Genomic DNA, 57,671 nt, shown 5'->3' with positions numbered 1-57,671 from the left:
ATAGCGCATAATTGTTACCATCTCCCCAATTATTAAAAACCATTGCACTTGTCGCGGGGATTGAATCGGCAAAATCTGGATTTTTGATAGGGATTATTCCAACTAAATCCGTCCCATCATCGTTGCTGAATGTCTTTCCAGCCAGAACGTCACCAGCAACGGCATTACCTGACGAACTAGCCCGCAAGAAAAAACAAGGAACGGAAGAATCATACCACACTTGGAATACTCGCCATTGCTTCACTTTTCCAGCCCCAAGCTGTGTGGATGTAGCAATGTTTTTCAGTGGTAAGGCTGGGTTATTATCAATTTTAATTGTTACTGGTCCCGTTGATGATAGGTTTACCCTTAAACTATATAATTGCATGTTTTTCAGGGTAATGTTCTTACCAGTATTAAACACGTAGTTATTAACGTTTGTATTATCAAGTAATGTCGCATTTTCCGCAAAGTGCGTAGCAAGAGTATCTCCTTCGGCGTTGATCAATACATTCTCGGCAGTGGTAATCGGCAAAACGGAATCCCAGCCATTGTTCGTTGCATTGCGCTTTTTTATAACTGTGTTGTATGTGGCCATTTTAAGCCCTCCTTAAATAATTGCATACCATAAGTCTCCACTGGAGGGAGACTCTGGTTCGGTGACATTTACTGTTATGCTAGGCAACCCGTCAAGTTTTGATTTATCCACGCCGCTCATCAGACCGGCATTACCGCCTGCTACGGCACCCGGAATTACGTCGGCACCACCCGTGATATGTGTTGCTCCGTGGGCAGAGGGTGTACCTGACGCGTGTGAGTGTGAAGATATCACTCCTGTAAGTTTGGCCTCAATCTCAGCTTTGGTGATGTCACTATTTTTCTGAGCATTAGCTGGAGCGTGGGCGGATTGGCTATGATCGTAAGCTGTTTTTCCACGGTCACCGCGATAGGCTGTACTTGACGTTTCACCCAAGGCCAGTGAGGCACTTATTTCAACATAACCAGTACCGCCCCAGCGATAGGTTTTATTCGTATCTATTGCGATGTAGATTTTCCCAGTTTCGCCGCTCGAGGGAAATGCGGCCTGATTTGCGTACTCTAAAACATCGTCTACATAGGATGGCAACTGCGATGCAGGCACTTTGCCGCTTGCATCTAGTTCAGGATACCCGTTAGCCGTTCCTTTTTTACTCGCATTTTCCGGCGTAAAACCCAGAGCAGTTTGCTTACCATTCCACGATGCTTTTTCAGTATCTGACACAAACCTTTTAGCCGCGGATTCGGTTACGTTCTCGGCTTTTGTCTTCGGGCAGAGATTATCCCAAATTTCTCCGTTTCTTTGCTTGATTTGGACGTTTATATCTGCCATGGTATTGTCCACCTCTTCCTTTATTAACCTTTTATAGGCTCAAACCAATAACCATCAGTTTCCTGTGGAGTAGTGCTGGTTTGAGCATTTGCAATATTTACTCCACCGTCATCAAAATTTGCTTCAGATCCTATTGCAAACCATAGTGTTTTATGGTTCACTGCTGATGGCTCATCTTCTTGCAAATAGATACTTTCCGCCTTATGCGCAGCAAGTGCGCTTGCCACGGCCCCCGCTGCAGAGCCGGCGGCACTATCCGCGTAGGACTTGGCAGCAGCCTTCGCCGCATCGGCTTTGGCTTGAGCTCCGGGGATAGTTTCCGCATGATCATCCACAGCCTGAAGCATTTCTCTGATGGCTTGCCTTGAAACATTCTCATTTCCTAAGGGTAAGGGTATTCCTAATCGTGCTGATTGTTCTGGCATCAGCTAAGCACCTCCAATTCATTCCAGGTAAGACCTTGAGCATCGAACTGAGCCCAAGTCCAGTTTTTAGCATCAAGCTCATACCACACCAGATAAGTAAATTCATAGATGGCTTTCAGATGAGCCGGTTTTATTTCCTCAACAGCATCTTTAAGATCATCCAGATTGGGCGGTATTCCTTTGGTCCCTATAAATTTCACAGTAAATTGATAATTGGCGTTATCTTCGGCAATTTCTACTTCCCCATTGCTGAAGCTCTCCGCGGCATTTTTGATCATCGAGCTTGTTGTTGAACCTTGGCCGCGCATCTTGCTTAATAGTCTTGTTCTGCGGTAATCATAAGATCTTGAGACATCTGTTTTAAGCCCATAGGCCTGCTCCCAGTATCTTAGTCCCCAGGTAGCTGTGTTAACATCCAGTTGCTTAAACACATCGGCTTTAGCCGCCGCTGCAGCCGCAATCTGATTTCCCAAAGCCTCCTGCAGTTCTACGACTTCCTGACTGTTCTTGTAATTGGCCGGCAATAACTCAATCAGCTCCGCCATTAACTGATCACCACCATTCCTGCTACAGGGACCTCATTAGCGGCAATGGTAATATTTGATGTGCCGCCATTAACGGTTAGATCTGCATAGTCAATGACCCCTTCGATATCCAGGAGCATAAAAGCAAGGCGATTGTAAATCAGTTCATACTTTTCAAAAGCAATGCTCTGCAAATAAGCGTTCAGGCTGTTCGCAAAAGCTTCCTTCACCGCGGACTTGGTGGTTGTACTTTCAATAGTAATGGTTGCCTCCACATTAATCGTAAGTGCCGAGGCACTTTCTACGGTCACCGTTGCTCCAATGGGTCTATTCTGATCGATATGGTCAGCGCAACGCGTCACAACCTCTTGATCCACAGGAGCTTTAGCAGGGTTTACAATCAGGACCTTAACCGTGCCCGGTCCATTCCAAAGCGGAGCTACCTTTACCCCGCCCACTCCATCAACAGCCAAAGCCCATTGTTCGTAATGATAAACATTGCCGCTGGTCGCCGGCTTGCGAAGATAGGCATAGAGCCTCTCCACCAGGCTTTTATCGCTTTCCGGGTCTGTGCCCCCGACAGCAGCTTCATTGGTTACGCCGGTAAGTCCCGAGATGCTGACAATCTGCTGAGTAATGCTGCCGCTGAGAACATTGTAGGCTTCGCCTGCTTCGGCCGCTATGGCTGTGGTGCTGGCTGCTCCGGCGGTGAGCGTAACCGCCGACTCAATCACAAATTCCAAGCCGTCACCTGTTAGAAAAACCGCCCCTTTAGGAACCACCTTACCGTCAACTCCTGTGAAGTGAAGCACTGCGGAAGCCTTTGTACCGGATTTTCTGGTGATCCCATAATTGGCAGCCTTTTTGTCAATATATACTCCGGAGGTTTCATCCACATAGACCATGGGGATAAGGGCATTCAAACTGTCGTAAAGCTTCCAGATCGCCAAAGCGGTGGGGCTGACAAGATTATTCGTATAGCTTCCTTCCCGGACATCCACCTGCTCAAGTTCATTTAGGATGTTTTCTTTGATACTTTCAGGAGTAATCGTTTCAAACATTAAGATTCACCTCCCCATAAACTGTGATTATTCTGCAGCCAACCTTTACTGTTTCATTGGCAAAGTTAACTGTTATATCGGCTACATCTGTAATATATGGATTGATTAACAGGCATTCCCTTACAAATCGGCTTACCTCAGAACGTTTGAGGTCATCTGTAAAAGGCTGGCCAATCAACTGCTCCACTTCGTTGCCATAATTCCAGGTGTAGATCTCATACCGGTACCTGGGGGTATGGAGAGCGTTCCATGCCCAAACCAAAACGGCCCTTGCCCCGGTGACAAAAGAGGGTGAGCCGTTTTTATAGATCGGACTATCCAGTTCAAAGTCCCAGTCCACTTCCCGGCAGAGGGGTAACGCTATTTCAACCCTTGCCGCCTCCGGCTGAATCATGGGAAAAAGGCTCATAGGCTCACCACCTTGCAGAGTACGATAAATTTCTGATTATCCTCAAGGGAGAGCAGCAGGACAGTGTCATCTTCAGCCAAACTGGTTTTTACCCTGGCGGCAGCGGATAGATGGCCACCGGCAATGGCCAGATTGGCCGAGTCGCCATGAAGGGTTCCGGTGAGATCACCTGATAGTTCAGACATAGATAGAGTTTCAGTCCGCTCCCCAATTCCTGCGTTGATCAGCAGGTCATCCCCTGACAAAAGTATTCCTGAAGCGCTCACTTTGAGAGGATTGGTGTTGACGACTTTTCCTAAGCGATAAGCTGTAGGTATTTGTCCTTTGGCTTCGCCGCGCATAGTCTCCAGAAGTGTTGTAAAAGGATTGTCTTCCATTGCATGTCACTCCTTTCTCTGTACTAAGGCCCCAAGCTGAATGAGAGTCTTCAACCGGCCGTCTTTTCTCCGCTCTTGTTCGGCAATGAGCCCACCTCCTTTTCGTCCATCATGTTTTTAAAGTTGATGACCAATTGATTGAGATAAAGGCCGTTCTTCCAGGTATGGGTGTCCTGATCAATGTAGAACAGTCCGTAAAGCCCTGTATAAGGTTCCCGGACGACTACGGTGCCCCCTGAGACATTGGCCGCATTTCCAAGATTATTGATGGTGATCTTCTGCTGCAGGCCATTGTTATCCAGCATCTCCTGGGCTTTCCCTCCGGCATCTTCATCATCTGACTGCCGGATAGAGTCCTGCATCAATCCGTACAGCTCAATCAAGGCGTCGTTTTTGATATGGCGGATAAAGTTGTCGTCTTTATCGTAGAGCGTAACCTGATTAATCAGATTACTGATACTTTCCGATGTGCTGGCATCCATGAGATTGGAGCCGCCCTCAATCACCAAAGTCTCATCGGTAACCTTCTTTTCCAGGACATAAAGCTTGGCGCCCTTAAAGGCAAGATAATATTTCTTCTTGGTCTGATACGAGGCCAGGGTGTAGGCGGTCTGGATGATGTCATAGAGAGTCGAGCCAAGAAAATTACGGCTGATTTTAACCCTTGTGTCAACGATTTCCCCAATTTCGATATCAAAATCCGCGCAGATCCTTTTGGCAATCGCCTCCGGAGTCTGATTCGTGAATTTATACGATGTTTTGTTGCGTTTGAGGTAGATTCCCCGGTCAAAACAGGCTATGTCTATGGTGCTGCTCCCTGTATTTTTAGTGCGCTCAAAGATATAACCTTCGAACAATACTGTATCGTCCTGCATGAGCAGGATAGCATTTCCCAGGTCGCATTGGACCACGGGGATGTGTTTGTCAAGGGGAGAGGACAGCAGACTGAAATCCAGGGATCGGGCACATTGCTGATAATTTCCGGACCAGGTTATCTGGGGGACCAACTGACTTATGTCGAATTTCCCCTCTTTATTTTTTAAAAACAGTTTAACCACGGAAATGGGTCACCCCCCTTGTACCAGTTGGCTTTTATCCGGCATGTCGAGCTTTTGCCCTGGAAATATCAAATGAGGATTGGTAATCTTATTGGCGTCAGCTACTTTAGGATATAGGTTCGCATCCCCATAAAACTTTCGGCAGATGGCGCTTAGGGTATCCCCGCTCTCGACGATATAAGGCGAGGACTTGACTACGGTTACAGCTGCCGGCCTGGATTGGTTTTCCATACCGCTTTGCTCAACCTTTACGGCGCTTAATGGTCGGTATTCGCGCAGAGCAAGGGTTGCGTAAACATCATGGGTTCCGTCCCGCTCCGAGTAAGTAATGGATTCCACTAAAACCGGGAGATTAACGGGGGTATCAGGAATAATAAAGCGAATCACCTTGCCTTTATCGCAGAATTTTTGAAAGGTCTTCACATAGGTATAGGGATTCTCATCGGCAAGGGAAAAGGGGTAGGGCCGGGCAGGGAAGAGGCAGTCTATCTTGATTGAGGCAAGGGTCCCATAGCCCGCTATATTAACATCACCGAGAGTATGAATATGGATGGTCTCTATCCTTATGCCATGGCCAATTGCAAAAGACGGGGGCGTAACCGGGAGCAGGAGTTCCCGGTTTCCGTCTTTGAAGATGAATTTTCGCAAACAGTTCGCCTCCTTTTAGGGTAGAAAAAAGCACTCCATTGCAGAGTGCTTGTAGGGTATATAGTTTAGTTTGGTAGAGCAAAAGGGTGCAGTGTGGTTGGGGTTCCTCTGAAGGGAGGTGAGGCCATGGAGGTGAAATTCCCAAGCGTTTGGGAATTTGGGGCAAGAAAAGACATTCCAAAATCAAATGGCCAGTGCAGAGGCTCTCGCCATGTTCCGGGCCAGCTCACGGGCTATTTTGCCGATATCCGCTTCCTCCCTGATGATGAAGCTGTTGCCGGTGATGCTTATATTGCTTGCCCCGGAACCTTTTAAGGCCCGTGCTTCACTGGCGGTCAGAACCCGCTCGCCCTCGTGGAGAAGCGCTGGAAAATTATCATAGGGTACATAGCTTATGCCATAGGCAGCCACTTTACCTGACCCCGGTACAGACCCTGCTACCTGGCCATTCCAGCCATAATCATAGGCATCGCCATAGCCATAAGGAGAAGCGGCCGAAACGGCCCTACGCCCTTTTTCAAATTCCTCTTGCAGAGCTTTGCCCGTATTCCAATACTCTTTTTTTAATGATTGGTCTTCACGGATTTTTTTTATAAGTTCCTGATCAGTAGCGAGCTGTAGCTGATACCCTTCACTGGCTTTATATTCATTCTCTCCTTTTGCCTGGGCCTCGGCAAGGAGTTTTCCCATCTCAACCCGGTTGCCCTCTGCCGCTGCTTGCTTATATTCATCGGAATCCATCATCTCATCCATAGAGTTGCGAATAGCGGCTTCATGGTCGTTCTCCAGGGACGCTTTCCACTCACCGATCATCCGGTTGGCTTCCTTTAGCTTCTCGCCGCTTTCCCCCTCAAAGTAGTCGATCTGAGCTTGAATACCTTTTTGGCGTTCATGGGTATAGCCCTCCCCCATAGCCGCATCCATATTGCCCTGAGCATCTTCCAAGTTACTCATAAGCCCTTGGTAGCTTTGATTTTGCTTCTCCATATTTCCGGCGTGCTCTGTGCCCATATAATCAGCGATTGCTTTAGCGGCCTCGACACCGGGAATTAACCCATTCGAGACCATGTCTTGTATTTGGGCCTCTGTTTTGCCGGAAGCTTTGGCTAAATATTCAAAAACTGGGATGCCTCTTTCAAGCAAGGGGCTCAGGGACTCCAGCGTAGTTTGACCGGTGGACCTCAGGCTCCCCAAGCTTGCGGCTACGTAGTTCATATCTTCACTGCTCATCCCCAAAGCCATTCCGGCATCCCCGATTTTGACAAGTTCCTCAAACACTTCGTTCTGCTTGTAGCCATTAGCAAGCATAGTCTTGCTTATAGCAGCGAGCTGATCATAGTCAAAGGGTGTAGCCACGGCAAAGTCTGCCATCTCCGCCAGGAAATCTTTAGCCGTCTCATCACTGCCCAACACTCTGCCAAAGGCCAACTGCGTCTGCTCTCTGCTACCTGCAATACCTATGCCGCGAGTGAGGGTATCGGACTCTTGTTGCTTTACGGCCTCATATTGGTCGCGTACACTGCTTTTGAAGATATCGTCTTCTTTGGAATAGTTGGACGCTTTTCCACTTGCAAACCCCATTACTCCGCCCGCAATAGCTCCAACGGCTGCTCCGGGTAGCCCTCCTATCATGCTCCCCATGGCGGCTCCGCTAATTGCACTGCCTATCGTGCTTTGGACCATTGTATTTGTATTTGAACCAAATGCGCTGCCAATCGCCGCATCCGCAATCTGTGCAATGTCCCCCGAAAATCTTGCTATTCCTGCCTCCGCCAAAGTGCCGATCAAGCCTGCCTTGCCGCCAGCTGAAATTCCTGCCTTGCCACCACCTGAGACACCTGAAATGCCTGCCTTATTTCCCATTTTCCCGATTGTCTTGTCAAGACTATGAAGAGTCTTTTCTGTCTGATGAGCATCATTCTCAAGTAAGTTCAGGCTTGTTCTGGCATGATCAACATTTATCTGGTTTATCACCGTGGACATATTAGCAGCGGCTTCGCCTGTTTTGGCAAATCGCGTTTCTGCTTTTCTTAAGGCTTCGTTTGCTTTAGCTGTATCAACTTTGAGACTGATTTTCTTTTTATTTAAACTATCAAGCTTAGACGAAAGATCAGCAAGATCTTTATTAAATTTATGGCTCGCCTCGCGCATCGTAGTGATTTTCTTTGTAAAATTATCCTGGACTGAAATGGCTATACTGATATTTCTCCCCATATGTTCACCTCCAATCGGCTATGTTTTCATTCGCGAGCTGCGGGATTCCATGTGCATTTCAAAGAAGGCTCTTATCATCACCTTTTCCCCTGGAGGCAGGTTATAATAAGAGCCTGGGGTCATGTTCTTCTCGACAAACAAATAGTACATGAGCTGGATCTCAGGATCCGACTCTATTTTTTTTTAACCTCTTCCACCGTAGTAACCCGATAGCCGCTCAGCTTCTCGATTTCCCGGGAGATATCCTCGATTTCCCCCGGTAGGAGCATGGTTTTGATCATTTCCGAGGGCGTCACCGCATTATATTTTTGCTTAAGCTCCTCCGACTTCAGATCGGGAGAGATGACGCCGGCTAAGAGAATATGGACCTCCATATCGCCGCCGGCATGACTATTCTTAATCTCGGCCACCCGGTTGAAGCTAAGGGCTCGCAGCCGGAAGATAATGTCCCCGCCGCAGGCTTTGCTCAATCGCTTTAACTTAATTTCTTTCTCCGGCATATTGGGCCGGTCCCCTTTAAGCAGCAGCTCTAAAGTATCCATTATCTCGCCTCCACAGCGTCAAGAAGTTCATAATCCGTAAAGGTAAAGGGAGCTTCGATTTTCCCATTGGTGGCTACTTCCCAATCGGCCAGTGTCAGATCGTCGAAGCTCACGTTTTTCAGCACAACCCGCTCAGCACCATAGGCATCCGGGTCATTCAGCTTGGAGATCACTACGAAACGCAGATCTCGACCGTTGCGGATAGATGCGCCAATAGCATTAGCCATCCGACTGGAAACTTTGTGCATCCGCAAGGAGCCTGTGCAGCTGATACTGGAGACTTTTTTATCCGTAGCCATCCGGCCGCAAATTTGCACATCTTCTTTATTAAAACTTACTTTAGCCTGCATGCCGTAGCATTCGCCCACATAGGCGTTATCCAGCCAGACTTCCATTATGTTATCCTGCGGGCTATTTATCCCACAGCTCTATATGTTTCCATATAGTTCAGACTATATCTTCACCCATTGAGGGTGGCGGGTACTCGTGTTGGGCTTATTGGTTGCCTTCCTCACCCATTAGTCGTTGCACCTTCCAAGCTACTTTCAGGCTTCGCTTGGCTCGGCTCAGAGTTGCCATAGCATAAATGCCTTAGGTTTTCTCTGAATTCTCCCGCTTTATTACCCAATTATTACTAATCAGGAGGGCAAAGTTTCACCCCAGGTACCAGACATCACTCTTTTTGCACTATCCATTTATTCATTTCCTCCTTAAATCACAATATCCAGGTTGATATCCTCGATAGCATCCAGAATTTTGATGCTGGCTTTGAGATAGACCTTATCCCCGGTGTTAGCCTCCTTGATGTCCTGTTCGGACTGAGCAGAGGTATCCACTCCCGCAGCCTGCAGATAAGCCTCCTGAGCCTCTATGTCGATACCCACCGAGCTGCTCCCTGCCTGCAGAATCCCGTCCAGCTCCAATTGAGCGAAATAGCCGCTGATTGCTGTAATCAGCAGGCATTTATTATCGTAACTATTGGCATATTTGCCGATATAGTTATCCTGAGCGGTCATCTTGATATCGTTGCGGATCATATCCACGGCTTCCACAATCTTGATCTTCTTAAAAATCTCTCCTTTGCTAGGGTTAGTCGTTTGCAGGCTGTTCACTCCCCGCCCGACTTTCACTTTCTCTCCATCGTGGAAGACAATAAACTCCCCATGGTCGATTGCTGTATCCATGTCCCCTTTGGCCAGTCTGGTCACGTCGGTAATTTCAGGCAATGGGGCATAAGTGCAGCTGATGGTCAGGGGAGTACCGGCGATTAACCCGGCGATTCGTGAGCAATATCCTGGGGCATCGTAGGTATCTTCACCCACTTTAATGCCAGCAGTTGTGAAGTTGATAACACTTTCGCTATCCTCTGCCTTATGGGGCAGAACAGTTTTAGGTGTCAATCCGTTGGCGCGCTGAGCGGCTACCCATGAGGTAATCTCTGTCGCCTGGGCAGCAGTGCAGTCCGGGGGACCTACGACATAATCAAAGGTCTGCGTAGCCAAATGGCTTAAAGCGGCGGCAAGATTCTCAGCCGTGTCAGGCAGCACATAGACAAGCACCTTGCGCGGCGGGTGCACATAGCCCAAAAATGTGCGGCTGATATAATCCTTATTCAGTGTTCCCAGGGTTGCGGGGATCTGGGTTACATTGGTTAGTACATGCATCCCTTGAGCTGTCTGGGCAGCGTCCTTCAAAATAATGGCAACAATCCCCTTTTGCGAGCGTTTAATAGCTGCAGCAGCCGTTGTCTTAAATTTAATATTGATGTTTGGGAGTCCCAATGTTTATTCCTCCTTTATGGTCGTATAGACCTCTTTCATTAATGGCGTTATATTCCGTCCGTCTGAACGATCCTCAAAGTATTCAAACTGCAGATCCACATAGGCTTGATCAGCGTTGCGGCCTCCTGGGCTGGCCGCGACAGAGATTTTTCTATCTTGGACGGACAGATACCCGGCTCGGAAAAGATCAAGCACACCTTGCTGGATCAATAAGAGATTGGTCGTATTGCCAGGATCATCATCCGTGATATCAAAGCAAGTAATCGTAAAATAGACCGTCTCTTGAACTGTCTTACAATTCACGGGGGAACGGTCTGCCGTCACAAGTTCAATCATGAAGCTGGGACGCTCTAAGGGCTCAGGGTGGAGATCCATGGTGATCGTATGGTCAGGGTAGTTCTCCGCCAAAAGCTGCTGGATTCCAGCCATAATGTGAATACTGTTTAAAATGTTGCTCCCCCCTCAATGCGCTTTCCTATATTCTCCGCAAATTTCTGGGCTAAACGGAGCGCTTTTACTTCGATAATGATCGAGGGGGTGCGCTCACCTGCCTCTTCAGGCAGTTTCCTCAGATCTTCAAGAAGCTTATGGTGAGCCTGGGGCAATTCCCTCTCTACCGCATATAAGTCGCTGGTGAAAGCGGCGACTTCACTCTTATTTACGCTCACACCTTGCCTCGCCTCCTTTCTTTTGATCTTTATACTAATTAGCCGTCTTTCTCTACCTTGGGCCCCTTGGCCGGCGTCATGCCGACTTCGCCGGAGCTATTCGTCTGTACTCAACGGTCCATATGAAGTTGCCAAAGAACAAAGGATGTTGAAAAAGAGCCTAGACATTGACATGCGTCTGAAAATATTCTAATATTAAAGCATGCCACAAACGCAAAGTTTGGTTGAGTAACCAAATTTTTCAATAACCCAAGCTGTTGGGATCATACTATCTGAAAATTATACGCAAGTCAATAGTGTATCTGAATATTTTACGTAAATATTTTCCTGGAGGTGCTCTTTTTTGTTAGAAAAGATTCAGAGTCTGTGCAAGACTCACAAGATAACTTTAACTCAGCTGGAAAGAGAGCTTGGCTTTGGGCGGGGGGCCCTATACAAATGGACCAAAAGTTTTCCGACTGCAGACAACCTTCAAAAAGTCGCAGATTTCTTTAAGGTATCTACGGATTATTTGTTGGGAATCTCTCCCTTCACCAATGCCAAAGAAGCGGGATGTTCGATTCGTGTTGCCGGAATGAAAGCAGCCCTTGATAGTCCTCAAAATAAGAAGCTTATCTGGGATGCAGCCAGGATTAATATTGATTCAGGTTTTTGGTTCAAAGACAGTACAAGAAAATACATAGAAAGTCTGCTCAAAAAAGAAGCGTTTACCGATGTTGAATATTACGACCTAAGCCTTTTTGTGGTTTGGGAGCTGATCTTACCCCCCGATTTCAGGGAGAATACTCCGGTTGTTTTTGTCCTCTGGGGGCAAAGTATTACTTTCTATCTTGATTACTGGTCTATCCCCAAACTCACCATTGAGGATAAAGAAAGTAAGATCTTCTACAAAGAAGGTCTCGACGATGTTAATGGAGAAGTTTCTGACGAGTACACCCTGTCCGAATTCACTGACAGGCCCACGAGATACTTAGCCACTGAAAGGGTAGAAGAACAAGACGCTTTGACCGGTAGCTACGAACCTGAAACCATAGCCGCTCATCACGACGGGGAGGAGTGGACCGACGAGGAGTTAGCGGAAATCGAAAGGTTTAAGGAGTTTGTGCGATCTAAAAAGCGGGATAAATAGAGGTGATAGATATGACTTTGTACGAAACCCTTTGCGCTGAGCTGGCTCAACAGGAAGTTGGAGTTTATGAAGTCTCTCTGCTGCCCAGAATCAAAGGCTTATATAGCGATAAAATAATCTGGCTTAACCGAAACATAGAGACAGAACGGGAAAAAGCCTGTACCCTTGCCGAAGAGCAGGCCCACTATCTTACTTCAGTGGGAGATATTCTGGACCAGCATAAAATAAGGAATCGGAAGCAAGAGAGATTAGCCAGACGCATGGCCTATGAAAAACTAATCCCCCTCCGGAGCTTTGTAGGGGCTTACAGAGAGGGGATCAGGAGCAGATATGAATTTGCTGAATATATGGATGTGACGGAAGGCTTCTTAGAAGACGCTTTATCTTATTACAAGGAAAAGCACGGTCTGCGGGTTGAGTGGGCGAGTTATCTGATTTGTTTTGAGCCGCTGGAGGTTGTTGAGTTATTTGATGAAGCGTAACCATTACTTTTTTTAATCGTTTCCTGAGATTTATTAATTGCTTATTTACAACTCGCTTATTGCGATAAGCGTAAAAAGTTGTTATGATAAGGAGAAAGAAAAAATAAATATTTAGAAAACGGTGTTATTATTTATATCAGGTATAAATTTTTACTATTTCCAATTCTTTGAAACAACTCTTTGGGTTCAGAAGGGAAGTAAAATGGGCGAACATCGCATGACCGTACTTAAGGCTATGGCTTTCGGGACAAGTATTGCGACCACTCTGGCCGGACTGGTCGGGGGAGGATTTGTGCTGGGGCGTTTTCTTGATCAACGATTCGGTACTCAGCCTTGGCTTTCACTTCTTTTGATGATCCTGGGTTTGGTATTGGGAGGGTGTTATTTGGTTGTTACACTGAGAAAGTTTGGCGTTATGGATGACAAAAAATAATTTAATCCTCCTGCTGGTAGGAACTTCTTTCATTCTTATGGGAGTGGCAGTGACGGGGAATTCCAATCTTTTAGGTGCACTTCCGGGCTATGTACTAGGTTTTTTGCTTACTTTTTGGCTACATAGGGATACTCTGCGCAGCGTGGATGACGAATTGGTTATCGCGATTAGACGTATGCGTCGGAGTTTTTTTGCGCGTTTGGGAATGATAACTTTGGTGGTCGTTGCAGTAGGTCGATTCCAAGCGACCTGGCTGTTTCCTTTGGCTTTGGGGATAGCCCTGGGCCTTGTGGTCTCTCTTTTGGCAAGTATTAAGCAAATTTCTAACAGTGGAAAGGGGTGAATTGATAGACAATGCATGAAACGATATTGTGGGAAATCGGGGGCATGACACTCCATGGCAAAACCCTAATCATGACCTGGATAGTCATGGCGATCATCATAGTTTTTGTACTTTCAGGGGCTCGGCATCTGACCAGCGGTAAGCCGGGAAAAATGCAAAACGTCCTGGAGTGGATGGTTGATTTTGTTCGCAAGCTCATCTCAGATAATATGGACTATGAAAAAGGAAAGCCCCTTCTAGGCTACTTAGTCACTCTGATTTTATTCGTCTTCGCATCCAATATGTTTGGCTTGATTCCGAACTTTACTTTTGGTCTTTTGCATAATGTGGAGTTCGCCAAGTTGAACGATATCTTCGAAGGGCCAGCTTTAATGTCGCCTACCGCCGACATCAACACCACGATGGCTTTAGCCTTGATGACCATGGGTCTAGTCTTCTATATGGGAATAAAACACAAAGGATCTCATTATTTTCATCATTTTTTAGAGCCCCATCCGATATTTTCGCTGATTCACGTCATTGACTTATTGTCCAAGCCAATGACCTTAGCCTTCCGTCTTTTTGGAAATATCTATGCCGGGGAGGTTCTCATCTCCGTAATCCTGATGCTTCCTGGTATTTGGGTATTAGGCGGCATATTGCCTGATGCCATTTGGTTAGCCTTCAGTGTATTTATTGGATCGATCCAAGCCTTCGTCTTTACGGTCTTGACCACAGCCTATGTCGCTCAGGCAGTGGCTGAGGATTGAGAATCGGTATCTGTTCGCGTTTGTTTTCAGTGATGAAATACGCACTGAGGAATAATACTTAAAATTCTATCGGGGAAATAAGAAAGGAGGAAACTCTGTGGACGTATCTGCTGCTGCTGCACTTGGTGCAGGGATTGCTGCTGGATTAGCAGCCCTCGGAGCTTCACTTGGTAATGGTAGTGTTATCACGAAAACTGTGGAAGGTATTGCTCGTCAGCCTGAAGCTAAAGGGGCTCTGCAATCCACCATGTTTATCGGTGTCGGTCTGATCGAGGCGTTGCCTCTTCTGACCTGGGTGCTTGCCTTACTTCTCATGTTTACAAAGTAGTCTGCAATACATGGGCGAGATCTTAAGTCCCAGCCCGTCAAGAACAAGGGGGAACACTAAGTTCCCCCTTGAAAAAATCATCGATGGACACGACTTGAGAGGGGGGTAAATATTGAATCCCATACATTTTGATTTAACATTGGTCGTCCAGGTCTTATCTTTTTTGCTCTTGGTTTATATTCTCAGACGATTCGCTTGGAATCCCCTCATCACTATGATGGAGGAGCGCCGCAATCAGATTGAGGCTAACATCGCCAATGCAGAAAAAGAGCGCCTGCAGGCTGAACAAATAAAGCGCGAATATCAGGAAGAAATGCGCAAAGCCCGTCAAGAAGCTCAGGAAGTCATTGCTAAAGCAACCAAACTGAGCGAGCAGCGAGCTGCCGAGATTCTCGCGGTTGCCCATGGCGAAGCCGAAAAGATTAAACAGGCGGCTTTGGCTGATATTGAACGGGAACGGGATCGGGCCATTGCTCAGGTCCAAGCACAAGTCGCCGATTTATCTGTGGCTGTCGCCGAAAAAATTATTCGTAAGAACCTGGACATCAGTGGCCAGGAAGGTATGATTGAGCAATTTATTCAAGAAGTAGGGGAATTGCCATGTTAAAGGGAGCGATAGCTCAGCGGTATGCCCAAGCCTTGTTTGATATCGCCGTCCAAGAAAATTTGGATGGTATCGAGGCTGAACTTCAGGAGCTGACACAGTGTGTTGAACAGAATGCTGAGGTAGCCCACGTCCTTTACCATCCGCATATTTCTCTTTCCGAGAAGAAAGATCTGATGAATAAAATTTTCGCTGGCCAATTAAGTGTTACTGTGCGAAATTTCCTCAACCTGCTGATCGACCGAAGAAGGCAAAACTACCTCACTGAGATTGCCCGGGTATTTGCACGCCTTGCTGACGAAGCCCGCAATATTGTGGAAGCTAAAGTTTCTAGTGCAATTCCCCTGAGTGAGACTCAAGAGCAGCGTTTGCATCAGGAATTGGTCCGCATGACAGGTAAGAATGTACGGATGGTTAAGGAAGTGCGTCCGGAGCTGATCGGCGGTGTCATGATTCAGATTGGTGACCGTGTGATGGATGGAACCGTGGCCTTTAAATTACAGAGGATTCGCCAAAGCCTCAGCCACGCTTAGAAGGGTCGAGAGAACCTCAAAAAATAGGGGTGAATAGACGAAGATGAATTTACGTCCAGAAGAAATTAGTTCAATTATAAAACAGCAAATTGAACGTTATGATAGTGCAGTGGAGGTAGTGGATGTAGGTACCGTAATCCAGGTAGGAGACGGAATCGCCCGGGTTCATGGTCTGGAAATGGCTATGGCCGGTGAACTTCTGGAATTCCCCGGAGGAATTTACGGGATGGCCATGAACCTGGAGGAAGATAATATTGGCTGCATTATCCTAGGTAAATTTACTGAGATCAGAGAAGGGGACCAAGTGAAGCGGACAGGTCGTATTGTGGAAGTTCCCGTAGGGGAAGCCATGATTGGCCGCGTTGTCAATGCTCTCGGTCAACCCATTGACGGAAAAGGCGAAATCAAAGCCGATAAATTCCGTCCTATTGAAAGCACTGCCCCGGGAGTAGTCTATCGGAAATCCGTTCATGAACCACTCCAAACGGGACTCAAATCCATTGATGCGATTGTTCCCATTGGCCGCGGCCAGCGGGAGCTGATCATTGGTGACCGGCAAACCGGTAAAACAGCGGTAGCCGTGGATACCATCATCAATCAAAAAGGCAAGGATGTCATTTGTATCTATGTCGCTGTAGGACAAAAAGCTTCCACGGTTGCCGGGGTGGTAAAAACCCTGGAAGATCATGGCGCGATGGATTACAGCATCGTGGTTTCGGCCACGGCCTCCGAGCCTGCCCCCATGCTTTATATCGCACCCTATTCAGGATGCGCCATGGGTGAAGAATTCATGTACAACGGCAAGCACGTTCTGATCATCTATGATGATTTGACCAAGCAAGCCGCTGCTTACCGTGAATTGTCCTTGCTTTTGAAACGTCCTCCCGGCCGTGAAGCTTATCCCGGAGACGTCTTCTATCTCCATTCCCGTCTGCTTGAACGGGCTGCCAAACTCTCCCCGGATTTGGGCAGCGGTTCCATGACCGCCCTTCCCATTATTGAGACTCAAGCGGGAGACGTTTCGGCTTACATTCCTACCAACGTTATTTCCATCACCGACGGCCAGATCTTCCTGGAGACTGACCTTTTCAACGCCGGCTTCCGTCCGGCCATTAACGTCGGGATTTCCGTATCCCGGGTTGGTGGCTCCGCACAGATTAAGGCTATGAAACAGGTGGCCGGACAATTGCGCTTGGATTTGGCTCAGTATCGTGAGCTGGCGGCTTTTGCCCAATTTGGCTCCGATTTGGATAAGATTACCCAAATGCGTCTCACCCGCGGTGAGCGTATGATGGAAATCCTCAAGCAAAAACAATATGAGCCCATGGTCGTTGAAGAGCAGGTCGTTGTTCTCTATGCAGCGGTTAAAGGCTTCTTGGACGATATCCCGGTGGATAAAATCAAGAGCTTTGAAGAAGAGTATCTGCGCACCATGCGCACCACCAAAGCTGATCTCCTCGCGAGAATCCGCACAGAAAAAGCCCTTAACGATGAGTTGAATGCTGAAATTGAAAAGGCAATCATTGAAGTTAAGGAAGGTTTCTTAGGGTAAGTTTTTCACCCATAAGACGTTTCATGCGGAAGAGCGAATAAAGGGGGTAGGTGAACCAGGTGGCAAATGTACGTGATATACGACGCAGGATTCGTGGCGTACGGAATATGCAGCAGATTACTAAGGCTATGAAAATGGTGGCTGCATCTAAATTACGTAAAGCTCAGGAAAAGGTCATCGCTGCCCGCCCTTATGCCCGTCAATTGCAAGAAGTTCTAGCACGTCTTGCTCAGGATCAAGCGGATGCAACTCATCCCCTCTTAATCGAGCGACCTGTACAGCGGGTAGGCTATATCATCATTACCTCTGATCGAGGCCTCTGCGGAGGGTATAATGCGAACCTGATCCGGATGACCAATAGTTTGATTGCCGAAGAAACTCACGACGTAAGACTCGTTGCCGTTGGACGCAAAGGGAGAGACTTCTACCGTCGTGGCAAGATTGAGACCATTGCCGAATTCGTAGGGCTAGGCGATAACCCATCCTATGGACAGGCTAAGGAAATTGCTCAAGAGGTGATCGGTCTTTACGAAAGTGGAGAATTGGATGAAGTTTATCTTCTCTATAACGAATTCATCAGTGCAATTTCCCAACGTCCCACTCGGATCAAGCTTCTTCCCATTGAAAAGCCTAAGCAGGTGTCCAACACGGAGTATATTTTTGAACCCTCCGCCGAGGAGATTCTAACCACTCTCCTTCCGAAATATGTGGAAACTCAAGTATTCCGCACCTTGCTCGAAGGCAAAGCCAGTGAGATGGGAGCACAGATGACCGCGATGGGTGCTGCAACGGACAACGCGAAAGAGATGATTGAGCGGCTGACCCTGCAGATGAATCGTGCTCGCCAAGCGGCGATTACCACGGAAATTTCCGAAATTGTCGGGGGCGCCAGCGCTCTTGAATAATCCAAGGCCAAAACGCAAAAAGGAGGTTTCTCGCCTGTGAATATCGGCAAAATCGTGCAAATCATGGGAGCGGTAGTTGACGTTGAGTTTGCTTCCGAGGCACTGCCAGAGATTTATAGTGCTGTTAAAGTCACGGTTCCCGAGAAGAAGATCGATCTCACCCTTGAGGTCGCTCAGCACTTGGGCAATAATACAGTACGCTGTGTGGCCATGTCTTCTACCGACGGCCTGCAGCGGGGCATGGCAGCTCTCAATACCGGTGCTCCCATTACCGTACCTGTAGGACCGGCGACTTTAGGGCGTATTTTTAATGTTCTAGGACATGCCATTGACAATGGGGAAGAAGTCCACACGGACACCTCTTACCCCATCCATAGACCTGCTCCAGCCTTTGTGGATCAAGATCCTTCAACGGTCATGCTGGAAACAGGGATTAAGGTTATTGACTTATTAGCCCCCTACTCCAAAGGGGGTAAGATCGGACTCTTCGGCGGTGCGGGTGTAGGTAAAACCGTATTGATCCAAGAGCTCATCAATAATATCGCCATGGAGCACGGCGGTCTCTCCGTTTTCGCCGGCGTCGGCGAGCGGACCCGTGAAGGAAACGACCTTTGGAACGAGATGAGAGAGTCTGGGGTTATCGACAAAATGGCCATGGTTTTTGGCCAGATGAATGAACCCCCTGGCGCCCGTTTACGGGTAGGACTGACCGGATTGACCATGGCGGAATACTTCCGTGATGTGCAAAACCAAGACGTGCTGCTCTTTATCGATAATATCTTCCGCTTTACCCAAGCAGGTTCTGAGGTTTCCGCCCTGCTGGGACGGATGCCGTCTGCGGTGGGTTATCAACCTACCCTGGCCACCGAAATGGGTGCTCTTCAAGAGCGTATTACTTCGACACGGAACGGCTCCATCACCTCCGTACAGGCTATTTACGTGCCTGCGGATGACTTGACTGACCCTGCTCCGGCTACCGCCTTCGCTCACTTGGATGCGACCACGGTTCTTAACCGTGCAATCTCTGAGAAAGGGATTTATCCTGCGGTGGACCCCTTGGATTCCAACTCGCGGATTCTTTCCCCGCAAATTCTTGGTGAAGAGCATTATCAAGTGGCCCGCGATGTCCAGCAGATTCTGCAAAAGTATAAAGAACTTCAAGATATTATCGCCATTCTTGGTATGGATGAGCTTTCTGAAGATGAGAAACTCGTCGTGTCCCGTGCCCGCCGGATTGAGCGCTTCCTGTCTCAGCCTTTCCACGTGGCTGAAGTATTTACAGGATCACCTGGTAAATATGTTCCGATTAAGGAAACCATCCGTGGGTTTAAGGAAATCGTGGAAGGAAAACACGATAACCTACCGGAGGCAGCTTTCCACATGGTGGGAACCATTGAAGAAGCTATCGAAAAAGCCAAAGCATTGGGGGCATAATTATGGCAGGGACGTTTACACTCCGTGTCGTTTCCCCGGAAGGCAATGTGCTTAAAGAAGAGGCGGAATTTGTGGTACTACCCGGGGGAAACGGTGAAATCGGGATTTTGCCTAATCACGCACCTTTGATTTCCTCCATCGGGATTGGAGTCATTCGCTACACAGTCAATGGCAAAGTACAAAAAATAGCCACCTCCGGCGGATTCGTTGAAGTATCGGATAATAAGGTAACCGTTTTAGCCGATACGGCGGAACCCGGTGAAAAGGTTGATCTGGATCGTGCTTTAGCAGCTAAGGAAAGAGCCGAAAAACGCCTGGCCCAGAGAGAAGGAATCGATATCCGACGTGCTGAGCTGGCCCTCTTACGTGCTGTGGCACGGATCAATGCAACCGAGGATTAGTAGGTTTATTATCTATGTCATCATCCGATTGAAAAAGAGGTTGTCTCTAAATCAGAGTAAAACCGGTTTTACTCATCTGAGGCAACCTCTTTTTGATGCAGTTTTCGTGTAGATTGTGTTAATTGACTTGTCTCGTGATAAGGGTGCAGACTCCTAAGGGGTCTATAGGCAGGAGGTAAATTTTCATGTTGGATTTAGAGAAAACAAGAGAAAAAATCATTGCTTTAAATGAGTCAGATGCTAAAAGCATTTTAATGCTTACAGCCGCCAATCTTCAGATGGTGAGCAATGAAAATGGTGGTTTTACCAGTGATAATTGTGTAGATACATTAATAAAGTTATTTAATAGCATCCCTGAACCTAAAAGGTAAAAGGAAAATCATAATTAAAGTGGCAACTATTTGAAAAAGCTATATAATATAACCTTCTTCCTATATTGGAAAGAGCAATAATTGACACAAAACAGTGTTGTGATAAATATACCGGCGAAGAATATTTTTATTTCCTTAGAAAAAACCGTTATCTTTTTGAGGCTTTGGCAAAACTAGAATTAGAAATAGCAGAAAGCTGAACGAGAAGATAAGGTGTGAGGATATGATAAAGAAGGTTCCCTTGACTTATTTCCCGGAAACCCCCTTAAACACCCGGCTACTCATCGTATTATTAGGAGTTATCGTATTTGTCCATGCTTTCATTGCGGATAATTCATCTTCTCTATTTGCAAAACCGGGGGATAAAAATCCATTACTACTAAGTACAGGGTTATTGGAAGCTCAGGAGGCGGAATTGCGGGTCATTCTTTGGTTTGAAAAGGGTAAACCCCAAAAGAACTTTCTAAAGAAGCTGCCCCGAGAGAATTGGGTATGGCAGGAGTCTCATCCCTCCAATTCAATAGGTACGGGCTACTCCCTTGCAGGATATACTAGAATTAATCAAGAGTCGGAACAGGCCATTTTTTTATGGTATCAAAGCTTGGTAGAAGATGCCAGAGAATCAGGTGGCAACGCTTATCTTGACGAAAGAGTCCCGGAAGGGATGGATATAGCTCAATATGCTTTGAAACAGAATATTCTTCCCCGGCAATTCTCCCTATCCGAGGGTGTTTTTTCAGTGGTAGGCTGGCAGGAATCCTCTCTGCCGCAGGTTGCCGCGGGTAACGATAAAGTCAATATTCAAGTGATTAGTCAAGGGTATGGGCAAGGGAAAACCGCCCTTGCTATACCGGTCTTGCTGGAAGAATTTTAAATCGTGACTAAACCCGATGATATAGCAGGAAATCGGGATGCTTGAGGAGAATATAAGCAGGTCGGATAAGTTTTTTACAAATCCGTAGGATTTGTTGCCCTATAGATAGTTTTATGTAATTGGGGGTGCCTGAACACTTGAGCAAAATTATTGTTGCTGGCGGTAGTTCCTTAGAAGGGAAAATCACCGTAAGCGGAGCAAAAAACGCAGTATTGCCTTTAATTGCTGCCAGCTTGTTATCTCCGGAGCCTATACGCATTGACGATGCCCCGCATTTGCTGGATGTAGACGTCATGTGTCAGGTCATAGGAGCATTTGGCGCATCAGTACGGCGAGAAGGATCGCAATTGTATATAAATACACCGGAAATCACCAGTCTTGAAGCACCACATGATTTGGTGTCCCAAATGAGAGCCTCCATCGTCACCATGGGACCGGTACTGGCCAGAACGGGTAGAGTACGGATCTCTCACCCTGGAGGGTGTGCCATCGGTTCACGACCGATTAATTGGCATCTCAAGGGCCTGGAAGCCTTAGGCGCGGAAATTCGCATGGATCATGGCTATCTGGATGTAAGCGCGACCAAATTAAAGGGAGCCCGTATTTACTTGGATTTCCCCAGCGTGGGTGCGACAGAAAACATTATGATGGCTGCAGTCGGTGCCGAGGGAACCACTTTTATTGAAAATGCTGCCCAAGAACCGGAGATTATTGACTTGGCCAATTTTCTAAACCAGATGGGTGGGAAGGTCCGGGGGGCCGGGACCAGTGTGATTCGTATCGAAGGTGTTCAAGAGTTACATGGTGCCAATCACACTGTTATACCAGATCGCATCGAAGCAGGCAGCTATCTGCTGATGGCCGCTGCCGCCGGCGGAGATATCTTTGTTCAAAATGTGATCGCTGATCACTTGAAACCCCTTCTGGCCAAGATGGAAGAGGCGGGGGTATATCTTCGTGAGGTGGATGATGGAATCCGTGTGGTAGGTGAAGGTGTCTATAATGCTGTTGATATTAAGACACAAGTTCATCCGGGGTTCCCGACAGATCTTCAGGCTCCTTTCTTATCCTTCTTAACCCGGGCTAATGGGACAGGAATGGTTACGGAGACCGTGTTTGAAAATCGCTTCATGCATGTGGATGAGCTCAAACGGATGGGTGCCGACATCAAAATCGAAGGCCGTAGTGCCATCATCCAAGGAAATTCAAATTTAACTGCCGCCCCTGTAACCGCTACCGACTTGCGTGCAGGTGCAGCTCTTATCCTTGCCGCTTTGACAGCAGATGGCGAAACAGAGATCCAAGGGGTTCACCATATCGACCGCGGCTATGAGTATATTGTGGAGAAATTAGCTGGAATTGGTGCTCAGATTCGTAGAGAATAAACTATGATTTGTGAGTATTGAATTGATTTAAGGAGCTAAGCATACTGCCCTTATCAGGTAATGGAGTGTATCAAAAGATATTGATACACTCCATTTATCATTAAATCGATATAAATTTCTCAGACATAGGTGCAACCCCTTTCTTGGTAGATGGTGTGTGGTAACTTTATCTTTCCAAGCGGGTGCTTCTATGTCCTTTTTTAAAATGCAAAGTCTTAATTTTCGAAATTGATGATACCTTATCTATCGAAAGTAGCAAAAAAAACTGATAAATGATAATATGAACAAGCAAGAATTTTATAACCATATAACAGTTTGTGGTTGAACGAACATGTTGTGGAGTGATTATTATTTTGGAGAATACTCATCAGAGCGTCAATTTTCTTAAAGAGATATCAAATCTTCTGGTTCGTTCACCGAGCTGTAGTTGTGTACTCAGTGACGTTTTAGAGCTGATTACTGATTTTTGGCAAGCAGAAGAAGTGACCATAGTAATCAAGAGCAAACAAGGTGAATTTCTACCTATAGCAGGCGTGACAGGGAAGACTCCCCAGTATATGTTAAGTTTACCTAAAACAATTTTTTTGAGTACGATGGAGGGACAAGCAGAGAAAATCAGTTGTAAGAAGGTTAAGGGCAAGTTATTGTTATCTGATGAAGGGAATTACTATCTTATTTTTATCCCATTATGGACGTCAAATAAGATTATAGGAATATTCGCCTTATTAACAGAAAAGAAAAATATAGATGCTGAACTTGATTTAACAATTTTAGAGGTTATCACAAATCAAATAGGGTTCTCCCTGGAAAAAGAATTCTACAAAGAAAAAACAGATTCTTCAGAAATGAGATTCGACTCGATTATCAATAGCCTCAATGAAGGAATCATTATGCTACAGGATAAAGTAGTATATTGTAATTCCAAGGCTTTCGAATTGTTAAGAATGAATAACTCATACGCAAATAAAGAGATTGATCAATTTTGTGCTCATTTAGTTAAGATTAGCAAGAATCCTTCCAATACTATTATATATTTGGAAACCTTCCTTTTAGCGAATAGCTTTTATTATTTTACAATAGAGACTAGAGATAATCGCTTTTTAAAGTTTTCTAAATTTGATGTGCAAAACGTCTCCGGTGAAACCCTTTGTAAAGGACTGCTTTTAAGCGATGTAACTGAATATAAAGAAAAAGAAAGATTTAAAGATACCCTAATATCTATACTAAGCCATGAGCTTAAAACACCATTAACTATTATAAACGGGAATGCTACTTCTTTACTTAGAACGGATATCCGATGGGAAGAAGCTGATCGACAGGAGTTTTTGAAAGAAATTTCCGAAGAGTGTCATAGACTTAATGACATGGTTGGTGAACTATTGGCGATCTCCTTAATCAATGCGAAAAAATATCAGCTACATAAGAGATTCATAACCATTGGCAGTTTTACTGATAAGGTCTATAGAACAATTTCCAGAGCATATGCCAAGCAGGGTAACATTACATTTACAGTCAAGAATAAGGATGACGTTTTTGAAATCGACGAACAAAAAGTTCAACAAGTGATACAGAATTTAATCGATAATGCAGTCAAATATGGTCCCAGACATGTAAAAGTGAATGTATATGTAAAAAGGGAAGGGGATCGAGTCCTGTTTATCATAAAAGATAATGGACCAGGTATTTCTAAAGATGCATTAGATAAAATTTTTCAACAATACTATCAGGTCAAACCGGAAAGAACCTCAATTAATAAGGGTAGTGGACTAGGATTAAGTATATGTAAAGGAATCGTCGAGGCTCACGGAGGGAGCATTTGGGCTGAAAGTACCTTAGGTAAAGGAAGTGATTTTTGTTTTACGCTACCTGTAAATAAAGTCAAAGTTGGTGATTATTTTGAGTAAAAAAGTACTAATAGCCGAAGATGAACCCAAAATCTTGAGATTCATGCGTGCTAACCTTGAAGTCAGCAATTATGTAGTATACACGGCGGGAGATGGGGAAGATGCATTAAGGAAGTATGAGCAGTTTTTACCAGATATTATTCTTTTGGATATCATGCTCCCTAAATTGGAAGGCTATCAGGTTCTGCGGGAAATACGCCAATTTTCGGATGTTCCAGTAATTCTAATCTCAGCCAAACAAAATGTTTCAGATAAAGTGAAAGGGTTGGAATTAGGAGCAGATGACTACATCGTAAAGCCCTTTGATATAACGGAGATGCTGGCCAGAGTGAAAGCTGTTTTGAAAAGAACAATGACAGATAAACCAGATAAAAATCCAGATATGGTTATTGGAAGCTTAATGATTAGCTTAGGAACTCATACTGTTAAAGTGAATTCTGTAGATATAAAGCTAACACCCACTGAATATAAGCTTCTGGTTCTTTTAGCAAAAGACAGAGGTTGTGTTTTAACTCACACTGACTTATTAACTAAGATCTGGGGTGCTCAATACAGCGAGGAAACCCATTACGTAAGGGTTTGTATAGCGAGAATCAGACAAAAGATTGATATTCCTGAGGGACAACCCGGTTATATCCATACAGTTCAAATGGTCGGGTATATGATGTTATAAGGAGGAAACAAATGCGTATCCAAAGGCTTAATACCTCAGCTGCAGAACTCCATGAAATTGATCAGAACTATTCAAGATATAATCAGAAACACAATATTTTTATACGATTATTTTGGGATGAAGAAATAAAAAGGTTAGAGCATGCAAGACAGAAGAATGCTGAACAATACTCAAAAGATAATAAGCCTGGATACTCGAAATTCGACAAAGCATTTTTGGCCGGAACTATGAATTTTATGAGGGAGAAGATCGTTCAGAATATCCATATATGTGATCAGGAATTCAATGCTTGGAACGGTGAGAAGGGCACTAAAGAAGAAGGAATGGACATTTTCACATTGACAAAAGCAATAAAAAAAGCAGCTAAAATGTACGGTGCATGTGCTGTAGGAATAGCCCCATTAGATCGTAGGTGGGTATATTCTCATTGGTATGACTTACAAACAAGGCAAAGTTATCCGATACAGTTTTCCGATGAAGCTCCAGAATATAACCGTATACAGGAGCCCACTCTTTTAGAGAATAAAGTTAGAGTTATTCCAGCAAGTATGAAGACAGCGATTGTCATGTTATTTGAAATGGACCCAGGGTGTCTGAAGTATTCCCCAACCCTACTCCCCTATGCCAATGGCCGTTTTGTATACTCCGAAATGTGTCTGACTACCAATAGTCTAGCTGGATTAATCAGAGAATTGGGCTATAATGCGATACCGAGTGTGAATTGTACAGCTCTTAATATTCCATTGGCCATAGATGCCGGTTTAGGGCAGATCGGTAGAAATGGCAAGCTCATTAATCCTTATCTTGGAACCCGTATTCGAATTGCTAAAGTTATTACTGATTTACCTCTGGACTGTGATCAGCCCATTGATTTTGGAGTGAATGAGTTCTGTGAAGCGTGCAGAAAATGCGCGAGAAAATGCCCTGCCGGTGCTATCCCGTCTGATTCAAAAGTGTGTTCAGGAATGGATGAGTTGAGCAATGACGGGTACTTAAGATGGGCAATAGATCACAAGAAATGTTTTTGCTATTGGAGTGAGTGTGGAACAAATTGTAATATCTGCATTACCGTTTGTTCTTACAATAGAGGATATAAATGGACAAAGAGTATCCTGAATTCCAGTAAGGAGAGCAGTACTTTGGTTGATAATCTGCTGGACTCCCTCGATGATTGTGGACCGGATGTTTTTGATCCCGAGGCAAGCTTTTGGCTCAACAGTTAACATGTCCGGAATTTTTATATAATTTTTATATTTGGCTGGAAAAATTGATCTCGTTTTGAGATATTAATTGACCCCCTTGTGATAAGATTTGCATATAAGAGTTTTATACTTTTTGAGCAAAGACTAAAGTATAGGGGGCTAAAATTATGCCAGGGCAATTAACTCGAAGACAATTGTTGAAAGCAATTGGATTTGCTGGAGCAAGCTTGACTTTGGCGTCAACAGGTATTTTAGGTGCACCTGGAGTGACCAATGCTGCTGATGCAACAGCAAATGCTCAAGAAAGCGCAAAACGCTATTGGTGGGTAAAAAATGTTGATAAGCCGACTACCGAAATTGATTGGCAACAGATGCAACGTTTTCGGGAATGGCAAACAACCAGAGGAAGCCTCGCCAAATATCGTGGTGAAGACTTTAACAAAAAGATGAATCAATTACAAGCGGATAATTTGCTCAAGTTTGAAAAAGAAGGTGTCCCTGGTTATACAACGAAGGATATGGCACTAAAAGCTGCGGTAGGGTACGGGCAGCCAAGCATCCTATTTATGGGTCCCCAAAAGGCCTCGACACCGGAAGAACGGGGCGTACCCCGTTACGAAGGTACTCCAGAGGAAAATTCCAGGATGGTTACAGCAGCTCTACGTCATATGGGTGCAGCAACAGTGGGCTTTGTGGAGCTTGAGACGGAAACAACCCGCAAGTTAGTCTATCAAGAAGAGCCAGCACCTACTAAGAAACCGATTGTATTTGAGAACATTGATGTAGGTTATGAGGATGAAAAGAAGTTAGTCATTCCTGAAAAAGCGCGTTATGCTATTGTATACACTGTTCAAATGTCTACTGAGACGATGAAATATGGTCCAACTGTTCTCGGATCATTGACAACATCATTGAGTTACACTCGTCTTTACACAATTTACGCTCAGCTTCATGAGTTTATTCGGGCCTTAGGTTACCATTCTTACGGTGCCACTGCCCTGAATGGTTTCGGAATTGGACCGGCCTTTGCCGTCATGGCGGGTCTCGGAGAGTTGTCGAGATTGAATCGAATTATTACTCCGGAATATGGACCCATGGTAAGAGTAGCTGTACTTACGACAGATTTGCCGCTTGCACCAACCAAGCCCATTAACTTTGGTGTGATGGATTTCTGTAAGGATTGCAAGACTTGTGCTGAGATGTGTCCGTCTAAAGCGTTGAGTATGGATAGAGATCCTTCATGGGAGATTAAGGGAGAGTGGAACAATCCGGGGCATCGAGCATATTTTGAGGACTCAGTGTTATGCAGAAATTACTGGAATCAATGTGGCACGAACTGTGGTATTTGTTTCTCAGCCTGCCCTTATGCAGTAGATGATGATGCAAGCTTACACAGGATTGTTAAAGGAACCATTGCTAGCACGTCGATGTTCAATTCAGTACTTGTAGCTGCTGATCGGATGGCTTTCCCTGCACAGCCAGAACAACCGCTTAAGAACCCAGAAGATTGGTGGAAGGACACGAACTTAGCGGAGATGGGCATTGATACAAGAAGAGGCGGACGTAGAATCTAAGATAAAGTATATAACTAATGGGGGTGAAGTTATGCTTTGGCTATTTTTGGGGATTATCATCGGACTTGGATTAGGCGTAGTACTTACACAGATTAGAGCCGGACGACTTAATGTAAAGTGGTATCAATGGGTTCTTGCAGTAATCTCTGTTGCCATGATGCTGTTAACAATACAAAACTACATAGGATTAAAGATGGAAATTGAATCCAGTGCAGCTAACTTTGTCTTGTTGGCTATGGGGTTACCTGCAGTCGTCTTAGCTGGACTCATATGGATTATTCCGATGATTTCCAAAGGAAGGAAATCGGCTTCGGGCGGGCAAAACGCATCAACTTAAGGCATTATGACTAAATTTATGTAGATAGTATCAAGGGACGAGGGTTAAAGATTTTTTGACCCTCGTTAACTATGTATAGAGCGGTGAATCGTTTGGGAGGGACTCGTGAAGATCTCAAGAAGAAGATTTCTTGAAAGGCTTGGTGCTATTACTGTTTTAGGTTTTTTTGTTCCATTTTCAGCAGTAACATCTGAAGTTTATCAGAGGCCACCAGGGGCACTCAATGAGAAAGACTTTTTAGCACGGTGTATTCGATGCTTGAAGTGTGGGGAGGAGTGTCCCACTGGTGTGATTACGTTTGGCAAATCACTCAGAGGAGAAATGATGGCAACACCCATTCTAATGGATAAGGATCAGTGCAACTTGTGTATGAGCTGTATTAATATTTGCCCAACGGGAGCCTTAAGTCCATTAACAGAGAATCCTGAATTGCATGCCAAGAAAGCTCAGAAGATGCATTCTAAGGAGCATGACGCCCATCCAAGCTTTAACCTTGGAGTGGCCCAAATACAGAAAGATAAATGTATTCTTTATCATGGAAGAAACCGAAAATGCCTTCTTTGTTATGAGGCTTGCCCGTTAAAAGATGAAGCGCTCTACATTGATGACCAAGGAAGGCCTGTCATTGATAAAATAATATGTTACGGGTGTGGGCTTTGCGAGATCGCCTGCCCTCCAATAGCCATAACTATGCCCCTCAATCGTGAAGATAAACGGTCTTACGAGTTGTTCGAGAGAATTAATAGAGGTTCCTTCTATGAGAGCCGGCTCCCGGGGAGGATTTGAGATGCCAGTGCAAAAGCTAAGGAGACTGACACAATTTGGGTCGCTGCTCTTGATTTTCCTAATTCCAATCTTTGAGAGTTATAAAAGGCTCCTCTACTATATACCCAAGAGCTCGATTGGGAATCTTTATAAAGAGGGATTCAGCTCTTTAGATTCATCTTTAAAAGGTGGTTATTTAGAGCAGGTTGTACTTATTATTGATAAGTTGTTTGGATTAATAGTTGATAATACCTATACAGTAAGCCGATTCCTTGATGGATTCAGTGGATTCTTTTGGTCCATAACGATTGGCGATTTTACTTTTATAGATCCTTTGGCTTTTATACAAATGCCAATCATAGATTATTCCTTTGATTTGGATTTTCTGATATCGATTACACTACCTATAGCTATAGCACTTGTTTTGGGAAGAGTATTCTGCAGTTGGATATGTCCATACAATACCTTGCAGGAATTTATCCGCTTTGCCGCTAGGACATTAGGTATTAAAGGGATAAGTAAACAAGTGATTGCAGATCCCTATTTGCGTTATACTATTTTAGGAATCGGATTCGTTTTAACGGTATTAGGTAGTGCTGTCTTCCCATATATATTACCTTATGTTCAGCTGGGTCGGTTTTTTTATTATTTGACGTTCGGTTCAGTTTTTTGGACGGGTCTTATCGTTGTCATGGTGCTCCTGTTTTTGGATTCTTTTATGCAAAAAGGTGTTTGGTGCAATTATCTATGCCCTACAGGTGCTTTGCTCGGTTTACTGGGAAGAAAAAAATTGATCCGTGTACGAAGGGATAAAACAAAGTGCATGGCAAGCTGTATATTATGCGAAAAGGTGTGCGTTTGGAAATCGCATCCCAAATTGGATGATATGTTAAATTGTACTCATTGTCATTTGTGTGTAGACAAGTGTCCATCGAAAGCGCTTAAAATTAGAAGTCGATGAAACTAGATTTTATAGGACTTATAACGATTAATCAGAGTAGAGAAGAGTAAACATATTGTCCCTCCCCTCAGCATAGTGTTAAGCATGGGCTTGGCCTATGAGAGAGGAGGGACTTTGTGCGCAAAGAATGGATCAGAATTCTGGTTCTATTGGTCATAATTATTGTTTTATTTCCTTGGACGGTGCTTCGATGGTACAACCAAAGCGAAGTCAGGACTGAGGACATTACCATTCGAGTCTTAATGCCGGATGGACAAGTAAAATCTTTGGGCTTGGAAGAGTATCTCGTTGGCGTCGTAGCTGCAGAAATGCCCGCCGAATTCGAAGAGGAAGCTCTCAAAGCGCAGGCCATTGCCGCTCGGACCTATGCCGCCAAGCGCATAAGCCAGCGATCCGGCAGTGAGGCAGGCTATGATGTGGACACCACAGTCAATACCCAGGTTTGGATATCAGAAGATAAGATGAAGGAGAAATGGAACTGGCTCTCCTACTGGCGCTATCATAACAAGATAGAAAAGGCAGTAACCGGCACAAAGGACCAGGTACTGGTCGCTGACGGGCAATATATAGAAGCTTTTTTTCATAGCAGTACGGGGAGAAAACCCACGGAGCGCGCAGAGGACGTCTGGAGTTCTTCTCGTCCCTATCTGCAAAATGTGGTGGCAGGAGAAGAAAACCCCGCCCGTTATGTAAAAAGCTATACCTTCACCCCCAGCGACCTCTATCAAAAAGTCGGTCACTCCGGTACGGCCAAAGCTTTTACGGAATCCGACTTCGTGATCTTAAGCGAGACAGCGGCAGGACGGGCGAAAGTAGTTCGTGTACTAGGGAAAAACTATACCGGAGCCCAGATTCGTACCCTCCTTGGGTTAGCCTCTACTGATATGGAGATCACCCTAACTCCTCAGGAAATCAAAATCACCACCTATGGTAACGGGCATGCTGTCGGTATGTCCCAATACGGTGCGAATGACTTGGCCAAGGCCGGTAAAACCTGCGAAGAAATCCTCCAACACTACTACCCCGGCACTCAACTCCTCACCCTCACCAAAGCCTAGGGCAGGAGTAGACGAAAAGGGAGCATCGCTGGCTGCTTCAGAAAAATGCAGTCAGCGATGCTCCCTTATTTTTCTAAGATGGTTACAAATCTCGTACTAGTTGGATTTTCTCCTTGCGCTTTTTTCTGGATGGACTGTGTTATACTAAGATAAAGGTACTGTTGACTGTTTTTAATTCTAGTAATAAAGAAAATTAGATAATAGGAGAGAACTAATGGGAAAGAGTTTAGTCTTAACAGAAAAACCCTCCGTGGGTCGTGATATTGCCAAATTATTAGGCTGCAATCAAAAGGGCAATGGCTGCTTCATAGGTGCCAAATATATTGTAACCTGGGCACTGGGTCACTTAGTAACCCTCGCCGATCCGGAGGCTTATGGGGATCAGTATAAGACCTGGCGCCTGGAAGACCTACCCATGCTCCCTAAGGAAATGGAATTGGTCGTTATCAAAGAAACCTCCAAGCAATATGCTGCCGTCAAGCAACTCCTTCGCCAGCCTGATGTGGACGAGCTGATTATTGCCACAGATGCAGGCCGGGAGGGGGAGTTGGTGGCCCGTTGGATTATCCGGAAGGCCGGTTGGAAAAAGCCCATCAAACGGCTCTGGATTTCTTCCCAAACGGATAAGGCTATCCGAGAGGGCTTTAGTAATCTCAAGCCAGGTAAGGCTTACGAGTCTCTTTACGCAGCCGCCGAGTGCCGTGCTCAAGCGGACTGGTATGTGGGCTTGAATGTCACGCGAGCCCTGACCTGCAAATACAATGCCCAACTCTCGGCAGGAAGAGTGCAAACCCCCACCCTGGCTCTGGTGGTGGAACGGGAAAAGGAGATTCAAAACTTTGTCCCTAAGGGTTATTGGACTATTAATGCCCGTGTGAAAGGCTTTTCTTTGAGCTGGCAGGATAAGAGCAATGGACAAAGCAGAATTTTTGATCAGAAAAAAGCAGAACAGCTTGTGCAGAAATTAAGGGGTCATAAGGGCCTGGTTGCAGAGATTAAGAAAGAAGCTAAAAAAGAGCAGCCTCCTCAGGCCTATGATTTAACCGAACTCCAAAGGGATGCCAACAGAAAATACGGATTCTCGGCCAAGCAAACTTCATCCATCATGCAGCAGCTTTATGAACATCATAAGCTGGTTACTTACCCAAGAACAGATTCCCGTTATCTTTCCGAGGATATCGTCCCGACACTTCCGGAACGGCTCAAAACCATTGCCGTGGGGCCTTACGCTGAATCGGCCCGCCGGGTTCTGCGCAAGCCGATTACCCCCACGAAACGATGGGTGGATAACTCGAAAGTCACGGACCATCACGCCATTATACCGACGGAACAAACGGTGTTTCTTAATAAACTCAGTCCGGAAGAGGTCAAAATCTATGACCTAATTGTGCGGCGCTTTATCGCGGTCCTGTCCCCGGCCTTTGAATACGAGCAGACCACGGTTAAAGTGGAGATTCAGGGAGAATACTTCATCGCTAAAGGCAAAATTGTTAAACAAAAAGGCTGGCGAAGTGTATACGAAGGCAGGGATGCTGCTGACGAGGAGGCCGACCATGAGGAACAGGAACAAAATTTGCCGGATCTCCAGCCCAAGCAAAGTATTGAAGTCCTTGACCTAAAACTTTTGCCGGGCAAAACCAAGCCTCCGAAGCGTTACACCGAAGCGACCCTGCTTTCGGCTATGGAACATCCCGGGCAGCGGGTGGATGATGAGGCCCTGCGGGAGACTCTGGAAAAAACCAGCGGTTTGGGTACTCCGGCCACCCGGGCCGATATCATTGAAAAGCTCTTTAGTTCTTTCTATATGGAGCGCAACGGCAAGGAAATCATTCCTACTTCCAAAGGGATTCAACTGATTGGCTTGGTTCCCTCTGAACTGAAATCCCCGGAGCTCACGGCAAAGTGGGAACAACAACTCAGTGAAATCAGCAAAGGGCGGGAAGACCGGCAACACTTCATCCAGGGGATCAGAAGCTATGCCACCCAACTTGTCTCGGAAGTGGCCGGGAGCGGCCGGACTTATCGCCATGACAATATGACAAGGGCCAAATGTCCTGAGTGCGGCAAATTCCTCTTGCAGGTGAAGGGCAAACGTGGGGAAATGCTGGTTTGCCAGGATCGGGAGTGCGGTTATCGCCAGGGGCTTTCCGTACAATCCAATGCCCGGTGTCCCCGATGTCATAAAAAAATGAAATTGCAGGGAGAAGGAGAGCAAAAGATCTTCACCTGTGCCTGTGGTTATCGGGAGAAACTGTCTGCCTTTACCAAGCGTAAAGAGCAAGAAGGAAGCAAAGGATCCTACAATAAAAGGGAAGTCAATCACTATTTGCAAAAACAGCAAAAGGATGCTCCCTTAAATACAGCGTTAGCTGATGCCCTTGCTAAACTAAATCTACCGAAGTAAAAGACTGAGCAGCTCTGACATTTTGTCAGGGCTCTTATTTTTTTGCAATAATGTCAGACTTTACTGCCTGACATTTTGTCAGACAAACTCTGAACACAGGGAAGCGGAAGTTCTTTTGATGTCCTGATTTCCTCTGTGAAGCTTTTTCGGCAAGGAAAACTTCAAGGAGAAGGTATAGAGAACCTGAATAAAGCTGCTGGCATGGGTTTTGCAAATAAAAGAATCAGTACTAACTCAAAGCACAACTCAAGCTTTAACAAAGCATACCCAAAGGAACAGAAAGGAGCTAGAACCATGAAAAGGCGCGATTTCATTAAATCCATGGCTTTTGTCGGGAGTGTTACAGCCATTGGCTTAGGAATAGAACAGATTCCCCGGGTCATTGCCGACGAAGCCATCACCAATCCTACTCCCTATGATGGGGATGCCCTGCCGGTAGAGATGAAGATTGATAAAGCTACCGGAGAGATCACCCTGAATCAGGACATTGCTTTAAAAACCAGCGTCTGTCTGGGCTGTTGGAGCAATTGTGGCAATCGGGTGAAGGTGGACAAGAAAAGCGGTAAGATCCTGCGCGTGGTGGGCAATCCCTACCATCCCAGCTGTGCCGAACCTCACCTCCCCTTTGACGCTTCTCTGAAGGAATCCTATCTTTCTTTAGGTCAGTATCAGGAGAACGGCCACAGTCAAAGAGCTACAGTCTGCCAAAGAGGGAACTCAGCTTTCCAAATGGTTTATGAACCCAATCGCATTCTCACTCCTCTCAAACGGGCCGGCAAACGGGGCGAAGGGAAATGGAAGCCCATCACCTGGGAGCAGGCCTTAGAAGAAACCGTTGAGGGGGGCCGGCTCTTTACAGACCTTGGAGAAAATCAAACCATTGAAGGCCTTCGCCAGGTTCGCGACTTAGATACCCCTATCTACCCTGAACAGCCGGGCTGGGGTGTGAAGGCCAACCAATTTGTCTTTATCGGTGGCCGAGATGACGGACGAACCTCATTCGCCAAGCGCTTTGTCAATAACTCCTATGGCTCCCCCAACCATTTCGGTCATGGCGGTATCTGCGGAATCAGCCGCCGGGTCGCCTATCTGGCCTTCCTGGATACCTGGGATAAAAAGCCCCATATGAAGGCGGATTATATGGGTGCAGAATTTGTTATGTTCTTTGGCAATGCACCAGGTCAAGCAGGGGCCCCTTTCCAGCCTATGGCCCGGAAATCCGCTCTAGCCCAGGCTGAAAACGGTATGAGAGCCGTCATCGTCGATCCCATCCTCCAAAACGGAATGTACAACTCACCGAAAGCTGGGGAATCCTCCTGGGTTCCCATCCGTCCGGGAGGGGATGGTGCCCTGGCCATGGCCATGGTCCGTTGGGCTCTGGAGAACAAAAAATATAATGAAAACTACTTGATTTCACCCAGCAAAGAAGCGGCCCAGAAAAAGAAATTTCCTTCCTGGACCAATGCTACCTACCTGGTCATTCAGGAAGAAGGACATGCAGACTACGGGAAGTTTCTCTTGGGTGAACAGATTGGACTGGCTGAAAAGGCCGATGAGACTAATCCCAATTATGTGGTTATTGATAAGGAGTCTGGAGAACCCGTACTTTATAAAGCTATTGAGAACGGAACCCTCTTCTACACCGGTAAAATCACCCTTGGGGATGAAATGGTTACCGTGAAGAGCTCTCTGCAAATCCTCATGGATGAAGCCGCCTCCCATACCTATGAAGAGTATGCCAAAGAGGCAGGCTTAAGCCAGGAACGGATCATCAGTTTAGCTAAGGAATATTTCAGTCATGGAACCAAAGCAGCCACAGACCATCACGGCGGGGTTTCCATGCACTCCAACGGCTTTTACGGTTCCCTGGCCGTAGCGACCCTTAACGCATTGAATGGCAATATCAATAAAAAAGGCGGATCGACAAAGAGCGGTGGCGGATATATCGCTGATGAAGCGGGCAAGCGCTATGATTTTGCCAAGGTTCCCGGAGGAGTAAAACCTAAAGGAGTTAAAATCAGCCGGGAAGGAAAAGCCTACGAAGAAACACCGGAATTTAAAGCCAGAAAAGCCAAAGGTGAAAATCCCTATCCCGCCACCCTGCCTTGGAGCCCCTTGGCCGATAGTTTGGAAGGTCATGTTATCCCCTCCATGATGGCCGGCTATCCTTACCCTGCCAAAATCCTCATGATGTGGATGGCTAACCCTCTCTATGCCACACCGGGGCTGTTCCAAAAAGATGTGGAGGATTTCCTCAAAGATCCGGAAAAGCTCCCCTTGATCATTTCCATCGACGTCATGATGGGTGACTCCACCCAATATGCGGACTATATTATTCCCGATACCACCTTCTATGAGAGCTGGGGAGTGCCGACGATCTGGAATCTGGTCTTAACTAAGGCCAACGGTGCCCGCCGTCCCATCATCGATCCCCTGGTCCCCAAGACCAAGGAAGGGCATCCCTATTCCATGGAAGCCTATCTAATCGAAGTTGCCAAACGTTTAAATCTTCCAGGCTATGGGGAGAAAGGGATTTTGGACGCAGAAGGAAAGCCCACCCCTTTGAACTCAGCAGCGGACTATTTTTTAAAGGCCATGGCTAACATCGCCTTTGATGAAACTCCCATTTCTGATATCTCTCCGGAAGAATTGGCTCTCTCCGGCTTGGAGGAGGATTTGAAGGCCGTAGAATCCAGCCTCTCCTCAGAAGAGTGGAAAAAAGTCTATTATTTGCTGTCCCGGGGAGGACGTTTTGAGGACTATGTAAAGAACTATGACGGAGATAACCTGACCAATAAATTTGGTAAAGTGGTCAACATTTATAATCAAAAGTTAGGAACCACCATTAACTGTATGACGGGCCGCTACAATCCGGGGACAGCCTGCTGGGTTCCTCCCACCTTTGCTGACGGGAGAACCGTGGATGAAGTCTACTCCACCCAGGAATGGCCCTTTATCGCAGTATCCTATAAGCCCCGCTATCGCACCGGTGCTTACCTGGCCAATGTCCCCCTGCTCAAGGGAATGCAGGATACCAACTATATCGAGATGAACATTGAAGACGCTGCTGCAATGGACATTGATACAGGAGATAAGGTCAAATTGGTCACTCCCACCGGGGAAGTAGAAGGTATCGCTAAGGTCCGCCGGGGAGTAGGCAAAGGCTCCATTGGCATCGAATACGGCTACGGACACTGGGGACAATCCGGAGATCAAGGCTTTGAAGTCGAGGGCAAGAAGCGTGCCGGGGATGCCAAGGATGGCAAAGGAATTCTCCTCAATCGCCTCGCTCTGCGGGATATCAGCTTAAAGACCGCTCATCCCCTAGTGGATCTGATAGGCGGGTCAACAGACCGCAATACGGTCAAAGCGAAAATCCTTAAGCTTTAAGTTTTTTATAATGCGAAAAGGAGGGCAAGCAAACATGCCTGAAAGAGAAGGAAATGCCCGGGAGCGGGCTCTAGGCTATGAATTGCTGGCAGGTATTTTCCTTAAAGAGCCCACATTGGAACAGTTCAGAACATTGCAGAACTGGGCCGCCGGGCTGGAGGACTCCTCATTGAAGGAGCTGCTGAGAGAGATCGAAGAAGGAGACCCTGAGTTGCAGGAATTGCTCCAAACCTATTATGATCTTTTCTTCGTCCCCGTTTCGGGACGCTTTGTGCCCCCCTTTGAAGCGGCAATTCGTGGGGCTCAGCGTCAAAAAGGAAGGAAAATCAGGTATGGAGGATTCTGGGGGGATTCCACCCTGCAGGTCAGACAGATTTATCAACAGATTGGCTTTGAACCGGAAAAAATGAATAGTTTTCAGCCCCTTAAAGAAATGAATATTCCGGATCACATTGGCTTTGAGCTCTCGGCCCTTGCCTGTCTTTGTCAGGCTGAAGCAAGCTGGGAGGAAGAACAGAAAGACTTGGACTCCCTTCACTCTATTCAGAAGATTTTGCTGGAAGAGCATTTGAACCAGTGGCTTGATCATCTCAGAGAGGATCTCGCAGGAGCAGATCCCACAGGATTTTACACTTATTTTGCCCGGCTGGCCGCAGAATTTTGCCGGGAAGAGGTTGGGTTCCTGACCGGATCTCCCCTGCCGGAAAACGTCAGCAACGAGAACATTCACCGAGAGGAGTGGAAAGCGTGACCGAACAGCCGATTCGTTACGGCATGGTCATTGATTTGCGGAAATGTGTGGGCTGTAATGCCTGCACCGTTTCCTGCAAAATCGAGAACAATGTGCCGGATGGAAAATACCGTACCTGGGTCAAGGAAATCGAAAAGGGAACCTATCCGGAAGTATCCCGCCATCGCTTGCCCCGCTTATGCAATCATTGTGATAATGCCCCTTGTAAGTCAGCCTGCCCCGTCCGGGCCACCTACCGGACGGAAGATGGTACTATTCTTATCGATTATGAGCGCTGTATTGGCTGTAAATACTGTATGGCCGCCTGTCCCTATGACGCCCGCTTTGTTAACCCGGTCCGCAAAACCGCGGAGAAATGCACCTTCTGCTATCACAGAGTCCAAATGGGGCTGCTGCCGGCTTGTGTCACCACCTGTGTAGGGGGAGCCCGAATCTTTGGAGATTTGAATGATCCCGACAGTCTCGTCTCCAGGCTTATCGCCAATAACCCTGTACAAGTTCTCAAGCCGGAGATGAATACCCGGCCTATGATTTACTACATCGGTGCTGAACAGGCCCTGCTGGGAGCAGACTATACAGATTTAGCAAAGGGGGAGAAATAAAGTGGAAATAACCTATTTAGCCAATGTCGAGCATCCGGTTCAACTGGGTTATATGATTGCCATCTATTTCTTCTACACAGGACTCAGTGCAGGATCTTTCGTCCTTTCCAGCCTGGGAACGGTTTTTGGCATCCAAAAATTCAAACCCATTGCCAAGGCCGGGGTGGTCATGGCCATCGCCCTGTTGGTCGTTGCTCCCTTGCATCTTATCGCGGATCTGGAGCAGCCCGGTCGTTTCTATACCTTATTCTTCCGATTGAATCCGACCTCCGCTATTTCCTATGGGACCTTCCTGCTCACCCTTTATCCTCTGAACTGCCTCATTTACCTCTGGTTCATGATGCGTAAGGATTTTGTTCTCGGCGCTCAAAAACTAACAGGTTTCCGTCAGGCCCTCTATTCCTTCTTAACCTTTGGCAAAAAAGATCTCTCCCCAGCTGCCCTGGCCAAGGATCAAAAATGGATCAAGGGCTTAGGAACCCTGGGAGTACCCCTGGCTCTCCTGGTCCATGGCTATACAGGATTTATTCTGGCCAATATGCAGGCCAGAGCCCTTTGGCATACGGGACTTATGCCCCTCATCTTCCTTATGTCCGCTATGGTTTCAGGTACGGGGCTGCTCATCCTCGTCCTCATCCTGACCCAACGCTTTTTCTCCCCGGAAAGAGAGCTTACCTCTCAGCGTAGAGTCGTTCTTCAGGATATTGCCCGCCTGATGATGTGGTTTATCGTGGTGGATGGTGCGCTCATGGTGATTAACTTCATTATCCTCTACTTTGGCAATGCTGCAGGCTATGCTGCCGCGGAGATGCTGCTTTTCGGCAGCCACAGCGCCATGTTCCTCGGCGTCGAGATTGGCTTGGGCCTTGTGATACCCTTCGTCATCACCTTTTGGTCCAAGACCCGGAAATCCATAGGGCTCATATCCCTGGCCTCCCTCTTGACCCTTCTGGGAGTTATCGCCATGCGGATCAACTTCGTGGTAGGCGGCCAGCAGATTCCTTTAAGCGGCAATGCTCTCAACCCCTATCATGCCGAACCCAAACATCTGATCTTCTTGGGCTGCTTTGCAGTCCTTGAAGTGGTGATCCTCTACCTGGCCTTTAAGTTCTTGCCGGTTTATGGTATAGAGTCTGAAACGGAAAGAACCTCGGCGGAACACAATGTTCCTCAATCCGGCGGGGTTTCAGCCCACTAAAAAAAGGGTGGATTTCCTCAGGTGACACTCAAGCAAAAGGGGCTGTAATCTTGCAGTTCCTTTTGCTTATTTTCATACCTCTTGATAGACTTAGATTGAGGGATAGTTATAGTTACATCTCATAAACTACTCTGAAAAAGCTCCTTCACAAGCTGAGTCTCCAGGATTTTGCTTTCGGCGTTTACTCCATAAGCTGTGCGGAGCAATCTAATCGCTCAAGACCTCCGCTGAGTCGGGTGCCCGGCCAAATCGGCTCCTCGAAAGCACTGCTTTCGCACTTGTTCTCAATGGCCGGTTGGAAACGTCCTGTTTCCAACCCGACTCCGCTGCAGTCTTTTCGCGAAGATTGCTTACCTGCTCGCTTAGAATCCGTTCTCTGCCTGAAAGCAAAATCCTTGGGTGGCTTTCCAAGTGCCTTTTCAGGATGTTTTCTAGGAAAAAGACCCGTAAGTGTAGCTTTACGCACAAGAGCGAACGGATTTAGTGTAGGGGCGGTCAGGTCAGCGAAGCTTTCTTAACGAAGCGGAGCCATGGTTCACATCAGGTATTAACCAAAGGTTTGGTGGAGCTGTTAAGAAAGCGAGTTGACCAGCCCCGTAGCTATAGAGTGAGCGATGTGCGTAAAGCTACGCGACCCGAGCAAACGCTTTTTCATCATCTGCCGGTGTCGCCAGCGGCATAAAAGGCCATCTAAATTCAAGGGCTATCCATAATATCGGAAGGATGTTCCCCAGAACGGTGAGTCAGGACCATGAACTGACAAAGGAAAGGAAGAGTGCAGATGAAAAAAATGACCGTCATACTTTGCAGCGCAATGGTTATCGCCTTTCTTTTTTTCGGTCATTTAAGTGAACTCTCCCCAACTCAAAAGCAGCCCTATAAAGTAGGAGTCCTGGTAGCTAATGATTTGAGACTGGTGAAAGTAGAAGCCTTAAAACTCAGGCTTAAGGAGATGGGTTTAATCGAAGGGGAGAACATAGTTTTTCATATAGAAAATGCTAAAAACAATCTCTCCGATCTTCCTGCCTTAGGGAAGGAACTATTGATGGAAGAGCCCGATGTCCTGGTGGCCTCGGGAGCGGTTGAGGCACTGAGCTTAAAAGAGCTCACCTCAGCTCAAGAATCTCCTACGCCGGTGGTCTTCATGGGAACCCTTTCCCCAAGTGTAATTGGATTGGTGGAAGACACCCTTCGGCCTGGAAATCATTTAACGGGTTTAAACAATTACCATTATGAATTAACTCCTAAGCGCCTTGAGCTATTGCACCGCCTTCTGCCCGAGATAAAAAAAGTGGCAATCCTAGGGGATACACGTGTACCCTTTTTCCAACAGACTCAGGAGAGTCTGCAGCAGGCTTCGCAAAAAATGGGTCTTGAGCTGAGTACATATACCCTAACCAGCACAGAGGGGATTGAAGATGTCTTTCGTAGAATCCGAGAGGCTGAGGAAGAGGGTATCGTTCTTTTGCCGGGGTTCTTCCTGGAAAGCTATACCGAGGAAATCGTCCAATACGCTATGGCTTTTAAGATTCCCGTCTTTGGGGTCTATCCTCAGGATACCATAGATGGCTGTCTGGCTTCTTACGGTACCTCCAATTGGAGTCAGGGTGCCCAATCCGCCAATATGGTCTATAAAGTTCTCCAAGGACAAAATCCCCGGGTGATTCCGGTGGAGACACCGGACCGGATTATTTTCTCCGTCAACCTCAAAACCGCCGATAAGCTGGGAATAACTCCTTCCCAAGCAGTATTGAGCCGTGCCGATGAGGTGGTTTATGATGAGTGAGAGAAGATCCCCTTGGTGGATGCGGATTAAAGTCCGGGTTTTGGTTTTTGGGGTGCTCATGTCGGCAGTGCCCTTGATCGTTTTCGGGTTGGCAAGCTTTACTGCAGCCCAGGCTTATCTGGAAAAAAGCATCCAGGAACAAAACTATGAACGGGCTACCCTTTTAGCCGGGCAGATCCAAGACTTTATTCAGAATAACGCCGACAGTTTAATCCTAGTGACCTCCACCAACGCCCCGGAATTGGCGGGGCCGGACCCACTGGCCAGAGAAACCGTGCTGGGGACCATGCTCCGTGAGACACCCTACCTGGAGAGTTTGCTGGTGGCAGACACTCAGGCTCAGGTTCTCGGGAAGGTTTCCCGGCGAGAAGTGGACTATCCGGTGCAGGAGGGGGAAACTTTCCCCCACCCGGGATTCTTTGCCCCGGAGAGCTATTCGATCAGCGAAGTGTTCTTCTCAGTGGACGGCCGGCCTCAGGTGTATTTGACAGTGAATATCATTGATCCTCAGACCCGCAAGAATCTGGGCTATCTCCAGGCTAAGACGGATCTGAAGGCTCTCTTCAATAAATTTACCAGCACTCCAATCGGTCAGGGTGGGATCATTTATCTTACCGATGGGAAAGGAAAGCTGATTGGTCATCCGGATTTTAGTCGGGTACTAAGCCGGGAAGATGTGACCCAAAATCCCAGCGTCCGCAATTTCTTGACCGGGAAACGCCCTGACCTGGCCGGGAATGAGTATCGCAACGCCGACGGTGTTCCTGTCCTCGGGTTGTATGCTTCTGTAGGCAATCCCTCATGGGGGGTATTTATTGAGCAGCCGGTGCATGAAGCCTATGAACCGATTGCCCAGTTTGCCTTTCGAGTCATGGGGATCATGTTTGTCATTATCTTGGGTGTGACCCTGATCAGTATTTATTTTGGTTTGAAGCTGACGAAGCCCATTGAGAATTTGGAAGCGGGAGTACGGCGGATTATTTCTACGGAGGACCTGCAGGCCGAAGTGACTCAGGAAAGTGATGATGAAATTGGTCGGCTGGTTCAAGCCTTTAATAATCTTCTGCGCCGGCTCTCCGATAAGACGGCCAATCTGCAGGCGGAGCAGGAGCTTTTGGAAACGGTGGTCCATGGGATTGGGGCAGGGATGGCCCTTTTGGATCAGGAAAAACGACTTATCTGGTGGAATTCCATTTTCTCCGATTGGTTTGGTTTAGAAGATAGAAACTTTAAAGAACTGCCTTATGAAGCCCTTCTGCGAGGAGAGGGACCAGAATCTGTCTATGGAGAAAATGGCAAAGTGCTGGCTTTGGAAGTACAGGGGGACAAGCGTTATCTTCGCCATTCTTATTACCGGCTGAGCTCTGGAAATCCGGAAAATGCCGCTTATTTGCTCCTTCTGGAAGATGTGACCCAGCAGGTAGAGATGGAAGCCCGGGTCATTCAGACGGAGAAAATGGCGACGGTTGGACTGTTAGCCTCCGGAGTGGCTCATGAGATTAACAATCCCTTGGCCATTGTTTCCGCCCATAATGAGGATTTACTGGATCGGCTTCAAGAGGAAAGCGAGCTGCCCAGTAAGGCTGAGATTCAAGGAATACTGGGTATCATTGCCAAGCAGATTGACCGCTGCAAACAGGTGACCAGCAGGCTTCTGCGCTTTGCCCGACCAGGCAGGCATAATCTGGATGTGATGGATGCCAATAAGGCCATCGAGCAGACCGTGGATTTACTGGCATACCGCCTCAAACAAAAAAGAATGGTGCTTATCAAAGAAAGTGAACCCGGTCTCTGGGTGGATGGTGATGAAAACGAATGGCAGCAGGTGGTGCTCAATATCTTAACCAATGCCATCGATGCCTCCGGGGAGGGAAGCCAGATCCTGGTACGGGCTCAACGCGTCAAAGGCCACTCTGCCTCGGAAGGGGCATTGTTCATAAGCAGAGGTGATGAGATACAGGTTGAGGTAGTGGATCAAGGCCATGGGATTCCGCCTCAGTACCTTAAGAAGGTGTTTGATCCCTTCTTTACCACCAAACCCCCGGGTCAGGGTACGGGTCTGGGGCTTTTTGTCAGCTATGGTATCGTGCAAAAAATGAGGGGAAAGCTTTTCGTTGAGAGTACCGAAGGGAAAGGGACAACGGTTCGCATTAATCTTCCCTATCAGGAAATGGGGGATAGGCCATGAATAGTCATCAAAGCATCTTGATTTTAGATGATGAAGAGGATTTGCGTTCGATTCTCGCCCAGCGTTTAGGGCGGCGGGGATATGAGATTTCGGAGGCGGGAACGGCTCAGGAAGGCATGGCTTTGCTCCAAGAGAACATTTTTGAGGCAGTCCTTTTGGATATTCGCCTGCCCGATGGGGATGGGCTTCAGCTCTTACAGGAAATGAAAAAACGTCAGCCGGACCTTCAGGTGATTATGCTCACCGGCCATGGCACCCTGGAATCAGCCATTGAAGCCATGAAAGCGGGAGCCTATGATTACTTGACTAAGCCCTGCAATCTCTCAGAGCTGGAGATTACTCTGCAGAAGGCTTTAGAGCAGAGAAAGCTTATGCTAGAGAATACGGGACTGCGGCAGGTGGTTCACCGGCAAAATGCCGAACCCTTGATTGTTGGTGATAGTGAAATAATGCAATCCCTTAAGGAAATGACTCGGAAGATCGCTCAGACGGATACTCCTGTTCTTATACAAGGGGAGAGCGGGACGGGAAAGGAGTTGTTTGCGAGGGCTCTCCATGTCTGGGGCCCCCGCAGGGCTCAAGCCTATATTCCCTTGAACGCGGGAGCAGTCCATGAAACCTTGATGGAAAGTGAGCTTTTTGGTCATGAAAAGGGAGCCTTTACAGGAGCCAATGCGGTTAAGCTGGGGTTGGTGGAGATGGCTGACCAAGGCACCCTTTTCTTGGATGAGATCGGGGAGATGCCCTTGAATCTACAGGTTAAACTTCTGCGCTTTATGGAGACCGGGGAGTTTCGGCGGGTGGGGGATAACCGCTTAAGGCGGGTCAATGTCCGCATTGTCACCGCCACCAACCGCAATCTTCTGGAGGAGGTGGAGGCCGGGCGCTTTCGCAAGGACCTCTACTACCGCTTAAGCGGCATGGTCTTGCATATTCCGCCGTTAAGAGAGCGGAAAGGGGACATCCTCCAGTTGGCAGAACATTTCCTCAGGGTAAGGCTTAAGGGACAACTTCATTTGGCCCTGGGGACACAGGAAGCTTTGTTGGCCTATGATTTTCCAGGCAATGTTCGGGAGTTGGCTCATCTCATTGAGCGGGGGATGATTTTGGCTGAAGGTGATGTCATCCACCCCGGAGATCTTTGGCCGGACCATGGGGAAGGAGGAGGCAGTGTTCAGGCAGCCATTCCGGTGCCGGATGAAGGAACAGTAATGGACGAAAAAGACCTCAAAACAAGAAATGAGGAGAATCAAAGTGAGAGCTTAGAAGGATACGCCACTCTCGCAGAGATAGAGAAGAACTATATCCTTGCCACTCTGAAAAAGGTGGATGGGAATAAAGTACGGGCAGCCAGACTTCTCAGCATCAGTGTCCGGAATCTCTATCGGAAGCTGGAGGAGTATAGCTGATCAGGATATAAAATGAGACAGGGAATAGTTCCCTTGTCTCATTTTTTTAATTATCCATAGGTCTTTATAGTAAATTCTACAAAAAGGTGAGAACAACCCCTTTTTCTCCTAACGGTGTGATTTGACTCACGCTGAGCAAGAGGGATTTTCAGTACGATTGCCTTATGTTGCATTACCTGCACTTTATTCGCTCCATTCAATGCTTCACTATGAAAGGAGGGAATTGAGTTGGATCTTATGGATAGTGCCCAAATCCTTGAAAATGGTCAAAAGAAAAGTAAACTCATTAACTATCTGGTTAAATTTAAAGGGCATAAAAGAATCACGCCTCTTGTCTCCCCTGCTCCCTTAGACATTCTCATTACCTTATTTGGCACTATGTTAGGCATCTCATTCTTAAGCATCTTACTGTTTATCTACGACATTCCGATGTTAGCTGCTTCCCTGGGAGCTTCAGCGGTATTAGTCTATGGAGTTCCTGATGCCCCGCTGTCTCAACCACGTAATGTCATTTTAGGGCATACATTTTCGGCAAGTATAGGCGTATTAATCTATCAAATTTTTGGAATGACATGGTGGTCGGTTGCCTTAGGTACCACTCTTGCTTTACTGGTCATGTTGTTAACGAAAACGACTCATCCGCCGGGTGGAGCAACGGCAATGCTTGCCGTCCTTAATGGTGCTGGCCCGACGTTTATTGTCGCCCCAATGATCTCGGGTAGTATAGTATTGGTTTTGATTGCAGTAGTAGTAAATAATTTATCACCTAATCGAAATTACCCGCGCTATTGGTACTAAGTTAGAGGTGGGGTGTTATTGTGTTTACAAAGATTCTTGTCCCAACGGATGGATCGGAATATTCCCGTAGGGCATTGTTAGTAGCCTTAGAGATAGGCAAAAAGTTTAATGCGGAGGTTATACTGCTCAATGTGCTGATGACCCCTGAGGCACTCGGGTATCTCCTCACCGAGGATGCAACCGTAGTGCAACAGCAGTTTAATCCTAATGGCGAGGCCACATTAGCTGCTACAACTAAAGATGTGGATCTTGAAGGAGTAAGGCTGACTTGCAGACTAAAACCTGGCTATCCTGCCTTAGTGATATTAGAGGAGATTGTAAGTGAAGATATCGATCTGGTTGTAATGGGTTATCGTGGGTATACTTCACTGGCCGGAACATTCATGGGGAGCGTAAGCCAAAAGGTTCTAGCCAAAACATCACGGCCAGTGCTGCTTATTAAGTAAGGTTTCGTCTACAATGAGAGAAAATAGAGAACTATTTTATATTTGGTCTAAATTCTTTCGCTCCGGGTAAGTATATCCTTAGAGGTGAACGTTATGAGGAGATGGAAGGGTTTAACTGCGATTTTTATTATTGGGATAACTTTCTTCGGGATCAGGGCCTTAATGCTCAATGCTCAAGAAGAGAGTAAAAATACCTATGCCCAAGAAGAATTAAGCAGTAAGACCATTGAAGATTTCCCCAGTCCTATTCAGGGGAAACCCTTGCGTGTAGCTGGGGAATATTATTCTGAAGAATTAGGGACCACCCTTTTTCATTCGGGAACAGATTATGCTCAAGCTGAGGGAGCTGTTATTCGGGTTAAGCATGCCGGGAGAGTAACTTATGCTGGACCTGATCCATTCCTTGGTCATAAAGTTGAAGTGGATTGCGGTGAGGATTGGGGCGTCATCTATGGCGGGTTAAAAAATCTGCGTGTTAAAGAAGGGGATTGGGTGGAGGCCGATCAGGCTATCGGGCAGATTGGCTATTATCCGGATATCTTCGGGGATATAGAGCAGACTCATCTTCACTACGAGGTTTGGCATGGGGACCTGGTGCAGGTTCCCTAAAAACACAGATACAGGACAGCCGGACTTAGCGGCGAATGCGTTTAATAAAAAAAAGGGGTACAGTTGCTGGTTCCAAATGGAGCCGCGACTGTACCCCTTTTTTTATGATAGGGAGTTGGTGTCCACCCAATCTTTAGCCTCGGATACGGAATCTTCTGTGGGAACGGCTACCTTGGATTCGGACTTCAACTCTTTGATATCAGCCCGCCAGGCGGCAGTATCATGCCGTTCAACAGGATTAGCCATGAACTTCTCTTTGGATTTATTTTCAGTCATTAGTAAAGCCTCCTTGATTTAGTACTGCATTTCAGCCATGCGCTTAAGGGTCTGATATTTATCCTGGGCATGTTCTTCCGCCACTTTGAACATTTCGTCGGCAATTTCGGGAAAGACGGTTTTAAGTGATGAGTAGCGGATTTCTCCGTTAATGAACTCCTGGAAGGAGCCTTTGGGTTCTTTGGAATCCAGAATAAAGGGGTTCTTTCCTTGTTCCTTGAGACGGGGGTCATGACGCCACAAGTGCCAGTAACCGGCATCTACGGCTTTCTTCATTTGTGCCATACTAGTACCCATACCTGTCTTAATTCCGTGGTTGATACAGGAAGCGTAGGCAATGATGATGGAAGGTCCTTTATAACTTTCAGCCTCGGCAATGGCTCTCAAGGTGTGATTCATATTGGCGCCCATGGCGATTTGCGCTACATAGATATAGCCATAGGTGGTGGAGATCAGGCCCAGGTCCTTTTTGCGAACTTTCTTTCCGCCAGCGGCGAACTTGGCAATGGCCGCAGTTTGGGTTGCCTTGGAGGACTGACCTCCTGTATTGGAGTAGACCTCTGTATCAAAGACGAAGATATTAATGTCATCGCCGCTGGCCAGGACATGATCCACCCCATTGTAACCGATATCATAGGCAAAACCGTCGCCGCCGAAGATCCATACGGAGGGTTTAACCAGATAATCTTTTCTGGACATAATTTCCTGCAGTAGTGGATTGCCCGAACTATCCTCTTTTTTGAGGACTTCCAGAACCCGTGCGCTGGCCTTCTTGGACCCTTCACCCTCATTGAAGTTATCCAGCCAGTCCTGGAAAGCCTCCTTCATTTCTCCACCGATCCCGTTTTCGATTAACTGGTTCATCAGCTGAGCCAGTTTCTCCCGGATTTGTTTGGAGCCGAGATAAATACCATAACCGAATTGAGCATTGTCCTCGAAGAGAGGATTCATCCAAGCCGGTCCTTTGCCATCTGCATTGACGGTATAAGGTACCGACGGGGCACTGCCACCCCAGATAGAGGAACAACCGGTGGCATTGGCTATAATCATGCGGTCCCCATAAAGTTGGGTAATGAGGCGGGCATAAGGCGTTTCACCGCAGCCGGGGCATGCACCGTTGAATTCCAGAAGAGGTCTTGCCAACTGGCTGCCAAAGAGAGTCTTTACATCCAGAAGATCCCGCTTTTCGGTGACGGTCATAGCAAATTCCCAATTTTCGGCTTCCATTTCGATTTCATGATCCGCGGGTTCCATCACCAGTGCTTTACCCGGTGCAGGGCAGATATCGGCGCAGTTGCCGCAGCCGGTACAATCCAGTGGAGAGACTTGAATCCGGTAATGATAGCCTTCCAGTTTTTTGCTATTAGGTTTCTTTGTTTTAAAGGTATCCGGTGCTTTGGCGGATTCCTGGTCGTCCAGCAGGAAGGCACGTATGGTGGCATGGGGGCAGACATAGGCACATTGATTACATTGGATACATTTATCAATCTGCCACTCAGGCACATAAACCGCAATTCCCCGCTTTTCATATTTGGTGGTTCCTAAGGGGAAGGTGCCGTCTTCCATGCCCACAAAAGCGCTGGTGGGCAGCTCGTCACCTTCATGGCGAGCCATACGGCGCTGAATATTTTTAACGAAATCCGGCTCCTCTTTGATAGGCATAGTCTCATCGGGAACATCGGCCCAGGCTGAGGGGACATTAACCTTAATAAGGGATTCAATTCCCTTGTCCACGGCTTTTTCGTTCATGTCTACAATCTTGGCGCCTTTTTTGCCGTAGACCTTATGGATGGAGTCTTTTAAGTAGCGAATGGCATCGTCAATGGGGATGACATTAGCCAGTTTAAAGAAGGCAGCCTGCATGACCATGTTGATTCGTCCGCCCAGGCCAATTTCACCGGCGATGGATATAGCGTCAATGAGGTAGAATTTAATATCGTTTTTAGCAATAAAGCGTTTTAGATAAGCAGGCAGGTGATCTTCCACTTCCTCGGGGGTCCAGGGGCAGTTCAAGACAAAGGCGCCGCCTTTTTTCAGACCTTTAAGGATGTCGTAGTTATAAATGAAGGATTTGTTGTGACAAGCAACATAGTCAGCATCAAAAACCAGGTAAGAGGATTTTATAGGCTGCTTACCGAAGCGCAAGTGAGAAATGGTGGTACCGCCGGATTTTTTGCTGTCATATTCAAAGTAACCTTGAACATTCAAATCCGTATTATCTCCAATAATTTTAATGGCGCTCTTATTCGCTCCGACCGTTCCATCGGAGCCCAGTCCCCAGAACTTGCAGCGGATGGTTCCTTCTGGAGACGCATCAATTATTTCTTCTTCAGGTAAAGAGGTGTTGCTTACATCATCGATGATTCCGATGGTAAAGCGGTCTTTGGGTTGGGCTTGATTGAGGTTTTTAAAGACGGCTAAGATCTGGGAGGGAGTCGTGTCCTTGGAACCTAAGCCATAGCGGCCGCCAACGATAACGGGGCGAGTCGCTTCATGGTTAAACATTTGAATAATATCCAGATAGAGAGGCTCGCCGGTAGAGCCGGGTTCCTTGGTACGGTCCAGGACAGCAATTTTTTTCACGGATTTGGGCAGGACATCGAAGAAGTACTTGGAGCAGAAGGGGCGGTAGAGATGGACTTTAATCAGTCCCAATTTTTCTCCTCTTTGGGTCAGGAAGTCGATGGTCTCTTCGATGGTATTGCATACGGAGCCCATGGCCACGATAATGTTTTCCGCATTAGGATCACCATAATATTGGAAAGGATGGTATTCCCGTCCGGTAATTTTCTTGAATTCTTTAAAATAGTCTTCAATGATATCGGGAACTGCTGCATAGAACGGATTGGATACTTCCCGTCCTTGGAAATAAATATCCGGGTTTTGTGCTGTACCTCTCAAGACCGGATGATTAGGATTAAGAGCATTATCCCGGAATTGCTGAATCTTTTCGTAATCCACCAATTGTGCAATTTCTTCATAGGGAGTCACTTCGATCTTTTGCACTTCGTGGGAGGTTCTAAATCCATCAAAGAAGTGAAGATGAGGAATTCGTGATTTGATCGCTGAGAGATGAGCTATGTAAGCCATATCCATGGCTTCTTGTACATCATTGGAACAAAGCAGAGCAAAGCCTGTTTGGCGGCAGGCATTAATATCGGAGTGGTCGCCAAAGATAGACAGAGCATGGGTGGCTAACCCCCGGGCACTGACATGAAAGACAGCGGGCACCAGGTTTCCGGCCATTTTATACATTTCGGGGATCATCAGGAGCAGGCCCTGAGAAGCTGTATAGGTTGTGGTTAGGGCTCCTGCTTGAAGAGAACCATGCACCGCTGCTGCGGCTCCCGCCTCGGATTCCATCTCAACCACTTTGACAGGCTGATCAAAGATATTTTTGTTATTGTGGGCAGACCATTCATCCACCGCTTCAGCCATGGGAGAGGAAGGTGTAATGGGGAAGATGGTCGCCACCTCAGTTAAAGCATAGGACGCTTCGGCTGCAGCTTGATTTGCATCCATCGTTTTCATTTTCTTTGCCACGTGAGAACCTCCTTTAAAACAATGAGCATTTGGATATAGGTTTAGTATTCGTTATTGGGAGACTCTCATACATTCTTTCTGCAATTTTGCTTGAATTGATCAATACCGAGTTTCCAGACCATAAAAAACAAAACCGTTTCAAGCCTGACGGCATAGAAACGGTTTTGGTCTACAGCCCAGATTAAATTGAACATCATTTAGGAGTCCGAAATTCGGGAGGTTACTCTATAAATAGTTTTAGCAAGAGGGCTGAATTTTTTAACGCACGAACAGACGATTAGAAAGGCCGAAGCCCTCGTTACCGAAACCGAAGGCACCAGTATTAACGAAACCACGATCAACAACAACGTTACGTGTTATCGGCTGAACAAAATGTTGAGGAACATCAATAATATTCTGGCGATTGATAGTTACGACCGGATGAATAACAGGGACTGCTCTAGGGGTACAAAAATCCCTTACGCAGAATTGTGGTGGGCAACAAATTGGTTTAACGCAGCCATGCATTGCGAAACACCTCCTTTTTATATTACAGTGTATGATATGAAAATGAATTTGGTAATGTTTTACAGTATTTTTGAAAAAAATCTTATTTTGACTTATACAGCATTTACCAATCGAAAGACATCTCTCGAGGATGTCTTTTTTGATTTTAAGTGCATATAAATGTATAAAATTTCGGTGCAAAAAGGAGGGGCTCAGAGTGCAAGAATATATCCGCAAACGGGTACTCGATATCGGGAATTATATAATGGAATCGAGCGCCACGGTGAGACAGACAGCTGATATCTTCGGAGTGAGTAAATCCACTGTCCATAAGGATGTCACGGAGAGGCTACCCCTGATCAATGAGAAGCTGGCCATGGAGGTTAAGCAAATACTTGAAAGCAATAAAGCTGAACGGCATATTCGAGGGGGCGAAGCCACTCGGAAAAAATATCAGGAGAGCTAAAGGGTTAGGTTTATTTGTATAAATGTTCGGGAACGATAAAGGAAGAATTTTTTTCTAGATAAACAGGGGAAATAATAAAGGAATTAGTATAGTTTCATCGAATAAAAGAACGTGGTATATTATGTATAATCTCCCGCAGGGGAGATTGTACTTTTCGTTTTGAGGATATATTAGGAAGGATATTCAAATTAAGCATGGAATAGAAAGCTAGTGCAGTGAATGATGAACGAAATGGACAAGCCAGAAGTGTAAGAAAGGGGTACCACTACGAATGTTTGGTATTGACTTAGGTATTGACTTAGGAACGGCCAGTGTTTTGGTCTTCGCAAAAGGAAAAGGAATTGTTCTTCATGAGCCTTCGGTTCTTGCAATCGATAAGAATACCAACAAAAAAATCGCCGTTGGGGAAGAGGCAAGGATGATGCTGGGAAGAACACCAGGAAATATTGTAGCTGTTCGGCCTATGCGGGATGGTGTCATCGCCGATTATCAAACGACAGAAATCATGCTCAAATACTTTTTGGAAAAAGCAGGGGCCCGGCGTTGGCCTTTATTTAAGACCCGGGTGGTGGTCTGTATCCCTTCTGGGGTTACCGATGTTGAAGAGCGGGCAGTAAAGCAAGCCGCCTACCAAGCCGGAGCTAAACAGGTCAAGGTCATTGAAGAACCCTATGCTGCAGCCTTGGGAGCAGGATTGGACATTTCCGGACCCACGGGTAATATGATCGTGGATATCGGTGGAGGAACATCAGATGTGGCAGTTCTTTCTCTTGAAGGGATCGTCACCAAGCGTAGCTTACGAGTAGGTGGGGATAAATTTGATGAAGCCATTATCCGCCATATTCGGCGTGAATATAACCTAATGATTGGGGAGCGGACGGCGGAAGAGGTTAAGATTGCTGTGGGTGCAGCTATTCCTGAAGGTCGCCCCGATCATGCTGAAATCGATGTGCGGGGGAGAGATTTGGTCACAGGTCTTCCTAAAACCATTAATGTCAATTCCAAAGAGTGCTACCTCGCTCTTGAAGAAAATGTGGAAGCCATTGTGGGAGCAGTGAAGGAAGTATTAGAACGGACTCCTCCCGAGCTTTCTGCTGATATCTTAAGCAAAGGGATCGTTATGACAGGAGGAGGGGCTCTGGTCTATGGGTTTGATACCCGGATTTCAAGGGAGACCGGTCTACCGGTAACTTTGGCCGATGATCCTATCTCATGTGTTGCTTTAGGAACGGGTAAGGTCTTGGATCAAAGCTTCTAGGTCGCTGACATCATTGTAGTGTAGTGAATACATAGAATTCGATTGTAGACAAGCTTTAAAGCCGAGGAAAGGGGCTATATCCGGTGCAGACCGGAAGAAGCTATTTCTCGGTTTTTTCTATAGAAATGTGAATGTTTTAGTATTCGGAGGGTTTACTTTGAGAACAGATATACTTGGAGTAAAAGTTGATCGGGACTCTATGGAGGACACCGTCCAGAAAATCCAAAAAGCAGTAGAGGCCCAGAAGACCATTCAAGTGGTTACGGCTAATCCGGAGCTGATCTATGCCACGGGAAGAGATGTTCGCCTTAAGCAACTGATTAATGGGGCTGAGATTGTTACCCCAGATGGAGTCGGTGTGGTCTGGGCGGCCAAGCGCCTGGGTCATCCGGTGGTTGAGCGGGTAACAGGGATTGACTTAGTTGAAGCCCTCTTCCCCATAGCAGCCGAGCAAGCCTGGCGGGTCTTTTTTCTGGGCAGTCGGCCCGGTGTGGCTGAAAAAGCGGCTCAAAGAGTAGCGGAAAAACATCCCGGCTTCCAGTGGCAAGCTGCTCACGGCTATTTTAGCAGTGAAGAAGAGCCGGCCCTATTGATGCAAATTCGTGAATTTAAACCGGATATTCTTCTTATCGGTTTAGGAGCACCTCGTCAGGAATTTTGGATGTTTTCCCATCTCGATTTAAGCACGGTCAGCGTCGGCGTAGGCGGCAGCTTTGACGCCCTGGCTGGAATCAATAAAAGAGCTCCACGATGGATTCGAAATATCCATCTGGAATGGCTCTATCGCCTGATTAAGCAGCCCACCCGCCTGAAACGTCAACTGGTTCTCCCTCGCTTTGTTTGGAAGGTATTGCGCTCCGGTAAAGAGAAGAGGAGAACCAGAAAAGTAAGGTAGTATTCCAGAGTTTTTATTTTCCCTCACCGACTAAAAAATTGCTCCATCAGACGTACTATTGAATGGGAGGTTGAAAAATGCCTGAATGGGAATTCAAATGGTCCTGGGAGAAGATAACACTCGATCCACAGGCCAGAGAGGACTTTTTACAGGAATCTCAGCCTTTTATTCGTCATGTTTCTATTCAGACGTGTCACCGCACCTTAGAATGGGGTAGAGATGAAGAATTATCCGAGGCTTTAATCGCTTTTAATGAAGCCATAGATCATTATGAAGAAGAACGAGGCGTGCCTTTTTTAGCCTATGCTCGACTCCTGGTCAAACGTCGGCTTATTGATTATTATCGAAAGCAGCGTTTACGTGAAGCCTTGCCTATGGATCAAGATGATGTAGGGCAGGCTGTCGAAATCCATGTGGGGATTCAGGAGTTTCGTAAGCACCAACAAGATCAAGAGAGGGCGGCTGAGATTCAAGAATTTTCTTTAGCCCTGAAAAAATATGGGCTATCCTTTCAAGTCCTGGCTGAAGTGTGTCCCAAACATCGGGATAGTCGAAAAACCCTCCTCGGGGTAGCTCGAACCCTTGCACTGTCCCCGGAATTATGGCACCAAGTGGAGAGAACAGGAAAGCTCCCTATGCAAGCCCTAACGTTAAAGACACAAGTTCACCCCAAAGTGTTGGAGCGGGGGAGAAAGTATATCTTGGCAGTAGCCTTATTAATTGCTAATCAACATGACTATATCTACTTAAGGGAATATGTACTCCCGGATGAAAGGAGGGCTGAAGGATGAGTAAAAATAGGGCCGTTATACTGGAGAAAAACAAGAATTCCATTACCGTATTAACGGGAGATGGGGTTTTTCAAACCATGAAGTACAAAGGGGCTGTGGAGATCGGGCAGGAGATTCAGCTGCCGGCTCCAAGCAGAGCCCCCCTCTGGCGAATAGGTGCAAGTATTGCTGCGGTATTTCTGCTGACATTTATGGGGATTTTCGGGTGGAATGCTTTTCAGCCAAGGACTGCAGTGGCCATGATTTCTCTGGATATTAACCCTAGCCTTCAGCTCACCGTGGATCAGAAGGGAGAGGTTCTGGATCTGGAATCCCTGAATTCCGACGCAGAACAGATGATCGCCGGACTGTCCCTTAAGGGCAAGACATGGGGAGAAGCATTGAATGAGATCATTAAAAGATCGGTGGATTTGAATTATTTGAACGAAGAGGAAAGCTGGGTTGTGGTGGGATACTCATCCGTTACACCGAACAAAAAAGAGCTTTCTGATAAACCTATTAATACTGAAGCAATAAGCAAACAGGTTCAAGAGGCCGTTCATGAGCATGGTCTTAAGCCTAGTGTAGCAGTCTATGAATTGACTTCGGAGCAAAAAAAACAAGCTCAAGAGACGGGGCTTTCCTTAGGAGAGTACGCCTTAGCGGATACTGCTCAGAAGGCTGGTATAGAGGTAGAGCCTAAGGCTTTAAAAGAAAAGGAAGAACGCACCCGTTTATTGGAAATACCGGAAATTCAAGAGCAGATGCGTAAGGATAAGCGTATTATTGAAACCATGAGCTTCTTCCTTGGTCAAGATGCCTCCCAAGGTAATATGAAGAACAGTAAGAATAAAAAGGATAAGGGGGAGGACAAGGATCGGACCGGAAAGCCCAGTAAAAATAATGGGAACAACCAGGATAGAGAGAACAATAAAAAAGAACAGTCCGGAAATGACATAGGCAATCAAAATAGGGATAATAATTCTGGTTCCAGCTCTAAGTGGAATGGAGCGGGCAAGGCAAATGACCAAGGAGAGGACAAAGACAACAAGTTCAATAAAACCAACAGCCGAGGGACCAATGACCGGGAAAATAACAAGGATACCGACAAAGGAAAGAGTGGGGAGAAGGAAAGGGAACGCAGCTCTAATAAGAGTGAAAGCAACAGGCAGTATAAACCGGCAGATAAAGCCAATGAGAGCAGCAATCAAGACATCAAGAAAAACATCAACCACAAAATGGACCAGAACTCTAAAAATAATTCCCCAAATTACTGGGGTTTTCAGAATATCTTAAGAATGACCTATGGCCAACGTACTTAAATATTAAGCTCCCTTAAGGTAGAGTTCATAAGAACTTTCCTTGGGGAGCTTTTTGCACTGTCAGGCTTCTGTGGTGTTTAAATGGTATCACTGCAGAATGGAATTTTATTGTCTGAGGTCAACCGGCTGCTTTACGTCTAACACTTCCATATAATAGTCTTGAGTTTGTCTGAGCATTTCCTGGACGCTGAAGTCCTGCCAACGCTTCGTGCCGGAGTCTATACAAGACTGGGTGAGATCAGGATTCTGGAGAAGCGAACAGCAGGACTTAGCAAGTTCTTCCGGCTGTCCCGGAGGAACCAAAAGGCCATCCTGAGAATGGCGAATCACTTCCGGTATTCCTCCTACAGCAGTGGCAATAAGGGGAAGATGAGCTTGCATGGCCTCAAGAAGAACAAGGCCCATACCTTCGTTCACAGAAGGAAGAATGAAAATATCCATGGCGGGAAGGGCCCTATAGGCCTCTGGAAGATAACCTGTAAAAGTGTGGGGCAGTTCCAACGCTTCAGCCTTCTCAATAAGTGCCCCGCGAAGAGGCCCATCCCCAATGATCAAAGTATGGATATGAGGAAACTGAGGGCGTAGAATTTGAGCAGCATCCAGAAGAGTATGAAGGCCCTTGGTTGGGTGCAGTCGGGCAATGCTGCCAAGAACCAGAGCATCCTGGGGTATTTCCCATATCCGACGAAAGTTTTCTCGCAGTTCTGCCCGTTGCTCATCGGAAGCTAATTGAGGAAGGGGAGGGATACCATTATAAATAGTGCGAATCCTTTGCGCTCCGCGACGGGCAACTTCTTCAGCCAGGGCTTCAGAAACGGTAATAACCCCGGAGGTAAAAGGAAGAGTCAGCCGATCCAAAGCTAAGGCTAAGAAAGCCGCCCTAGGCGAAAGGTAATCTTGCTTTAGGGAGCTATGGACTGTGCTTACCACAGGTATGTTCAACCGCCTTCCGGCCAGTCTTCCCAAAAGATTGGCTCGGGAACCGTGAGTGTGGATAAGAGAAAACCCTCCCTGACGTATTTGGGCTATAAGTCTTGGTAAAGGTGAGAAATCCAGGGCATGCTTCATGGGAAAACGCAAGGTTGGAATGTTTTTCTCCTCGGTGTATTGAGCGAAGGGGCCATCGATTAAGCAGCCTGAGGTTAAAGAAAAGGTACTCCTATCCATCCCTTGCAGTAAGGTCAAGACATGCTGCTCGGCGCCACCGATTTCTCCACCACCGATTAACTGTAAAATTTTATAGGTTGGCACGGGGATTCTTCCCTTCTTTTAAAAACTCGGTTATACTAATGTAAAAGCAAATTGTGACTAGGTAATAAAATAACTTTGGCAAAAAACGAAAAAGTTAAAAATCAGGAGGTCGTTTTAATGCTAGATAGTCAAGAAATTCAAAAGATTATTCCGCATCGTTATCCCTTTTTGCTGGTGGATAGGATCCTGGAGTTAGAAGATGGCAAACGGGGGGTGGGTTTAAAGAATGTTTCCGGTAACGAGCCTTTCTTCCAAGGCCATTTTCCCGGTTATCCGGTGATGCCCGGAGTGCTGATTATGGAAGCTTTAGCTCAAGTGGGTGCTGTGATCCTTTTGAAGATGCCGGAATACGCAGGGCATATTGCCCTTTTTGCTGCGCTGGAAGATGTACGGTTCCGTCGGCAAGTTATCCCTGGAGACCAACTTCGTCTGGAAGTTGAGTTATTAAAGCTCAAGCGGGGGATTGGTGTAGCTCAAGGAAAAGCCTATGTAGGAGAAGACTTAGCGGCTGAAGGCACATTAAAATTTGCTGTCGGTCCTAAATTAGAGGGATAAAGGATTTCAACTAATTGTAGTATAACATAAACATAAAATGATAGAGTCAGCGGATTAATGAGGGTGGATAGCCAGGGCAGTTTCCCTGGCTTACTTATTTGGGCAGATCATCATTTTAGAAAAGACAAATTACCCTTCCTGAGCTCTTGCATAGTTTAGGATAGGGGGGAGTTTGATGGGTGCACAGCTTACCGGCTTAGGAGCCCTTGTGGCTTT

At 46.6% G+C, this 57,671-nt stretch carries 61 protein-coding genes (2 of these 61 cut by a window edge); 41 read left to right on the top strand and 20 right to left on the bottom strand.

Annotation, left to right across the window (positions count from 1 at the left end):
• The 15 genes from DESDE_RS20080 to DESDE_RS20010 all read right to left on the bottom strand — a co-directional run.
• Nucleotides 1-577: the start of a hypothetical protein gene (locus DESDE_RS20080; protein WP_014795859.1), read on the bottom strand. It extends 1,220 nt beyond the left edge of the window; 577 of the gene's 1,797 nt are visible here — the first part of the coding sequence; its start codon is at nucleotides 575-577; its stop codon lies off the left edge, out of view.
• A gap of 12 nt (nucleotides 578-589) precedes the next feature.
• Nucleotides 590-1,348 (bottom strand): hypothetical protein, encoded by a 759-nt coding sequence (locus DESDE_RS20075; protein ID WP_014795858.1) that lies wholly within the window; start codon nucleotides 1,346-1,348, stop codon nucleotides 590-592.
• A 23-nt stretch (nucleotides 1,349-1,371) separates the two neighbouring features.
• Nucleotides 1,372-1,773, bottom strand: a complete 402-nt coding sequence (locus DESDE_RS20070) for a hypothetical protein (RefSeq protein WP_014795857.1) — start codon at nucleotides 1,771-1,773, stop codon at nucleotides 1,372-1,374.
• Nucleotides 1,773-2,318 carry a YmfQ family protein gene (locus DESDE_RS20065; RefSeq protein ID WP_014795856.1) on the bottom strand — a complete coding sequence of 182 codons (546 nt, stop codon included), beginning with the start codon at nucleotides 2,316-2,318 and terminating at the stop codon, nucleotides 1,773-1,775. Before DESDE_RS20065 ends, DESDE_RS20070 begins: the two co-directional genes overlap by 1 nt.
• The gene (locus DESDE_RS20060; protein WP_014795855.1) at nucleotides 2,318-3,358 is read right to left on the bottom strand and encodes a baseplate J/gp47 family protein; all 1,041 of its coding nucleotides are present in this window, start codon (nucleotides 3,356-3,358) and stop codon (nucleotides 2,318-2,320) included. Before DESDE_RS20060 ends, DESDE_RS20065 begins: the two co-directional genes overlap by 1 nt.
• Nucleotides 3,351-3,767: a DUF2634 domain-containing protein gene (locus DESDE_RS20055; RefSeq protein WP_014795854.1), complete on the bottom strand. Its 417-nt coding sequence runs from the start codon at nucleotides 3,765-3,767 to the stop codon at nucleotides 3,351-3,353. The genes DESDE_RS20060 and DESDE_RS20055 overlap by 8 nt, the downstream gene beginning before the upstream one ends.
• Nucleotides 3,764-4,144 carry a DUF2577 domain-containing protein gene (locus tag DESDE_RS20050; RefSeq protein WP_014795853.1) on the bottom strand — a complete coding sequence of 127 codons (381 nt, stop codon included), beginning with the start codon at nucleotides 4,142-4,144 and terminating at the stop codon, nucleotides 3,764-3,766. Before DESDE_RS20050 ends, DESDE_RS20055 begins: the two co-directional genes overlap by 4 nt.
• 50 nt (nucleotides 4,145-4,194) lie before the next feature.
• Nucleotides 4,195-5,202, bottom strand: a complete 1,008-nt coding sequence (locus tag DESDE_RS20045; RefSeq protein ID WP_014795852.1) for an XkdQ/YqbQ family protein — start codon at nucleotides 5,200-5,202, stop codon at nucleotides 4,195-4,197.
• A gap of 9 nt (nucleotides 5,203-5,211) precedes the next feature.
• Nucleotides 5,212-5,850, bottom strand: coding sequence for a LysM peptidoglycan-binding domain-containing protein (locus DESDE_RS20040; RefSeq protein ID WP_014795851.1), 639 nt, complete (start codon nucleotides 5,848-5,850; stop codon nucleotides 5,212-5,214).
• A gap of 183 nt (nucleotides 5,851-6,033) precedes the next feature.
• Nucleotides 6,034-8,064 carry a tape measure protein gene (locus DESDE_RS20035; RefSeq protein WP_014795850.1) on the bottom strand — a complete coding sequence of 677 codons (2,031 nt, stop codon included), beginning with the start codon at nucleotides 8,062-8,064 and terminating at the stop codon, nucleotides 6,034-6,036.
• A gap of 173 nt (nucleotides 8,065-8,237) precedes the next feature.
• Nucleotides 8,238-8,606 carry a phage tail assembly chaperone gene (locus tag DESDE_RS20030; RefSeq protein WP_014795849.1) on the bottom strand — a complete coding sequence of 123 codons (369 nt, stop codon included), beginning with the start codon at nucleotides 8,604-8,606 and terminating at the stop codon, nucleotides 8,238-8,240.
• Complete coding sequence (locus tag DESDE_RS20025) at nucleotides 8,606-9,001, bottom strand: phage tail tube protein (protein WP_014795848.1); 396 nt, start codon at nucleotides 8,999-9,001, stop codon at nucleotides 8,606-8,608. Before DESDE_RS20025 ends, DESDE_RS20030 begins: the two co-directional genes overlap by 1 nt.
• A gap of 315 nt (nucleotides 9,002-9,316) precedes the next feature.
• Nucleotides 9,317-10,387 (bottom strand): phage tail sheath C-terminal domain-containing protein, encoded by a 1,071-nt coding sequence (locus DESDE_RS20020; protein ID WP_014795847.1) that lies wholly within the window; start codon nucleotides 10,385-10,387, stop codon nucleotides 9,317-9,319.
• Between the two features lie 3 nt (nucleotides 10,388-10,390).
• Nucleotides 10,391-10,816, bottom strand: coding sequence for a phage tail terminator family protein (locus DESDE_RS20015; protein WP_014795846.1), 426 nt, complete (start codon nucleotides 10,814-10,816; stop codon nucleotides 10,391-10,393).
• 14 nt (nucleotides 10,817-10,830) lie between these two features.
• Entirely contained in the window at nucleotides 10,831-11,055 is a 225-nt protein-coding gene (locus DESDE_RS20010) for a hypothetical protein (RefSeq protein ID WP_014795845.1), read from the bottom strand.
• Between the two features lie 343 nt (nucleotides 11,056-11,398).
• Here DESDE_RS20010 and DESDE_RS20005 point away from each other — a divergent pair, with 343 nt between their 5' ends.
• The 28 genes from DESDE_RS20005 (at nucleotide 11,399) to nrfD (ending at nucleotide 39,397) form a co-directional block, all read left to right on the top strand.
• Nucleotides 11,399-12,184, top strand: coding sequence for a helix-turn-helix domain-containing protein (locus DESDE_RS20005; RefSeq protein WP_014795844.1), 786 nt, complete (start codon nucleotides 11,399-11,401; stop codon nucleotides 12,182-12,184).
• A gap of 11 nt (nucleotides 12,185-12,195) precedes the next feature.
• Entirely contained in the window at nucleotides 12,196-12,666 is a 471-nt protein-coding gene (locus DESDE_RS20000) for an ImmA/IrrE family metallo-endopeptidase (protein WP_014795843.1), read from the top strand.
• Nucleotides 12,667-12,868: 202 nt separating this feature from the next.
• The gene (locus DESDE_RS19995; RefSeq protein ID WP_014795842.1) at nucleotides 12,869-13,099 is read left to right on the top strand and encodes an AtpZ/AtpI family protein; all 231 of its coding nucleotides are present in this window, start codon (nucleotides 12,869-12,871) and stop codon (nucleotides 13,097-13,099) included.
• Entirely contained in the window at nucleotides 13,074-13,442 is a 369-nt protein-coding gene (locus DESDE_RS19990) for a hypothetical protein (protein ID WP_014795841.1), read from the top strand. The genes DESDE_RS19995 and DESDE_RS19990 overlap by 26 nt, the downstream gene beginning before the upstream one ends.
• 11 nt (nucleotides 13,443-13,453) lie before the next feature.
• On the top strand, nucleotides 13,454-14,191 hold the full coding sequence (gene atpB, locus DESDE_RS19985) for a F0F1 ATP synthase subunit A (RefSeq protein WP_014795840.1): 738 nt from the start codon (nucleotides 13,454-13,456) through the stop codon (nucleotides 14,189-14,191).
• A 97-nt stretch (nucleotides 14,192-14,288) separates the two neighbouring features.
• On the top strand, nucleotides 14,289-14,519 hold the full coding sequence (atpE, locus tag DESDE_RS19980) for a F0F1 ATP synthase subunit C (RefSeq protein ID WP_005815466.1): 231 nt from the start codon (nucleotides 14,289-14,291) through the stop codon (nucleotides 14,517-14,519).
• A gap of 112 nt (nucleotides 14,520-14,631) precedes the next feature.
• Nucleotides 14,632-15,126, top strand: a complete 495-nt coding sequence (gene atpF / locus DESDE_RS19975) for a F0F1 ATP synthase subunit B (protein WP_014795839.1) — start codon at nucleotides 14,632-14,634, stop codon at nucleotides 15,124-15,126.
• Nucleotides 15,120-15,656 (top strand): F0F1 ATP synthase subunit delta, encoded by a 537-nt coding sequence (locus tag DESDE_RS19970; protein WP_014795838.1) that lies wholly within the window; start codon nucleotides 15,120-15,122, stop codon nucleotides 15,654-15,656. Before atpF ends, DESDE_RS19970 begins: the two co-directional genes overlap by 7 nt.
• A gap of 43 nt (nucleotides 15,657-15,699) precedes the next feature.
• A complete protein-coding gene (gene atpA / locus DESDE_RS19965; protein ID WP_014795837.1) occupies nucleotides 15,700-17,208 on the top strand; it encodes a F0F1 ATP synthase subunit alpha in 1,509 nt (502 codons plus the stop codon).
• 59 nt (nucleotides 17,209-17,267) lie between these two features.
• The gene (gene atpG, locus DESDE_RS19960; RefSeq protein WP_014795836.1) at nucleotides 17,268-18,113 is read left to right on the top strand and encodes an ATP synthase F1 subunit gamma; all 846 of its coding nucleotides are present in this window, start codon (nucleotides 17,268-17,270) and stop codon (nucleotides 18,111-18,113) included.
• A gap of 36 nt (nucleotides 18,114-18,149) precedes the next feature.
• A complete protein-coding gene (gene atpD / locus DESDE_RS19955; RefSeq protein WP_014795835.1) occupies nucleotides 18,150-19,547 on the top strand; it encodes a F0F1 ATP synthase subunit beta in 1,398 nt (465 codons plus the stop codon).
• A gap of 2 nt (nucleotides 19,548-19,549) precedes the next feature.
• Complete coding sequence (locus DESDE_RS19950) at nucleotides 19,550-19,948, top strand: F0F1 ATP synthase subunit epsilon (protein ID WP_014795834.1); 399 nt, start codon at nucleotides 19,550-19,552, stop codon at nucleotides 19,946-19,948.
• 185 nt (nucleotides 19,949-20,133) lie between these two features.
• Nucleotides 20,134-20,319, top strand: a complete 186-nt coding sequence (locus DESDE_RS19945) for a hypothetical protein (protein ID WP_014795833.1) — start codon at nucleotides 20,134-20,136, stop codon at nucleotides 20,317-20,319.
• Between the two features lie 223 nt (nucleotides 20,320-20,542).
• Nucleotides 20,543-21,193, top strand: a complete 651-nt coding sequence (locus tag DESDE_RS19940) for a hypothetical protein (RefSeq protein ID WP_019851508.1) — start codon at nucleotides 20,543-20,545, stop codon at nucleotides 21,191-21,193.
• A gap of 137 nt (nucleotides 21,194-21,330) precedes the next feature.
• A complete protein-coding gene (gene murA, locus DESDE_RS19935) occupies nucleotides 21,331-22,578 on the top strand; it encodes a UDP-N-acetylglucosamine 1-carboxyvinyltransferase (RefSeq protein ID WP_014795831.1) in 1,248 nt (415 codons plus the stop codon).
• Between the two features lie 317 nt (nucleotides 22,579-22,895).
• Nucleotides 22,896-24,482, top strand: coding sequence for a sensor histidine kinase (locus DESDE_RS19930; protein ID WP_242831290.1), 1,587 nt, complete (start codon nucleotides 22,896-22,898; stop codon nucleotides 24,480-24,482).
• Nucleotides 24,466-25,155 carry a response regulator transcription factor gene (locus DESDE_RS19925; RefSeq protein ID WP_014795829.1) on the top strand — a complete coding sequence of 230 codons (690 nt, stop codon included), beginning with the start codon at nucleotides 24,466-24,468 and terminating at the stop codon, nucleotides 25,153-25,155. Before DESDE_RS19930 ends, DESDE_RS19925 begins: the two co-directional genes overlap by 17 nt.
• Before the next feature lie 11 nt (nucleotides 25,156-25,166).
• Nucleotides 25,167-26,378: a reductive dehalogenase gene (locus DESDE_RS19920; RefSeq protein ID WP_014795828.1), complete on the top strand. Its 1,212-nt coding sequence runs from the start codon at nucleotides 25,167-25,169 to the stop codon at nucleotides 26,376-26,378.
• 146 nt (nucleotides 26,379-26,524) lie between these two features.
• Nucleotides 26,525-27,931 (top strand): reductive dehalogenase, encoded by a 1,407-nt coding sequence (locus tag DESDE_RS19915; RefSeq protein WP_014795827.1) that lies wholly within the window; start codon nucleotides 26,525-26,527, stop codon nucleotides 27,929-27,931.
• Between the two features lie 31 nt (nucleotides 27,932-27,962).
• Nucleotides 27,963-28,268, top strand: coding sequence for a hypothetical protein (locus DESDE_RS19910; protein WP_242831289.1), 306 nt, complete (start codon nucleotides 27,963-27,965; stop codon nucleotides 28,266-28,268).
• A gap of 105 nt (nucleotides 28,269-28,373) precedes the next feature.
• Entirely contained in the window at nucleotides 28,374-29,054 is a 681-nt protein-coding gene (locus DESDE_RS19905; protein WP_014795825.1) for a 4Fe-4S dicluster domain-containing protein, read from the top strand.
• 1 nt (nucleotide 29,055) lies between these two features.
• Nucleotides 29,056-29,994 carry a 4Fe-4S binding protein gene (locus tag DESDE_RS19900; RefSeq protein WP_041917310.1) on the top strand — a complete coding sequence of 313 codons (939 nt, stop codon included), beginning with the start codon at nucleotides 29,056-29,058 and terminating at the stop codon, nucleotides 29,992-29,994.
• A gap of 116 nt (nucleotides 29,995-30,110) precedes the next feature.
• On the top strand, nucleotides 30,111-31,052 hold the full coding sequence (gene spoIID / locus DESDE_RS19895) for a stage II sporulation protein D (protein WP_014795823.1): 942 nt from the start codon (nucleotides 30,111-30,113) through the stop codon (nucleotides 31,050-31,052).
• Nucleotides 31,053-31,266: 214 nt separating this feature from the next.
• A complete protein-coding gene (locus tag DESDE_RS19890; RefSeq protein WP_014795822.1) occupies nucleotides 31,267-33,456 on the top strand; it encodes a DNA topoisomerase III in 2,190 nt (729 codons plus the stop codon).
• Between the two features lie 294 nt (nucleotides 33,457-33,750).
• On the top strand, nucleotides 33,751-36,846 hold the full coding sequence (locus DESDE_RS19885; RefSeq protein WP_014795821.1) for a tetrathionate reductase subunit A: 3,096 nt from the start codon (nucleotides 33,751-33,753) through the stop codon (nucleotides 36,844-36,846).
• 34 nt (nucleotides 36,847-36,880) lie between these two features.
• Nucleotides 36,881-37,597 carry a TorD/DmsD family molecular chaperone gene (locus tag DESDE_RS19880; protein ID WP_014795820.1) on the top strand — a complete coding sequence of 239 codons (717 nt, stop codon included), beginning with the start codon at nucleotides 36,881-36,883 and terminating at the stop codon, nucleotides 37,595-37,597.
• Nucleotides 37,594-38,199: a sulfate reduction electron transfer complex DsrMKJOP subunit DsrO gene (gene dsrO, locus DESDE_RS19875; RefSeq protein WP_014795819.1), complete on the top strand. Its 606-nt coding sequence runs from the start codon at nucleotides 37,594-37,596 to the stop codon at nucleotides 38,197-38,199. The genes DESDE_RS19880 and dsrO overlap by 4 nt, the downstream gene beginning before the upstream one ends.
• A 1-nt stretch (nucleotide 38,200) precedes the next feature.
• A complete protein-coding gene (nrfD, locus tag DESDE_RS19870; RefSeq protein WP_014795818.1) occupies nucleotides 38,201-39,397 on the top strand; it encodes an NrfD/PsrC family molybdoenzyme membrane anchor subunit in 1,197 nt (398 codons plus the stop codon).
• Between the two features lie 181 nt (nucleotides 39,398-39,578).
• On the opposite strand, the gene DESDE_RS21890 is transcribed toward nrfD, so the two are convergent.
• Complete coding sequence (locus tag DESDE_RS21890; RefSeq protein WP_158309881.1) at nucleotides 39,579-39,863, bottom strand: hypothetical protein; 285 nt, start codon at nucleotides 39,861-39,863, stop codon at nucleotides 39,579-39,581.
• 315 nt (nucleotides 39,864-40,178) lie between these two features.
• Between DESDE_RS21890 and DESDE_RS19865 the strand changes: the two genes are divergently transcribed.
• The 6 genes from DESDE_RS19865 to DESDE_RS19840 all read left to right on the top strand — a co-directional run bounded on the left by DESDE_RS19865 (nucleotide 40,179) and on the right by DESDE_RS19840 (nucleotide 46,633).
• Entirely contained in the window at nucleotides 40,179-41,183 is a 1,005-nt protein-coding gene (locus DESDE_RS19865) for an ABC transporter substrate-binding protein (protein WP_014795817.1), read from the top strand.
• Complete coding sequence (locus DESDE_RS19860; protein WP_014795816.1) at nucleotides 41,176-43,371, top strand: PAS domain-containing sensor histidine kinase; 2,196 nt, start codon at nucleotides 41,176-41,178, stop codon at nucleotides 43,369-43,371. Before DESDE_RS19865 ends, DESDE_RS19860 begins: the two co-directional genes overlap by 8 nt.
• A complete protein-coding gene (locus DESDE_RS19855; protein WP_014795815.1) occupies nucleotides 43,368-44,780 on the top strand; it encodes a sigma-54-dependent transcriptional regulator in 1,413 nt (470 codons plus the stop codon). The genes DESDE_RS19860 and DESDE_RS19855 overlap by 4 nt, the downstream gene beginning before the upstream one ends.
• A gap of 237 nt (nucleotides 44,781-45,017) precedes the next feature.
• Nucleotides 45,018-45,578 (top strand): HPP family protein, encoded by a 561-nt coding sequence (locus tag DESDE_RS19850; RefSeq protein WP_242831419.1) that lies wholly within the window; start codon nucleotides 45,018-45,020, stop codon nucleotides 45,576-45,578.
• A 20-nt stretch (nucleotides 45,579-45,598) separates the two neighbouring features.
• Nucleotides 45,599-46,024 (top strand): universal stress protein, encoded by a 426-nt coding sequence (locus tag DESDE_RS19845; RefSeq protein ID WP_014795813.1) that lies wholly within the window; start codon nucleotides 45,599-45,601, stop codon nucleotides 46,022-46,024.
• Nucleotides 46,025-46,117: 93 nt separating this feature from the next.
• Nucleotides 46,118-46,633: a murein hydrolase activator EnvC family protein gene (locus DESDE_RS19840; protein WP_014795812.1), complete on the top strand. Its 516-nt coding sequence runs from the start codon at nucleotides 46,118-46,120 to the stop codon at nucleotides 46,631-46,633.
• 102 nt (nucleotides 46,634-46,735) lie between these two features.
• On the opposite strand, the gene DESDE_RS21400 is transcribed toward DESDE_RS19840, so the two are convergent.
• The 3 genes from DESDE_RS21400 to DESDE_RS22645 form a co-directional block, all read right to left on the bottom strand.
• The gene (locus DESDE_RS21400) at nucleotides 46,736-46,909 is read right to left on the bottom strand and encodes a CDIF630_02480 family spore surface protein (RefSeq protein ID WP_014795811.1); all 174 of its coding nucleotides are present in this window, start codon (nucleotides 46,907-46,909) and stop codon (nucleotides 46,736-46,738) included.
• 18 nt (nucleotides 46,910-46,927) lie between these two features.
• Nucleotides 46,928-50,452 (bottom strand): pyruvate:ferredoxin (flavodoxin) oxidoreductase, encoded by a 3,525-nt coding sequence (gene nifJ, locus DESDE_RS19835; RefSeq protein ID WP_014795810.1) that lies wholly within the window; start codon nucleotides 50,450-50,452, stop codon nucleotides 46,928-46,930.
• A gap of 258 nt (nucleotides 50,453-50,710) precedes the next feature.
• Entirely contained in the window at nucleotides 50,711-50,959 is a 249-nt protein-coding gene (locus DESDE_RS22645) for a hypothetical protein (protein WP_014795809.1), read from the bottom strand.
• A gap of 196 nt (nucleotides 50,960-51,155) precedes the next feature.
• Here DESDE_RS22645 and spoIIID point away from each other — a divergent pair, with 196 nt between their 5' ends.
• From spoIIID to DESDE_RS19805, 5 genes are all read left to right on the top strand, one after another.
• A complete protein-coding gene (gene spoIIID, locus DESDE_RS19825) occupies nucleotides 51,156-51,404 on the top strand; it encodes a sporulation transcriptional regulator SpoIIID (RefSeq protein WP_014795808.1) in 249 nt (82 codons plus the stop codon).
• Nucleotides 51,405-51,675: 271 nt separating this feature from the next.
• Nucleotides 51,676-52,662: a rod shape-determining protein gene (gene mreB, locus DESDE_RS19820; protein WP_014795807.1), complete on the top strand. Its 987-nt coding sequence runs from the start codon at nucleotides 51,676-51,678 to the stop codon at nucleotides 52,660-52,662.
• A 157-nt stretch (nucleotides 52,663-52,819) separates the two neighbouring features.
• Nucleotides 52,820-53,557 carry a WecB/TagA/CpsF family glycosyltransferase gene (locus DESDE_RS19815; protein WP_014795806.1) on the top strand — a complete coding sequence of 246 codons (738 nt, stop codon included), beginning with the start codon at nucleotides 52,820-52,822 and terminating at the stop codon, nucleotides 53,555-53,557.
• Between the two features lie 77 nt (nucleotides 53,558-53,634).
• Nucleotides 53,635-54,348, top strand: a complete 714-nt coding sequence (gene sigI / locus DESDE_RS19810; RefSeq protein ID WP_014795805.1) for an RNA polymerase sigma factor SigI — start codon at nucleotides 53,635-53,637, stop codon at nucleotides 54,346-54,348.
• On the top strand, nucleotides 54,345-55,649 hold the full coding sequence (locus tag DESDE_RS19805) for an anti-sigma factor domain-containing protein (RefSeq protein WP_014795804.1): 1,305 nt from the start codon (nucleotides 54,345-54,347) through the stop codon (nucleotides 55,647-55,649). Before sigI ends, DESDE_RS19805 begins: the two co-directional genes overlap by 4 nt.
• 105 nt (nucleotides 55,650-55,754) lie before the next feature.
• Here DESDE_RS19805 and DESDE_RS19800 read toward each other — a convergent pair whose 3' ends face one another.
• Entirely contained in the window at nucleotides 55,755-56,900 is a 1,146-nt protein-coding gene (locus DESDE_RS19800) for a glycosyltransferase (protein WP_014795803.1), read from the bottom strand.
• Between the two features lie 117 nt (nucleotides 56,901-57,017).
• Between DESDE_RS19800 and fabZ the strand changes: the two genes are divergently transcribed.
• Together fabZ and DESDE_RS19790 are read left to right on the top strand one after the other, a co-directional pair.
• The gene (gene fabZ / locus DESDE_RS19795) at nucleotides 57,018-57,455 is read left to right on the top strand and encodes a 3-hydroxyacyl-ACP dehydratase FabZ (RefSeq protein ID WP_014795802.1); all 438 of its coding nucleotides are present in this window, start codon (nucleotides 57,018-57,020) and stop codon (nucleotides 57,453-57,455) included.
• Between the two features lie 172 nt (nucleotides 57,456-57,627).
• Nucleotides 57,628-57,671, top strand: the 5' portion of a protein-coding gene (locus tag DESDE_RS19790) for a hypothetical protein (protein WP_172637640.1). Its footprint extends 355 nt past the window's final position; 44 of the gene's 399 nt are visible here — the first part of the coding sequence; the start codon lies at nucleotides 57,628-57,630; its stop codon lies beyond the right edge, outside the window.

The organism is Desulfitobacterium dehalogenans ATCC 51507 (assembly GCF_000243155.2).
Taxonomy (GTDB): Bacteria; Bacillota; Desulfitobacteriia; order Desulfitobacteriales; family Desulfitobacteriaceae; genus Desulfitobacterium; species Desulfitobacterium dehalogenans.
Note: the sequence above shows the minus strand (reverse complement) of the source record. Positions and strands in the feature narration are given on the sequence as shown.

Excerpts from the sequence above, each read along its gene's own strand:
- DESDE_RS19865 (WP_014795817.1), top strand. The coding sequence starts at position 40,179 with ATGAAAAAAATGACCGTCATACTTTGCAGCGCAATGGTTATCGCCTTT.
- atpA (WP_014795837.1), top strand. The coding sequence starts at position 15,700 with ATGAATTTACGTCCAGAAGAAATTAGTTCAATTATAAAACAGCAAATT.
- DESDE_RS19950 (WP_014795834.1), top strand. The coding sequence starts at position 19,550 with ATGGCAGGGACGTTTACACTCCGTGTCGTTTCCCCGGAAGGCAATGTG.
- fabZ (WP_014795802.1), top strand. The coding sequence starts at position 57,018 with ATGCTAGATAGTCAAGAAATTCAAAAGATTATTCCGCATCGTTATCCC.
- DESDE_RS19890 (WP_014795822.1), top strand. The coding sequence starts at position 31,267 with ATGGGAAAGAGTTTAGTCTTAACAGAAAAACCCTCCGTGGGTCGTGAT.
- atpB (WP_014795840.1), top strand. The coding sequence starts at position 13,454 with ATGCATGAAACGATATTGTGGGAAATCGGGGGCATGACACTCCATGGC.
- DESDE_RS19850 (WP_242831419.1), top strand. The coding sequence starts at position 45,018 with ATGGATAGTGCCCAAATCCTTGAAAATGGTCAAAAGAAAAGTAAACTC.
- DESDE_RS20060 (WP_014795855.1), bottom strand. The coding sequence starts at position 3,358 with ATGTTTGAAACGATTACTCCTGAAAGTATCAAAGAAAACATCCTAAAT.
- DESDE_RS20070 (WP_014795857.1), bottom strand. The coding sequence starts at position 1,773 with ATGCCAGAACAATCAGCACGATTAGGAATACCCTTACCCTTAGGAAAT.
- DESDE_RS20025 (WP_014795848.1), bottom strand. The coding sequence starts at position 9,001 with ATGGAAGTCTGGCTGGATAACGCCTATGTGGGCGAATGCTACGGCATG.
- mreB (WP_014795807.1), top strand. The coding sequence starts at position 51,676 with ATGTTTGGTATTGACTTAGGTATTGACTTAGGAACGGCCAGTGTTTTG.
- DESDE_RS20000 (WP_014795843.1), top strand. The coding sequence starts at position 12,196 with ATGACTTTGTACGAAACCCTTTGCGCTGAGCTGGCTCAACAGGAAGTT.
- DESDE_RS19945 (WP_014795833.1), top strand. The coding sequence starts at position 20,134 with ATGTTGGATTTAGAGAAAACAAGAGAAAAAATCATTGCTTTAAATGAG.
- DESDE_RS20055 (WP_014795854.1), bottom strand. The coding sequence starts at position 3,767 with ATGAGCCTTTTTCCCATGATTCAGCCGGAGGCGGCAAGGGTTGAAATA.
- DESDE_RS19860 (WP_014795816.1), top strand. The coding sequence starts at position 41,176 with ATGAGTGAGAGAAGATCCCCTTGGTGGATGCGGATTAAAGTCCGGGTT.
- DESDE_RS19805 (WP_014795804.1), top strand. The coding sequence starts at position 54,345 with ATGAGTAAAAATAGGGCCGTTATACTGGAGAAAAACAAGAATTCCATT.
- DESDE_RS19920 (WP_014795828.1), top strand. The coding sequence starts at position 25,167 with ATGCGTATCCAAAGGCTTAATACCTCAGCTGCAGAACTCCATGAAATT.
- DESDE_RS19880 (WP_014795820.1), top strand. The coding sequence starts at position 36,881 with ATGCCTGAAAGAGAAGGAAATGCCCGGGAGCGGGCTCTAGGCTATGAA.
- DESDE_RS21400 (WP_014795811.1), bottom strand. The coding sequence starts at position 46,909 with ATGACTGAAAATAAATCCAAAGAGAAGTTCATGGCTAATCCTGTTGAA.
- sigI (WP_014795805.1), top strand. The coding sequence starts at position 53,635 with ATGCCTGAATGGGAATTCAAATGGTCCTGGGAGAAGATAACACTCGAT.
- DESDE_RS19885 (WP_014795821.1), top strand. The coding sequence starts at position 33,751 with ATGAAAAGGCGCGATTTCATTAAATCCATGGCTTTTGTCGGGAGTGTT.
- DESDE_RS19910 (WP_242831289.1), top strand. The coding sequence starts at position 27,963 with ATGCTTTGGCTATTTTTGGGGATTATCATCGGACTTGGATTAGGCGTA.
- DESDE_RS19915 (WP_014795827.1), top strand. The coding sequence starts at position 26,525 with ATGCCAGGGCAATTAACTCGAAGACAATTGTTGAAAGCAATTGGATTT.
- DESDE_RS20035 (WP_014795850.1), bottom strand. The coding sequence starts at position 8,064 with ATGGGGAGAAATATCAGTATAGCCATTTCAGTCCAGGATAATTTTACA.
- DESDE_RS19940 (WP_019851508.1), top strand. The coding sequence starts at position 20,543 with ATGATAAAGAAGGTTCCCTTGACTTATTTCCCGGAAACCCCCTTAAAC.
- DESDE_RS19855 (WP_014795815.1), top strand. The coding sequence starts at position 43,368 with ATGAATAGTCATCAAAGCATCTTGATTTTAGATGATGAAGAGGATTTG.
- DESDE_RS20075 (WP_014795858.1), bottom strand. The coding sequence starts at position 1,348 with ATGGCAGATATAAACGTCCAAATCAAGCAAAGAAACGGAGAAATTTGG.
- DESDE_RS19995 (WP_014795842.1), top strand. The coding sequence starts at position 12,869 with ATGGGCGAACATCGCATGACCGTACTTAAGGCTATGGCTTTCGGGACA.
- DESDE_RS19970 (WP_014795838.1), top strand. The coding sequence starts at position 15,120 with ATGTTAAAGGGAGCGATAGCTCAGCGGTATGCCCAAGCCTTGTTTGAT.
- DESDE_RS20065 (WP_014795856.1), bottom strand. The coding sequence starts at position 2,318 with ATGGCGGAGCTGATTGAGTTATTGCCGGCCAATTACAAGAACAGTCAG.
- DESDE_RS20050 (WP_014795853.1), bottom strand. The coding sequence starts at position 4,144 with ATGGAAGACAATCCTTTTACAACACTTCTGGAGACTATGCGCGGCGAA.
- DESDE_RS19840 (WP_014795812.1), top strand. The coding sequence starts at position 46,118 with ATGAGGAGATGGAAGGGTTTAACTGCGATTTTTATTATTGGGATAACT.
- DESDE_RS19900 (WP_041917310.1), top strand. The coding sequence starts at position 29,056 with ATGCCAGTGCAAAAGCTAAGGAGACTGACACAATTTGGGTCGCTGCTC.
- DESDE_RS22645 (WP_014795809.1), bottom strand. The coding sequence starts at position 50,959 with ATGCATGGCTGCGTTAAACCAATTTGTTGCCCACCACAATTCTGCGTA.
- DESDE_RS20030 (WP_014795849.1), bottom strand. The coding sequence starts at position 8,606 with ATGGATACTTTAGAGCTGCTGCTTAAAGGGGACCGGCCCAATATGCCG.
- DESDE_RS20015 (WP_014795846.1), bottom strand. The coding sequence starts at position 10,816 with ATGGCTGGAATCCAGCAGCTTTTGGCGGAGAACTACCCTGACCATACG.